Annotated in this window: 53 protein-coding genes, 5 tRNA genes and 1 rRNA gene (1 of these 59 running past the window's edge); 21 read left to right on the top strand and 38 right to left on the bottom strand. The window is 44.6% G+C overall.

Translation table 11 applies throughout. The annotated features are described in order from the left end of the window. Positions 1–222, top strand: the 3' portion of a protein-coding gene (hpaB, locus tag OTK50_RS18390) for a 4-hydroxyphenylacetate 3-monooxygenase, oxygenase component (RefSeq protein ID WP_025284162.1). It extends 1,224 nt beyond the left edge of the window; 222 of the gene's 1,446 nt are visible here — the last part of the coding sequence; its start codon lies off the left edge, out of view; it ends in the stop codon at positions 220–222. Positions 223–277: 55 nt separating this feature from the next. On the opposite strand, the gene OTK50_RS18385 is transcribed toward hpaB, so the two are convergent. Then, positions 278–520 carry a DUF2651 family protein gene (locus tag OTK50_RS18385; RefSeq protein ID WP_007408994.1) on the bottom strand — a complete coding sequence of 81 codons (243 nt, stop codon included), beginning with the start codon at positions 518–520 and terminating at the stop codon, positions 278–280. Positions 521–854: 334 nt separating this feature from the next. Between OTK50_RS18385 and glpT the strand changes: the two genes are divergently transcribed. Both glpT and OTK50_RS18375 read left to right on the top strand, forming a co-directional pair. Further along, positions 855–2,189, top strand: coding sequence for a glycerol-3-phosphate transporter (glpT, locus tag OTK50_RS18380; RefSeq protein ID WP_003156725.1), 1,335 nt, complete (start codon positions 855–857; stop codon positions 2,187–2,189). Between the two features lie 95 nt (positions 2,190–2,284). Then, positions 2,285–3,172: a glycerophosphodiester phosphodiesterase gene (locus tag OTK50_RS18375; protein ID WP_007408993.1), complete on the top strand. Its 888-nt coding sequence runs from the start codon at positions 2,285–2,287 to the stop codon at positions 3,170–3,172. Between the two features lie 181 nt (positions 3,173–3,353). Here the strand turns inward: OTK50_RS18375 and OTK50_RS18370 are convergent, their stop codons facing one another. The 3 genes from OTK50_RS18370 to OTK50_RS18360 form a co-directional block, all read right to left on the bottom strand. Continuing rightward, entirely contained in the window at positions 3,354–3,602 is a 249-nt protein-coding gene (locus OTK50_RS18370; RefSeq protein WP_041482172.1) for a DUF2651 family protein, read from the bottom strand. Positions 3,603–3,669: 67 nt separating this feature from the next. Continuing rightward, complete coding sequence (locus OTK50_RS18365; protein WP_099320031.1) at positions 3,670–4,872, bottom strand: hypothetical protein; 1,203 nt, start codon at positions 4,870–4,872, stop codon at positions 3,670–3,672. A gap of 534 nt (positions 4,873–5,406) precedes the next feature. Further along, a complete protein-coding gene (locus OTK50_RS18360) occupies positions 5,407–7,026 on the bottom strand; it encodes an APC family permease (RefSeq protein ID WP_094031457.1) in 1,620 nt (539 codons plus the stop codon). A gap of 185 nt (positions 7,027–7,211) precedes the next feature. Here OTK50_RS18360 and OTK50_RS18355 point away from each other — a divergent pair, with 185 nt between their 5' ends. Then, positions 7,212–7,472, top strand: coding sequence for a hypothetical protein (locus tag OTK50_RS18355; RefSeq protein ID WP_003156732.1), 261 nt, complete (start codon positions 7,212–7,214; stop codon positions 7,470–7,472). 44 nt (positions 7,473–7,516) lie between these two features. Here OTK50_RS18355 and OTK50_RS18350 read toward each other — a convergent pair whose 3' ends face one another. From OTK50_RS18350 to OTK50_RS18295, 12 genes are all read right to left on the bottom strand, one after another. Next, a complete protein-coding gene (locus tag OTK50_RS18350) occupies positions 7,517–8,215 on the bottom strand; it encodes a hypothetical protein (protein ID WP_094031456.1) in 699 nt (232 codons plus the stop codon). A gap of 109 nt (positions 8,216–8,324) precedes the next feature. Continuing rightward, positions 8,325–8,573, bottom strand: a complete 249-nt coding sequence (locus OTK50_RS18345; RefSeq protein WP_094031905.1) for a sigma-G-dependent sporulation-specific acid-soluble spore protein CsgA — start codon at positions 8,571–8,573, stop codon at positions 8,325–8,327. Between the two features lie 80 nt (positions 8,574–8,653). Beyond that, positions 8,654–9,130 (bottom strand): DUF4879 domain-containing protein, encoded by a 477-nt coding sequence (locus tag OTK50_RS18340; RefSeq protein WP_007408988.1) that lies wholly within the window; start codon positions 9,128–9,130, stop codon positions 8,654–8,656. Positions 9,131–9,233: 103 nt separating this feature from the next. Continuing rightward, entirely contained in the window at positions 9,234–9,413 is a 180-nt protein-coding gene (locus OTK50_RS18335; RefSeq protein WP_060675261.1) for a hypothetical protein, read from the bottom strand. Positions 9,414–9,426: 13 nt separating this feature from the next. After that, positions 9,427–10,569: an ABC transporter permease gene (locus tag OTK50_RS18330; protein ID WP_094031455.1), complete on the bottom strand. Its 1,143-nt coding sequence runs from the start codon at positions 10,567–10,569 to the stop codon at positions 9,427–9,429. Beyond that, on the bottom strand, positions 10,566–11,747 hold the full coding sequence (locus OTK50_RS18325) for an ABC transporter permease (RefSeq protein ID WP_094031454.1): 1,182 nt from the start codon (positions 11,745–11,747) through the stop codon (positions 10,566–10,568). Before OTK50_RS18325 ends, OTK50_RS18330 begins: the two co-directional genes overlap by 4 nt. A gap of 8 nt (positions 11,748–11,755) precedes the next feature. Continuing rightward, the gene (locus OTK50_RS18320; protein WP_094031453.1) at positions 11,756–12,691 is read right to left on the bottom strand and encodes an ABC transporter ATP-binding protein; all 936 of its coding nucleotides are present in this window, start codon (positions 12,689–12,691) and stop codon (positions 11,756–11,758) included. Positions 12,692–12,832: 141 nt separating this feature from the next. After that, on the bottom strand, positions 12,833–13,477 hold the full coding sequence (locus OTK50_RS18315; RefSeq protein WP_025284154.1) for a response regulator: 645 nt from the start codon (positions 13,475–13,477) through the stop codon (positions 12,833–12,835). 4 nt (positions 13,478–13,481) lie between these two features. Then, positions 13,482–14,612, bottom strand: a complete 1,131-nt coding sequence (locus tag OTK50_RS18310; RefSeq protein WP_094031452.1) for a sensor histidine kinase — start codon at positions 14,610–14,612, stop codon at positions 13,482–13,484. Positions 14,613–14,622: 10 nt separating this feature from the next. Further along, complete coding sequence (locus OTK50_RS18305) at positions 14,623–15,336, bottom strand: YjjG family noncanonical pyrimidine nucleotidase (protein ID WP_094031451.1); 714 nt, start codon at positions 15,334–15,336, stop codon at positions 14,623–14,625. Positions 15,337–15,428: 92 nt separating this feature from the next. Beyond that, entirely contained in the window at positions 15,429–16,814 is a 1,386-nt protein-coding gene (locus OTK50_RS18300; RefSeq protein WP_015416703.1) for an amino acid permease, read from the bottom strand. Positions 16,815–17,239: 425 nt separating this feature from the next. Further along, a complete protein-coding gene (locus OTK50_RS18295) occupies positions 17,240–17,671 on the bottom strand; it encodes a MarR family winged helix-turn-helix transcriptional regulator (protein ID WP_071181501.1) in 432 nt (143 codons plus the stop codon). A gap of 196 nt (positions 17,672–17,867) precedes the next feature. Between OTK50_RS18295 and OTK50_RS18290 the strand changes: the two genes are divergently transcribed. From OTK50_RS18290 to OTK50_RS18280, 3 genes are all read left to right on the top strand, one after another. Further along, positions 17,868–18,272 (top strand): CidA/LrgA family holin-like protein, encoded by a 405-nt coding sequence (locus OTK50_RS18290; protein ID WP_003156751.1) that lies wholly within the window; start codon positions 17,868–17,870, stop codon positions 18,270–18,272. Beyond that, complete coding sequence (locus OTK50_RS18285) at positions 18,242–18,934, top strand: LrgB family protein (protein WP_007408978.1); 693 nt, start codon at positions 18,242–18,244, stop codon at positions 18,932–18,934. The genes OTK50_RS18290 and OTK50_RS18285 overlap by 31 nt, the downstream gene beginning before the upstream one ends. A gap of 110 nt (positions 18,935–19,044) precedes the next feature. After that, a complete protein-coding gene (locus tag OTK50_RS18280; RefSeq protein ID WP_079891478.1) occupies positions 19,045–19,890 on the top strand; it encodes an aldo/keto reductase in 846 nt (281 codons plus the stop codon). A 52-nt stretch (positions 19,891–19,942) separates the two neighbouring features. On the opposite strand, the gene OTK50_RS18275 is transcribed toward OTK50_RS18280, so the two are convergent. Next, on the bottom strand, positions 19,943–21,109 hold the full coding sequence (locus tag OTK50_RS18275) for a DUF4885 family protein (protein WP_094031450.1): 1,167 nt from the start codon (positions 21,107–21,109) through the stop codon (positions 19,943–19,945). Between the two features lie 134 nt (positions 21,110–21,243). On the opposite strand from OTK50_RS18275, the gene OTK50_RS18270 reads away from it, so the two are divergent. Beyond that, on the top strand, positions 21,244–22,125 hold the full coding sequence (locus OTK50_RS18270) for a hypothetical protein (protein ID WP_041481998.1): 882 nt from the start codon (positions 21,244–21,246) through the stop codon (positions 22,123–22,125). Positions 22,126–22,227: 102 nt separating this feature from the next. Here OTK50_RS18270 and OTK50_RS18265 read toward each other — a convergent pair whose 3' ends face one another. The 15 genes from OTK50_RS18265 to OTK50_RS18195 form a co-directional block, all read right to left on the bottom strand. After that, on the bottom strand, positions 22,228–22,881 hold the full coding sequence (locus OTK50_RS18265) for an ABC-2 transporter permease (RefSeq protein ID WP_025650153.1): 654 nt from the start codon (positions 22,879–22,881) through the stop codon (positions 22,228–22,230). Next, on the bottom strand, positions 22,859–23,731 hold the full coding sequence (locus tag OTK50_RS18260; protein WP_025650152.1) for an ABC transporter ATP-binding protein: 873 nt from the start codon (positions 23,729–23,731) through the stop codon (positions 22,859–22,861). Before OTK50_RS18260 ends, OTK50_RS18265 begins: the two co-directional genes overlap by 23 nt. Positions 23,732–24,334: 603 nt before the next feature. After that, positions 24,335–25,309: a TIR domain-containing protein gene (locus OTK50_RS18255; RefSeq protein WP_025650151.1), complete on the bottom strand. Its 975-nt coding sequence runs from the start codon at positions 25,307–25,309 to the stop codon at positions 24,335–24,337. A 15-nt stretch (positions 25,310–25,324) separates the two neighbouring features. Next, complete coding sequence (locus OTK50_RS18250) at positions 25,325–27,736, bottom strand: ATP-binding protein (RefSeq protein ID WP_132106656.1); 2,412 nt, start codon at positions 27,734–27,736, stop codon at positions 25,325–25,327. Positions 27,737–28,427: 691 nt separating this feature from the next. Further along, positions 28,428–30,230 (bottom strand): glutamine--fructose-6-phosphate transaminase (isomerizing), encoded by a 1,803-nt coding sequence (glmS, locus tag OTK50_RS18245; protein WP_007609074.1) that lies wholly within the window; start codon positions 30,228–30,230, stop codon positions 28,428–28,430. Positions 30,231–30,661: 431 nt separating this feature from the next. Beyond that, positions 30,662–32,008 (bottom strand): phosphoglucosamine mutase, encoded by a 1,347-nt coding sequence (glmM, locus tag OTK50_RS18240; RefSeq protein ID WP_007408011.1) that lies wholly within the window; start codon positions 32,006–32,008, stop codon positions 30,662–30,664. Positions 32,009–32,025: 17 nt separating this feature from the next. Beyond that, positions 32,026–33,465 carry a YbbR-like domain-containing protein gene (locus OTK50_RS18235; protein ID WP_015239058.1) on the bottom strand — a complete coding sequence of 480 codons (1,440 nt, stop codon included), beginning with the start codon at positions 33,463–33,465 and terminating at the stop codon, positions 32,026–32,028. Next, positions 33,458–34,279: a diadenylate cyclase CdaA gene (gene cdaA, locus OTK50_RS18230; RefSeq protein WP_003156763.1), complete on the bottom strand. Its 822-nt coding sequence runs from the start codon at positions 34,277–34,279 to the stop codon at positions 33,458–33,460. Before cdaA ends, OTK50_RS18235 begins: the two co-directional genes overlap by 8 nt. Positions 34,280–34,444: 165 nt before the next feature. Further along, a complete protein-coding gene (gene rsiW / locus OTK50_RS18225) occupies positions 34,445–35,071 on the bottom strand; it encodes an anti-sigma-W factor RsiW (RefSeq protein WP_003156765.1) in 627 nt (208 codons plus the stop codon). A gap of 13 nt (positions 35,072–35,084) precedes the next feature. Continuing rightward, positions 35,085–35,648: an RNA polymerase sigma factor SigW gene (sigW, locus tag OTK50_RS18220; RefSeq protein ID WP_003156766.1), complete on the bottom strand. Its 564-nt coding sequence runs from the start codon at positions 35,646–35,648 to the stop codon at positions 35,085–35,087. Between the two features lie 230 nt (positions 35,649–35,878). Continuing rightward, positions 35,879–35,950, bottom strand: a tRNA-Gln gene (locus OTK50_RS18215). 4 nt (positions 35,951–35,954) lie between these two features. Then, positions 35,955–36,039 (bottom strand) — tRNA-Tyr (locus tag OTK50_RS18210). 19 nt (positions 36,040–36,058) lie between these two features. Beyond that, positions 36,059–36,131: transfer RNA gene (locus OTK50_RS18205), tRNA-Thr, on the bottom strand. Between the two features lie 5 nt (positions 36,132–36,136). Beyond that, positions 36,137–36,212, bottom strand: a tRNA-Val gene (locus OTK50_RS18200). A 3-nt stretch (positions 36,213–36,215) separates the two neighbouring features. Continuing rightward, positions 36,216–36,287, bottom strand: a tRNA-Glu gene (locus tag OTK50_RS18195). Positions 36,288–36,467: 180 nt separating this feature from the next. Here OTK50_RS18195 and OTK50_RS18190 point away from each other — a divergent pair. From OTK50_RS18190 to OTK50_RS18135, 12 genes are all read left to right on the top strand, one after another. Further along, entirely contained in the window at positions 36,468–36,920 is a 453-nt protein-coding gene (locus tag OTK50_RS18190) for a DUF523 domain-containing protein (protein ID WP_007408014.1), read from the top strand. 18 nt (positions 36,921–36,938) lie between these two features. Continuing rightward, on the top strand, positions 36,939–37,415 hold the full coding sequence (locus OTK50_RS18185; protein ID WP_007609070.1) for a GNAT family N-acetyltransferase: 477 nt from the start codon (positions 36,939–36,941) through the stop codon (positions 37,413–37,415). Positions 37,416–37,514: 99 nt separating this feature from the next. Next, entirely contained in the window at positions 37,515–38,444 is a 930-nt protein-coding gene (gene murQ / locus OTK50_RS18180) for an N-acetylmuramic acid 6-phosphate etherase (RefSeq protein ID WP_224181510.1), read from the top strand. Positions 38,445–38,572: 128 nt separating this feature from the next. Further along, positions 38,573–39,940 carry a PTS transporter subunit EIIC gene (locus tag OTK50_RS18175; protein ID WP_224223974.1) on the top strand — a complete coding sequence of 456 codons (1,368 nt, stop codon included), beginning with the start codon at positions 38,573–38,575 and terminating at the stop codon, positions 39,938–39,940. Positions 39,941–39,958: 18 nt separating this feature from the next. Beyond that, positions 39,959–41,242 (top strand): penicillin binding protein PBP4B, encoded by a 1,284-nt coding sequence (pbp4b, locus tag OTK50_RS18170; protein ID WP_020955238.1) that lies wholly within the window; start codon positions 39,959–39,961, stop codon positions 41,240–41,242. Between the two features lie 46 nt (positions 41,243–41,288). Then, entirely contained in the window at positions 41,289–43,202 is a 1,914-nt protein-coding gene (locus OTK50_RS18165; RefSeq protein WP_020955237.1) for a glycoside hydrolase family 3 protein, read from the top strand. A 15-nt stretch (positions 43,203–43,217) separates the two neighbouring features. Further along, positions 43,218–44,462: an exo-beta-N-acetylmuramidase NamZ domain-containing protein gene (locus OTK50_RS18160; protein WP_224223973.1), complete on the top strand. Its 1,245-nt coding sequence runs from the start codon at positions 43,218–43,220 to the stop codon at positions 44,460–44,462. A gap of 137 nt (positions 44,463–44,599) precedes the next feature. Next, on the top strand, positions 44,600–46,195 hold the full coding sequence (locus tag OTK50_RS18155; protein ID WP_224223972.1) for a helix-turn-helix domain-containing protein: 1,596 nt from the start codon (positions 44,600–44,602) through the stop codon (positions 46,193–46,195). A gap of 87 nt (positions 46,196–46,282) precedes the next feature. Continuing rightward, on the top strand, positions 46,283–47,239 hold the full coding sequence (locus OTK50_RS18150; RefSeq protein ID WP_224223971.1) for an ABC transporter substrate-binding protein: 957 nt from the start codon (positions 46,283–46,285) through the stop codon (positions 47,237–47,239). A 19-nt stretch (positions 47,240–47,258) separates the two neighbouring features. Continuing rightward, on the top strand, positions 47,259–48,266 hold the full coding sequence (locus tag OTK50_RS18145) for a FecCD family ABC transporter permease (RefSeq protein WP_007609051.1): 1,008 nt from the start codon (positions 47,259–47,261) through the stop codon (positions 48,264–48,266). 1 nt (position 48,267) lies between these two features. Further along, entirely contained in the window at positions 48,268–49,278 is a 1,011-nt protein-coding gene (gene feuC / locus OTK50_RS18140) for an iron ABC transporter permease FeuC (RefSeq protein WP_032872817.1), read from the top strand. After that, positions 49,275–50,027, top strand: coding sequence for an alpha/beta hydrolase (locus OTK50_RS18135; protein WP_224223970.1), 753 nt, complete (start codon positions 49,275–49,277; stop codon positions 50,025–50,027). Before feuC ends, OTK50_RS18135 begins: the two co-directional genes overlap by 4 nt. Here the strand turns inward: OTK50_RS18135 and OTK50_RS18130 are convergent. From OTK50_RS18130 to OTK50_RS18110, 5 genes are all read right to left on the bottom strand, one after another. After that, positions 50,016–50,957 (bottom strand): bile acid:sodium symporter family protein, encoded by a 942-nt coding sequence (locus OTK50_RS18130; RefSeq protein WP_154018330.1) that lies wholly within the window; start codon positions 50,955–50,957, stop codon positions 50,016–50,018. The genes OTK50_RS18135 and OTK50_RS18130 overlap by 12 nt on opposite strands. Positions 50,958–51,107: 150 nt before the next feature. After that, positions 51,108–52,541, bottom strand: coding sequence for a SulP family inorganic anion transporter (locus OTK50_RS18125; RefSeq protein ID WP_224223969.1), 1,434 nt, complete (start codon positions 52,539–52,541; stop codon positions 51,108–51,110). A 231-nt stretch (positions 52,542–52,772) separates the two neighbouring features. Further along, positions 52,773–53,819, bottom strand: coding sequence for a zinc-dependent alcohol dehydrogenase (locus tag OTK50_RS18120; protein ID WP_038456747.1), 1,047 nt, complete (start codon positions 53,817–53,819; stop codon positions 52,773–52,775). Further along, positions 53,794–54,744, bottom strand: a complete 951-nt coding sequence (locus OTK50_RS18115) for an inositol monophosphatase family protein (protein ID WP_061581703.1) — start codon at positions 54,742–54,744, stop codon at positions 53,794–53,796. The genes OTK50_RS18120 and OTK50_RS18115 overlap by 26 nt, the downstream gene beginning before the upstream one ends. Beyond that, positions 54,741–56,009, bottom strand: coding sequence for an aspartate aminotransferase family protein (locus OTK50_RS18110; protein ID WP_029326112.1), 1,269 nt, complete (start codon positions 56,007–56,009; stop codon positions 54,741–54,743). Before OTK50_RS18110 ends, OTK50_RS18115 begins: the two co-directional genes overlap by 4 nt. Before the next feature lie 228 nt (positions 56,010–56,237). Here OTK50_RS18110 and OTK50_RS18105 point away from each other — a divergent pair, with 228 nt between their 5' ends. Then, positions 56,238–57,449 (top strand): MFS transporter, encoded by a 1,212-nt coding sequence (locus tag OTK50_RS18105; protein WP_173602744.1) that lies wholly within the window; start codon positions 56,238–56,240, stop codon positions 57,447–57,449. A 95-nt stretch (positions 57,450–57,544) separates the two neighbouring features. On the opposite strand, the gene rrf is transcribed toward OTK50_RS18105, so the two are convergent. Next, positions 57,545–57,660: ribosomal RNA gene (rrf, locus tag OTK50_RS18100) — 5S ribosomal RNA — on the bottom strand. Positions 57,661–57,671 lie beyond the last annotated feature (11 nt).

Raw genomic sequence — 57,671 nt, 5'->3', positions numbered from 1 at the left:
CTTGACCAATATTTGCAGGCGGCCGAATTGAACGCTGAGGACCGGGTAAAAGTGTTCCGCCTCGCATGGGATTTGACCATGAGCCCCTTCGGAACAAGACAGACACAATATGAGCGGTACTTCTTCGGTGACCCCGTCCGCTTAACCAGCCATCTGTACAGAAGCTATCCGAAAGAAGAACAGACCGCGGTCATCAAGGAATTCCTGCACATTCATAAATAAAACAAAGCAGAGAGCGCATCTCTGCTTATGATAGCTGGATCGGCTGCCGCCGATCCTATTTTTTATTTTGGCTGATCACCACCATCGTAATATGCGATAACGCGAAAGAGACAAGCGTATACACGACGGCCCACCCGATAAACGAGAAATTCAATACGGTAAAGGTGCATATAAGGCAAACGGCCAAAGCGGCAGCCGGCATAATGAACGCGTTTTTAAACAGGTACGTTCCGGCGACTGACAAGATGATGATACAAAGCGGCAGAACACCGAACGCAAAATCCAATTCATCAATCAACAGATGCACTCCCTTCGCTTTTCTTAGTCCGGCCTAACACATCTTATGCCTGAGTACAAAATCGAGTACTTCAAATCTTTCGCGCTCCGGCTGATTTTCCCTCCGGTTATTTATTCAAAAAAATGAAAACTTTCCTTAAAGCGTTTACATTCACGTCAGACTATGATAATTTAAGAAAGCGCTATCATACACAAGTTAATGATTTTTGGATGGAGATGAGGAGAACCAGGAAACCCCGCCCTTTCACAAGGGTGATTTCTGGTTCTTTTTGTCATTTTCAAGGAAAGGAGTCATACATACATCATGATAGACGTTCAGCAAAGGGGAGGATATGATGTTTCAATTGTTTAAGCCGGCTCCGCATATTGAGAGATTGGATGATTCAAAGACGGATGCGGCCTATAAACGGCTCAGGCTGCAAGTATTTTTGGGGATTTTCATCGGGTATGCCGGGTATTATTTGCTTCGCAAAAACTTTGCCTTCGCTATTCCTTATTTTCAGGAACAAGGGTTTTCAAAAGGGGAACTTGGCTTGGTGCTTGCGGCCGTATCAATCGCTTACGGCTTCAGTAAATTTATTATGGGGATGGTGTCTGACCGCTGCAACCCGAGATATTTCCTTGCGACGGGTCTGTTTTTGTCAGGTGTGGTAAACATTTTATTTGTTTCCATGCCGTGGGTCACGTCAAGCGTGACGATTATGTTTATTTTTATGTTTATTAACGGATGGTTTCAAGGAATGGGCTGGCCGCCTTGCGGACGGACGATGGCTCATTGGTTTTCCATCAGTGAACGCGGCACGAAAATGTCGATATGGAATGTCGCCCATAACATAGGCGGAGGTATTCTCGCCCCGCTCGTGACTCTCGGCATCGCCATGTTTGTTACTTGGAAAAGCGTGTTTTTCTTTCCGGCGATTATCGCCATCGTCATTTCATTTGTGATTGTTCTTCTCGTACGGGACACGCCGCAATCCTGCGGGCTTCCGCCGATTGAAGAATACCGGAATGACTATCCGAAACATGCGTTCAAAGACCAGGAAAAAGAGATGACGACCAAAGAAATTCTTTTCAAATACGTGCTGAATAATAAGTTTCTGTGGTATATCGCATTTGCCAATGTCTTTGTTTACTTCGTACGGTACGGTGTCGTTGACTGGGCGCCGACTTATTTGACGGAAGCGAAAGGGTTCTCTCCTGAAGATTCCAGATGGTCTTATTTCCTTTATGAATATGCGGGAATTCCGGGAACGATTTTGTGCGGCTGGATCAGCGACCGGTTTTTCAAAAGCCGCCGCGCGCCGGCAGGCGTACTGTTCATGGCCGGCGTATTTATCGCTGTATTGGTCTACTGGCTTAACCCTGCCGGTCATCCGCTCATCGATAATATCGCGCTGATCAGCATCGGCTTCTTAATCTATGGACCTGTCATGCTGATCGGGCTTCAGGCCATTGACCTTGCGCCTAAAAAAGCGGCGGGAACGGCAGCCGGCTTAACCGGGTTTTTCGGCTACATCGGAGGCTCTGCTTTCGCCAACGCCATCATGGGTTATGTCGTAGACCGCTTTGACTGGAACGGCGGCTTTATCATGCTTATCTCCTCATGCGTGCTGTCCATCGTCTTCTTGGCTATGACGTGGAATACGGGCAAGCGGGCGGAGCATGTGTAAGAAAACAACATAAAAGATTAATATTTTTGCAGTACAGCATTTACAACGATTTTCTACACTAGAGACAGATATTGATTTTTAAGGGGGAAGAAAACATGCGGAAACATAAATTGTTTGCTTTGGTATTGCTTTCATTCGGTTTATTGTCATTCATCGTCACGCCTGTATCGGCGGCGGGAAAAGGAAACCTCTTGTCTCCTGACAGAATTTTGACCATTGCCCATCGCGGTGCTTCGGGGTATGTCCCGGAGCACACGATCCTTTCTTATGAAACTGCGCAAAAAATGAAGGCTGACTATATTGAGCTGGATTTACAAATGACAAAAGACGGCAAGCTGATCGTCATGCATGATGAAAAACTGGACCGCACCACAAACGGACAAGGCTGGGTGAAGGATCATACATTAGCCGAGATTCAAAAGCTCGACGCCGGCTCTTGGTTCAATAAGGCCTATCCGGAAAAAGCAAAACCGCAATACGCCGGACTTCGCGTTCCCACACTTGATGACGTGTTAAAACGGTTCGGCAGACATGCAAACTATTATATTGAAACAAAGGCGCCCGAAACATATCCGGGTATGGAAGAAAAACTGATCGCTTCACTGAAAAAATACAAATTGGCAGGTAAGCATGCGAAACTTGGACAAGTTATCATTCAGTCTTTCAGCAGGGACAGCCTTCTGAAAATCAAACAGCTCGATCCGAAACTTCCCGCTGTCCAATTGCTTGAAGCGGAACAGATGACGTCAATGACTGACGCAGATTTAACGGACATTAAAACATATGCCGTCGGAATCGGACCGGATTACAAAGCGCTGAACGCTCAAAATGTCCGAAACATTCGCAGCCACGGCCTTCTGCTTCATCCTTACACCGTAAACAGCGAGGCGGACATGCGCCGTCTGCTGAATTGGGGCGTAACCGGTGTGTTTACCAACTATGCGGATATATTCCAAAAGGTTAAAAAAGAATACAAATCATAAAGCCAGCATGGGTTCGGGGATGATGCCGAACCCATGTTTTTTGCCCAATAATGCAAACGCCATCATGGGTTATGTAGCGGGCGGAGCATATTATTAAAAGGCTGAGACTCACCTTAATTGTAAAAAGGTATCACTGTAATGATGAATTACTTGTGATACCTTTTTAAACAAAGGAATATAATTATTTATTTCTATTATCTAGTTTCTTTCTTATACTATTTGTAATAGACGATAATACAAGTGATACTAAACCATAGACAACCACCCATCCCCAGAAGGATAGATTAAAAACAGTGAACATTAATATGACTGAAACAACTATACTGACAAGCGGCATTATATAGACTTTTTTGAAAATATAAGTGAATATAATCGATAAGACGATAATAGAAAGTGGTAAAATACCAAAAGCAAGATCTAGCTCATCCATTATTATTCTCCTTTGTGAATTTAATTTCCCTTTAAATATACTCACTCAGCTGTCTAGCGATTTATATCTAATCACCCCATACTTCTTTGTTTTTCTTAATCATAAAAAAGTCATATTCAGAAACATGGGTATTGTTAATAATTTTTTCAAGTCCTCTGATAGGAGTAGATTTTAATTTTTTTCCGTTTTTATAAGAGTAAGAATTAATCACATATTTCCCACCCTTGCTTATTTCTAACAAGAAAATTTCAGACTCATCAAAATAAGTGAATTTTGCTTGGTTTTCAAATTTTGTCGACCTATTTAACGGGATTTTTTTTCCCGGCTTCATACTTTTCAGATCGAAAGTATAAAGTATTGAATTAGCTGCCAAATGATATAAAGTGTCATTTTTCACAAAAAAGTTATTAGTGGAAAGAGGAATTGCCAGTTGAGAAATTTCATCAGGGATATGATAACTGCCTAAAGGATATGCCCCTTTAAACTTTTTATGCTTTAAATCAATTTCTGCTACTTTGAATTGTACTTTGTTTGATTTATCCGTTTGGTTATATAGTATAAAAAAGGCTGAGCTTTTTTTAACTATTATTTGTGAATAAACACTCCAATTTTCTTCATTTAATATAGGAATTGTTGTTCCTTTCCCTACTGTAACTTTATCTTTATCTATTTTAATACCCTGAAAAGTCGGTGTTTTAATTGAAGAATCTTCATTTATCACGTAAATATATTCACCGTCATTACCAGTACTTGTATAGAAACCCGGAATAATCTTTTCATGAAATCCACTGCCGTTACCCCATCTGATTAAACTATTATAATGGTTTTCACCGACTCCTTGATTATTCAAAAAATAAAAGATATTTTCTTTTCTTAAATGGCCTGATGACTGCCCATAACTTGTATGTACTTGATGTTGCATCGGGAATTTTTTAAAGTTATCGCCTATCATATAAACTTCTTTTTTGTCCTGTCTAACTATGTTTTTTTCATCTTGTGCAATGGTTCCAACCTCAATAGCATCTCCTTTTACAGCTGTTGCTGCTCCTTTTTCATCAATGTATACAGTATAACTCCCATCTTTAGGATAATCTATTGTAGCTGAATAATATATAGCTGCAATTTTATCATTCAAGAAATACTTTTCCTTTTCTTTTTCAGTTTGTTTAACATTAGAAACTGAATTAGTATATTTAAAAGTTCCAATACATATAAATATACCTATTAATACTATGACCGCAATTATAATAAGCCACTTAATCTTGTTCAAATATAATCTCTCTCCTTAAAATAATATGACTCCCTAAATAAACTTAGGGAGTGAAAATAATTCATCTAAATGTTTTAATAGTTTTTGTATAATTGGAATCTCTGATGTCTCTTGGATAGACGCCCAGTCATAATTTTCGCGTTTTCATACTTATTACCTCCTGCTATTTATTTATTCTCCTATATTTTAATTTATTATACAATTATTGTAATCTCAACTTACGTACTGTATTTATTCTATGGTTAATTATTTGTTTTGTCTCTAAAACTTTGACTTTGGAGTACAGGAAAAAGATGAAGCATGAAGAAGAAGAAACATAAAAGATTAATAGTTGCCTAACATATCTTTTACATTCATTGTTTAATATGGAAGACAGTTATTGATAAGGCGGAGAAATCATGAGAAAAAAGAATACTGTCCTTGGTTGCCTGTCGTTAGGCTTTCTCATTCATCGTCACGTCTGTATCGAACCCATGTTTTTTTGCCCGATCAAAAAACCTTGCGGGAACGTTCCCGCAAGGTTTTTATCAATCATTATTCTTTTCCGGCAGCGGCTTCCGCCTGTCCGCCTTTTAATTGATCGTTGATTGCTTTGGCGTCTTTCAAATACTCAGTCTTGAATCCGCTCTTCAGCGCCCACGCATAGAAGGCAAGGGCAACGATTGCGATCAGCCCCATATCCCAGCCGTACGGAATGATGTTCAGACCGCCGAATTTTTCACTTCCGAGCCATGAAATGACCATCATGCTGAGCAGATAGACAACCATCCAGACCCCGCCTTTAAAGTTTCTGCGGAATCCTTTCCACTTCGCTTTCGCTTGGTAGTAGAAATAAATCGGAAGGCCGATCAAAATGATAAACAGCACCTGCCCTGTTAACGGCCAGCGCGCCCAATACAGCACGAGAGACGCGAACACGAAGCCGAGCGGTGCAACCACGCTGAGGCCTTTCAGACGGAGAGGCCGGTACAAATCCGCCGCCGTCCGCCGCAGCGTCATCACCGTCACGGGACCCGTGATATAAGAAATCAGCGTCGCAACGGAAATGATTTCAGCAAGCACGCCCCATCCTCTGAATAAAAACAGAAAGATAAACGATACGACCAGGTTGAAAATCATCGCTTGGCGCGGCACGCCGTACAGCGGATGAAGCTTTCCGAAAATGCTCGGCATATATTTATTTTTTTCCATGCCGTAAATCATGCGGGACGTCGTAGCGGTATAAGTAATACCCGTTCCTGACGGAGATACGAACGCATCCGCATAAAGAATAATGACAAGCCAGTTGATATTCAATGCGATCGCCAAATCGGCAAATGGAGAGTTGAAGTTCAGGTGACTCCAGCCGTGAACGATCATGGAAGGTTCAACCGCACCGATAAATGCGATTTGCAATAGGACGTAAATGACGGTTGCGACCAGCAGCGAACCGACAACCGCAATCGGAATCGATTTGCCGGGATTTTTTGCTTCTCCGGCCATGTTAATCGGGCTTTGAAACCCGTTAAACGCAAATACGATACCTGATGTGGCCACCGCCGTCAGCACGCTCGCCCAGCCGTTCGGCGCAATGCTTGAACCGGATGTGAAGTTTTCGCCGTGAAAACCGGTAAACAGCAGCGCTCCGATTGTCAGCCCCGGAATAATGATTTTAAAGATGGTAATCAATGAATTCGCTTTTGAAAACAAGTTAACTGTCCAATAATTCAGTAAAAAGTAAATAATCAGTAATACGGATGCGAAGCCGAGCCCCTCTCCCGTAAGAGTGCCGTTGTGAACGAGATTGCTTGTCCATTTTGCCCATTCCCACGGCCATGAGCTCATGTATTGAACAGACGCAACCGCTTCCACCGGAATAACGGAAACAATCGCAATCCAGTTTGCCCATCCTGCGATAAATCCAATAAATGATCCATGAGAATATTGAGTATATTTTACCATTCCCCCGGCTTCCGGGAACATTGAACCCAATTCACTGTAAGAAAGTGCGATAAACAAAATAACGATCATACCGATAATCCAGGAAATAATTGCGGCAGGTCCCGCAATCTGAGCCGCCCGCCACGCCCCGAATAACCAGCCGGAGCCAATCATCGACCCAAGTCCGACCATCATGAGTGCAAACGTTCCCATTCTGCGATGTAATTGATTCATAAAGTTAACACCTTTCAATTAAAATATGACTCCAGCGCTATCATATATTTATAATATTATTCTGAAAATAGTTTTGTCAATCTTTATCGCATTAAAGCGGCAAGCCAAAATTAACCTTCCGATGTTTAAACAGCCGTTAAGCGGGAATAACTACTGCAAGCCAGAAATAGAAAGGAGTTTTTATCGTGAAACAAAAACTGCTCATTTCAGGACTTGCCGTGTCGACTGTCGGAGTGACTTCCTACCTGCTCAAAGATAAATCAAACCGCCAAAAGGTGATGAACTTTATCCGCAATATGAAAACATCGCTCTCCGGGAAGCAGGATATTGAATCATTCCCCGTCAACAAAGCAGGCAACCCGCATCCCGAAGATATTGAAGATAACAAAATGGTATCCGAAGGCTCCATGTACCCGGTTCAATATTATGATGACAAGAAGAAATAATCTGTTCCCGGGCTGCCCGGCCGTATCAAACGGCGGCAGCTTTTTTATGCAGACGGCGTTTGATAGAACCGCCAATATTGGCGCGAGCCTTTATCCCGCACGGTAATGCCCAGTTTGGATATTTCCGCTTTCAGTTCTTTCGCATCAGCCTTTTCCTCCTCTTTCAGCGCCTTTTCTCTCGCTTTTAAAAGAGCATTTGCCCCTGGCTCCAAATCCGGCGTGTCCGGCACCCACCGTTTGTATTCTTCTTTAAAAGGATCTTCCGTCCCCAGCCAGACATACCCATGCGCGCGAAACGCATCAGCCGCTTTTTCAACCGCCGGCTCAAGCTTCTCCCGAAAAAGCTCCTGTCCTTCAGTGCCTAATAAGACAAGATGCTTCTCATCCGTAAACACACCGGAAATGCTGTCTTTCGAAAACACGCTTTCTTCATTATATATGGTTAAGGACACCTCGCTGTCCGTCACGACCGCCGTAAGACATTCTTTAAAAACAGTCCGCGTCAGCCACACTCCCCCGATTAAGCCGATAACGGCGATGACAGCCGCAGCCTTCCATCCGTGAAAAGAAGCGATCATTTCCAGCGGCCCGATAACAGGCAGCCAATCCAATGTTACGGCCCACTTCGCAATGACCGGCAGAAACCATCCGATGACCAGCCCAAATAATGGCGGCACCAGAAAAACCAAACCTTTTTCAACCGATGACAACTCAAGAACCGTCTGTTTTTTTATTTCGTTCATGTTTCTCCTCCGTCTGTGTTTTTCACAACTATCCATTATACAAAGGGTTGGATGATTCTGTAAACTGTTTCCGAAACAATAAAAAGCCTCCCGGCCGCCGGGAGGCTTTTTAAAACAGGAGCTCATATACTTCATTCAATTCCATCGTGCGCTTCTCATCCTGCTCGTTCTCAGCATATTTGATTTCCTTTTCAAGCACCTGATTCAGCGCGTCCATTTCCAAATCATTTAGATCTTTCACAAACTCGCCCTCATTTGCATAATGCTTCACCTGAAGGTTTTTATAAATCCCTCGGCACACATCATGCTCCAAGTGGTTCGAAAGCGACTCGCGCAAATATCCGAGTGTCCTGTCCATCATGTAAGCCCTCCCTTTTCTATAGGAATAGCTTCCCGGAAAGAGAGAAAAACTATACATGAAAGCACCGGGCGGCTGTTTTAACTCTGTACCTGAATGGAGAAAAATCCGCTGCTTAACGGCGTGTACGGCCCGTTCAGCCCCGTTGCGGAGAAAGAGAACGTTCCTGAACTGACATAAGAAAGAGGAACACTGTAATATTTAATGTAGCCTGTAACGATATTGCCGTTTTTCGTATATTCATCTTCCAGCGCTTTTGACGTAAGATTTGTAATATTCGTTCCGTTGTTAAATGCCTGGATCGTGTTATTGTTCGGATACCCTTGGAAATATACGGCTAAATAACCCGTTGTACCCTTCATCGGTTTTGATGCGCTGATTTGGTTCGGCCCGATATTTTCCCATTGGTAACTCTGACCGTCAGACGTCACACCGATAATACGGATTTGTGTTAAAGCAGGAGCCGGCGCCGCAGACGCTGATGGAGCCCACAACCCGCTCACAAGCAACAAAACAGCGGCGGCCGCCGCGAATAGCATAACGAGTCTCTTTTTCATGTTTCTTCCCCCTCTTATTCTTTTCGTAGAATCCTATACTATTTTACACGATTTACAAGGAAAAAGATTACATTTCATAAAAGAGTCCGGAATATTTTGTGAACTAGATATGAAACGCTCTGGAAACGCCATTGATTATGAGAAAGATGCCGCAGATTCTTAACACGACTCTTGAACTTCTGTCATCCTTACCGAAAAAGGTTTTTCCGAGCCAGCCGATCCATAGGTTCATTGCGGCTCCAGCGAGCATTTCTATGATTCCGATGATTTCTGCCATATACAAAGCAGCCATCCTCCTAACTGTGTTTTTTCATATTACGGTTTATCAAATAGAGTGATAAGACCAATGACGCTGCACCGGCAGCAAGAAACAGGCTCAGCGGCACGATCTGCATGCTGCCTCCGCCATTGTTTTGAAATACGCCGATCGCCCATTTTTCAGGAGTAAACAACGACAGCATGCGCATGTACTCCGGAGCCGCGTCTAATGTGAAGAAAGCCCCTCCCAATAAACCCGTGACAGCTATAAAAACGGAAGCAAGCGACGTGAATTGCTTTTGGCTCTTCATGAACGGTATCACGGCCATCGTTACAGCAGTCAGCGCAAACGAGCAGGCCGCAAGCACCGCTCCCGCAGCAAAAACATGATCAGCAAAACGGATATGCAGCATGAATGTTCCGGCAGCGAGGATCACGATAATGTGGAGAAGACCGAAAAGATACGCCGCCGCAAACTTAGAGATTGCATATGCCGTATAGGAAACGGGTGTGCTCAGCAATCTGTCATATGTATGATTTTCTTGTTCATCTATAAATGATCGCAGGCTTTGGACTGCAACAAACCAGATAAACATCACTAAAAATCCGATAAGTCTGTCGGCTGCCTGTCCGCCTTCATAAACGTGATGGCGGTCAACATTGACGGCAGAATGCCCCTGAATATCCTTCAAGAGATCAGCTGCCGCCTGCTTCCCGTCGGTGTGCAGCGTGCGGGATATCACTTTTGCATCGCGGACTATTTTTTTCAGCGCGCCCGCCTGCTGCGCAATCAGCTGCTCTGTCAAAACAGCATCACCCTTTTCTTCATTCTGAATAAATGAAACGTTCAATTCATCTCCGGAAAATAATTTTTCTTCAAAATGAGAGCCGATCAGCAATCCGAAGGAAATATCCTGATGATTAACCTTTGTTTTTAATACGTCCTCCGTGACCTTCGTGACTTTTATATGGCCGGCTGTCTGAATCATTTTCATAAATTGCGCTGAATAGGCGCTCTGATCCTTATCAGCTACATATACTTCCTTCTGCTGACTGCCATCCGCAGAAAAGGAAAAGAAATATGTGAGAAGGAGCGGGGCGGAAATCGTCGCAAAGATGGCAGCCCGATTTTGCAGCATCAGTTTCAGCTGATGTCTGATCATGAATAACAGCTGCGTCATGAAACAGCCTCCTTCCGTTTAAACACCCAGATGGTCAAACATAAAAACACGGCGCCGATGGCGGCAAGCTCTGCCAAATCCGTCGAAATACCGCTCAGACCGGCATGCTGCGTGACACTGACATAGCTGTTGATCGCTTTGCCGTTCGGTATCAGCTCCTGCACGATTCTCAAACTGTCAGGCAAGCTGTCTTTTGCGATAAAGCTTCCGCCTAAAAAACTGAATCCGTATAAAATGGGAGCCGCCATGCTTGAGACGGTCTCGTGGTTTTTTGCAGTAAACCCCCAAAGAAGCACGATACTGCCGATCGCAAATGAATAAACAATCGTAACCAGCAATATTTCAAACAAATTGCCCCATTTTACCTGATACAAGATGCTGCTTGCGATGATGACGGCAGCCATTTGCATAAGGATGGCAAGCATGATTCCCAAAAGCTTACCCGCCACATACTGGATACGTAAAACAGGCATTGATTTGATTCTGAATAACGTGTGCTGCTGTCTCTCTTCCACTATCCCGTGAATGAGCGCAAACGCGGTCATAATGGAGAACATGACGACCATTGCGATTGAATAATACTGCATCGCATCAATCGGAGCCGCATGATTGCCGGCCGACTGTTTCGGAATGGTGACAGCCTGTTCACCCGAAAGGCCGCTGATGATTTTGCGGGCATCTCCCTTTGACAGATGTCCCGACTGCTTCAGCACCGCTTTTTCTTCACTGATCTCCGCTTTTACTCTGGTGACAAACGAATCGGCCATCATTTCCACAATGTCTCCGTTTACAGAGCCTTGTTGGTCCGAGATGACTTTGATACTTGTTTTTTCATTGTGTTCTGCCGCTTTTGCAAAGCCTTTCGGCACGTATACAAAAACGGAGACTTTACCGCTTTCGACAAGCTGTTTCCCTTCTTGGTAACTGCCTATGTCTTTTACACGGATGAGATCAGTTTGTTTCAGCACGTCATTCTTTAATACGTCGCCCAAAGAACTCTCCGCGTGATCCGCATTATAAAACGCGGTCTGAAATGGCTTCACTTTCGAATCGCCGTGAAAAACCGTTCCTAAAATAAAAATCATCAGTGCCGGAAACAGAATCAGTTTTATATAGAAAGACTTTGCTCCGGCCAATAACCGAAAATCTAATAAGATCAGCCTGAATAATATTTTCATGACGCCCCCTATGAATCCCGCAGCGTTTTGCCGGTGAGCCGGAGGAAAATGCTTTCCAGATTGGCTTCCTCGAAATGAATGCCTTTAATGGTGATACCGGTTTTCCTGATATCATCCGCAATATCAAGGATATTGCGATCTGCCGCAGAGACGAGCATCGTAATGGTCTGCTGGCTGACAGCAGCCTCGGCAACACCGGAAATGCGGCGGATTTTTTTAACGGCGTCATCATTCAGCCCCTCTGCATTCACGATCAGGGTATCAGAGGCTTTGGCTGACTGCTTCAATTCGTCTTTCGTCCCGCAGGCAATGATTGAGCCGTGATCCATGATCGCCGCTTTTTCACAGAGGTATTCGACCTCTTCCATGTAATGACTCGTATAGATGACGGTCATCCCTTTTTCTTGATTTAACGTCTTCACGGTTTCAAGAATATGGTGTCTGGATTGCGGATCAATTCCGACGGTCGGTTCATCTAAAATGAATAGTTTAGGTTCATTCATTAGCGCGGCCCCGATATTCACCCGTCTTTTCATGCCGCCTGAAAACTCAGATACCCTTTGATGTCGCTGTTCCTGTAATTCGATGATGTCCAGCACTTCATCAACCCGTTTACAAAGTTCCTTACCGGAAAGTCCGTACAGACCCCCGAAAAAAGCCAAATTATCCTTTGCGCTTAACGCTTGATATAAAGCGATTTCCTGCGGGACGACTCCCATCACTTTTTTTATGGCCGCAGGCTGCTCCTGTAATGAGGTTCCGTCAATGCAGATTGTTCCGCCCGTTGGCGGGAGCACGGTGCTGATCATCGACACCGTTGTTGATTTACCGGCGCCGTTTGGTCCCAGCAGACCGAATATCTCGCCTTTTTCGACGCGCAGTGATATATGATTGACAGCGGTAAAATCGCCGTACTTCTTTGTCAAATCCGTTAATTCGAGCATTCGTGCAGCACCCCTTGTGTCATGTCTGCACTTATTCTACTCTCGGCAATCCTTGTTTTCTATTCACTTTCGTACTCGATATGGGTATTACTTTCGTCATATGTTTAGTGATAAAAAGGGAGAGAGGAGGGTGAAGCGGGGTTATAGCAATTTTTGCAAATATAAGGTAAGCTCGGTTCTGTTTGACACTTCAAGTTTATCGAGGATTCTGGATACATAGTTTTTCACAGTGCCTTCAGTCAGAAATAAGTCTGCGGCAATGCGTTTATTGCTTTTGCCTTCCATAATGTGTTTCGCCACATCAAGCTCTCTCGGCGTGAGAATCTCCTTCAGCTTTGTCCGCGGCTCTTTCTGCACCGCAGGGATCTCCATATTGTTCAGCGCTTTTACGACGGAAACCGTGATTTTGGGATTCAGCATCATCTTCCCTTCATAAACGGCTTGAAGGGAGTCGATCATTTCATCCGAATCAGCATCCTTCAAGAGATAGCCGTCGGCTCCGCTTTTCAGCCCGGCAAAAATATAGTGATCATCTTCAAACGTTGTCAGAATGATGACTTTTACGGACGGATATCGCGCTTTTACCGCTTTTGTCGTTTCGATTCCGTCCATACCGGGCATTCTGATATCCATCAAAATCACATCGGTTTCAGTTTGAGAAAGCAGCCGGAGAACCTCTTCGCCGCAAGAAGCCTCTCCCGATATTTGAATTCCTTCATGAAGACTCAGAATCATTTTCAGCCCCTCTCTCACAATGGACTGGTCGTCTGCAATCATGACATTCACTTGATTATTCCTCCTTGCATGGAATCCTTATTTTCACGTCAAAACCCGTTTCCTTCCCGGACGAGAAAACAGCCTCTCCGCCAAGTGCGGCCGCTCTTTTCTCAATTCCTTTCAGACCATTTGATTTTATGATCGTTCCGCAGGCTGAGCCGTTATTATGAATATGCGCCAATATCATGTTTCGGTTTTTTTGAATCCGGACAGAAACATATGAAGCATGTCCATGTTTTATCGCATTCGTAATCGTTTCCTGAACGGATTGATAAAGACAATGCTTCACATCCGGCTGTTCCGCTTCTATGGCCGCGTCCATCTCCAGCTCGAAGCGTATGCCTCCCGCCTCTTGAAAATGGCTGAAAATGTCACGGAGCTCTTGCTCAAATCCCCGCCCCGGCAAAGAGCCCTGCAGCAGCATAACGGCCTGGCGAAGCTTTAAAATGGATTCTTTCGTAAGATCATGCGCCTTATGAATGATCTGCTTCACTTTGTCCGGCTGATGCCCGGCTGTCTTCCCGGCAAATTCCAAATTCATTTTCAGAGCAGCCAGATAATGACCGAGAGAATCATGCAGCTCCTGCGCAATTCTTGTTCTTTCTTTCGTAACGGCCAGTTCCTCAATCCGGTCTGAATATTCCTTCAGTGTGTCATTAGCGATCTTCAGCTCTCGGTTCAGCAATTCAACCTTCGACTTCTCCTGCAGGTTTTTCCGATATAAATAAATCACCGCAAACATGATGAAGTATGGCGGCACGATATCACTGACACCCGCTCCGCCGGCGTATAAAGCTGCGGCAAATGCGGCGGCATTCATCGTTAACAAAACAGCCGAAATCTGCTTATCAGTAATAAGCACCTCCGCCAATAAAAGCACCATTACGGCCTGTGTCCCCACACTATAGACATTGTACAAAAGAACTCCCGCGATAACGCTGCTCAGGAGAAAAGAGCCTTGATATACAGCCGGCCTTCTCTTCATATACAGCGGCCGCAGGCAGTCATTAGCCGTCAGCATAATCACGAGCACAGACAAAAAAACCTTCAGCTCCCCCCGGCCGGGAGGAAGCTGAAGAATCGCATGAAAGATTGATAGTAATGCAAAACCCCTGATCAGTAACTTCGTATGTGCAATCTTCATCGTATTCTCCTTACAAATGAGCGGCGGCTTTCCGCTCCACGTTCAGCACATCATACAGCTCATCAAGCGAATGAATCTCGTACGTCGGGATGATTCCGGACTCATTTGCTTTCTTTCCGGGATTAAACCAGCACGTATCCATTCCCGCCATCTGACCGCCTTTTATGTCCGCGCTCAGTGAATCGCCGATAATAAGTCCGCCCTCGGCAGAAAAACCGGGAATTCTCGCAAACACGTAATCAAAGTATTCCTTCATCGGCTTTTGAAAACCCGTGTCCTCAGATACAAACACATCTTTAAAGAACGGATACAGACCGGAGTCGCCCAGCCGCTTATATTGTGATCTTGAGACGCCGTTCGTCACGATGTATAAATCAAATAAAGGACTCAGCCGTTCAATCAGCTCATAAGCCCCGTCTATCATCTGGTGCCCTTTTTCTAAGTATTGGCGGTACGCCTGATTCATCAGCACGCCGTCGGCTTCGAGGCCGTATTCTTTAAACAAAAGGGCAAACCGTGTATTCACCACTTCATCGCGGGTCATTTCCCCCTCTTCAAACGCCTTCCACAGCCCATGATTTAACGCTTTATAACGGGCTTCCACCTCTGCCGTCAGCTCCAGCTTTGAACCTTGAAACAATTTTTGAAGAGCATCGGTTTCTGAAGCGGTAAAATCCAGCAGCGTATTGTCTATATCAAATAATAACGTACGGTAATGACTCATCGATGTTTCCCCCGGTTCTGCTTTTTTTAATCAGTATACCACTCGCGGACAAGCCGAAAAAGACACCCCTGTAAGAGAGGTGTCTTTTTGAATTATACAGCGTCTTCTATTTTCGATTTTTCACCAGGCATGCGCTTGCCGATACCGAACGCATAATAGCTGACCGTCACAATCGCCAGGAAAATCACCCCGACAACCAACGAAATCCGCGTATCTTTGTTAAACCACATGCCGATCAATACCATGAGTAAGAAAGCGATCGTCAAATAGTTTGTAAACGGCGCAAAAGGCATTTTAAACGGATGCTTATCAAGCTCAGCGCCCTTCGCTCTTCTGAAACCGAGATGGCTGATTAAAATGACGAACCACGGAATCATTCCCGGCAGCACACTCGCGCTGTACACATAGACAAAAATTTTCGGAGGCGCGATGTAGTTCAGCACGACACCGATCACAAGTCCGATTAATACGGCAAACGTACCGAATATCGGCACACCGCTCGAAGAAACTTTCTTAAAGAATTTCGGGGCCTGTCCGTTCACGCCCAATGTATAAAGCATGCGTCCCGCACTGAATATCCCGCTGTTGCATCCGGACATCGCAGCGGTAATCACAACAAAGTTAATCAAACCGGCCGCCGCCGTAATCCCGACTTTCGCAAATGTCGAAACAAACGGACTGCCGAGTGAGTGAAGCTCATTCCACGGATATACGGTAACGATTACGAAAATCGCACCGATGTAGAAAATTAAAATCCGCCAAATAATACTCTGAATCGCGCTTCGCAGCGTTTTTTGCGGGTCCTTCGCTTCCCCTGCCGTAATCCCGATCAGTTCGACCCCTTGATAGGCCGCAACGACCAAAGACAAGGCAAAGAAAAATCCTGAAAAACCATTCGTAAAGAAACCGCCGTGCGACCATAAATTAGATAATCCGATCGCATGCCCTCCGTTACCGAAACCGAAGAAAATAATTCCGATTCCGGCCACAATCATCAGAATAATGGTGACGATTTTGATCATGGCAAACCAAAATTCAAACTCACCGAAAGATTTTACCGAAATTAAATTCGCCGCACCGAGAATGGCCATGGCGATAATGCCGGGAATCCATGCCGGCAGATCAGGAAACCAATATTTCATATACGAACCGACGGCGATAATTTCAGACATCCCGACGATCACCCATTGAAACCAGTTGCTCCACGCCGTCATATAGCCGGCTAACGGATGTATATACTTATGGCCGAATGTCGCAAACGACCCTGTACTCGGCTCTACATAGAGCATTTCGCCCATCGCACGCATGATAAAAAAGATAAAGATACCCGAGATCGCATAAGCCAGCAGGACAGACGGCCCGGTCCATCCGATCGTGCTGGATGATCCCATGAATAAACCGACACCGATCGTGCCGCCCAGCGCAATCATCTGTATATGACGCGCGCCTAAGCCTCTCTTTAATTCTTTGTTTGCCACTTCGCTTCCTCCTCTTAACAGCTCTGATATATGTGAAATAATGAAGCAGAAGGTGCACCTGTTGAACCTAACTCACTCTTCATTTCCCGCAATATTAGAAATATTCTATCTTTCTATTGTTATATAATCTCCAATTTCCTTATTCCATCATAATAAATTTCCGTGGAAAATACAATTGTTTTTTTCAGGTAAACACCTTGCACCCTAAACCAACAAACTAAAAATAAAGCGCTTTCATTTTTGTTGAATTATGAATATTGAGATAATAAATGCCGCAGCCTCCGAGAAACAGGATGTCCCTGGAGAAACATGTTCCGCCCCCTATTCAATATTATTTTTGCTAAGCAGAATGGCGTAAAGTCTTACTCTCTTCCATTCTCCCTTGTATACGCCATAATCCTGCTTAACCCGGCAAAAATCATGCATTAATCGATAAATGCCTCATTCAGCCGCAGCAAAAGCCGGCCGAACTTTTCTTTTTCATCGCCTGACCAATCGTCAAGCATATGTCGGTATCGATCAAGACGCATCTTTTTATCAGTTTTTAACCTCTGTTTGCCAAGCTTCGTAATCGCAAACAGACTGACCCGCCCGTCAGAAGGATCGGAAAAACGCTGGATCAGCTCTTTCGACTCCAAGGCCGCGGCCTGGCGTGACAATGTGGAAATATCCAGCTTAAAAGATTCGGCTAATTCCTTTACACGCGCCGGTCCGAATTCATCCAGCTGCCGTAATAACAAATACGCAGCCCTTTCCAGATGTCCGATTTTACGGTCGGAGTTATCAAGATAAACAGCTCTCCTGATAAAAGTGGTGAGCTCATATTCAATTAATTCAATCGGATCTTGTTTTGACAAACAGCCTCACTCCTTACAATTGACAACAGCAATATTAGTTGTATAATACAAACATATGCACATTTACTCAGAAAACTTATAGAAAGATTTTGCATACATATATTTGTATAGTACAAATATATGCGCAAAAAGTAAAGAAACATATCGAAGCATCAAGAAAGGGGGAAGCTGCTCTTCTCCAAAGAACAGCATTGTCGTGAAAGTCATACGCATCATCTTGCAAATCATTATTTTATTCGCATTTTCCTTTATCGGGGGAGCCGTTCAGCAGTTCTTTCACCTGCCCATTCCCGGAAGTATCATCGGTTTGATCCTGCTGATCATATGTTTATCGGTTAAGATCATTCCCGTCAAAATGATTGAAGACGGAGCCGGATTTTTGCTGTCTTTTCTTCCGCTGTTATTCATTCCGGCCATGACGGGCGTCATCAATTACCCGTCACTGTTTTCCGCCAGCGGGGCTGCTCTGTTTCTGATCATCGTGCTGAGCACCATCGTCACAATGATCGCCGCAGGGTACGCCAGCCAGCTGTTAGAGCACAAAGCCAATCAGAGAAAGGAGAAAAAGAAGTGCAGCAAGCATGTATCGCAATCCTTATAATTTTGTTCACGGCCGCCGCCTATCTGGCTATGGTGAAATTATATGTGCGCTTTCCATATCCCTTTCTCATACCGGTTTTGACGACTACGATTTTCATTATCGCCGTGCTGCTTGTTTTTCATATTTCGTATAAAGACTATATGATCGGCGGACAATGGATCAATTCACTGCTCGGCCCCGCCGTGGTGGCTTTGGCATACCCGCTTTATAAGCAGCGCCGGGTGTTAATCAAGTATATGTTTCCGATCATCGGCGGCGTGTTGGCCGGTTTATTCTCCGGAATGGTCAGCGGCCTGCTATTTGCAGAGCTGTTCGGCATCAGCCGGAGTTTGATTTTGTCAATTATCCCAAAATCAATTACGACGCCTGTCGCCATACAGATTGCGTCCGGTATCGGCGGTGTCCCTTCCATGACAGTCGTGTTCGTCATGATCGCAGGGTTTTCCGGCGTTATCTTAGGACCGCTGCTTCTCAAGTGGATCCGCATTCGCAGCTCACTCGGGAAAGGAATTGCATTCGGGAGCGCTTCCCATGCGCTCGGCACCTCAAAAGCAATGGAGTACGGAGAATTAACGGTCTCCATGAGCTCTGTTTCCATGACGCTCTGCGCCGTGTTAGGGTCGGTCTTCGGCCCCGTCGTAGCATGGATGTTTCAAATTTAAAGCTGACGGTTCTCCGTCAGCTTTTTTCATGTGCGGATCATCTCATTTCCTTCCATTATTATGTTTCATTTGTAAGAATAATGGTAAAGTAGAAAACAAGGAGGGATTTAATGATGACTGGAGCAATTCCGCAAAAGAAACTGCTGGATGGGACAAGCATTCCCGCGATCGGCTTCGGTACATACGCTCTTAACGGAAACAACGGCGTTCATGCCATTACCAGCGCCATTGATATCGGCTACCGTCTGATTGACACCGCTTATAACTATGAAAATGAAGGATCGGTCGGAGAAGCCATCAAGAGAAGCTCTGTTCCGAGAGAACAGCTATACGTGACGTCCAAGCTGCCCGGGCGCTACCATGACTATGACAAAGCTGTACAAACCATCCAAGAATCTTTATACCGCGCCGGTCTGGACTACTATGACCTGTATCTCGTCCATTGGCCGAATCCGAAACAAGACCGCTACACGGAAGCATGGCAGGCACTGATTGATGCGAAAAAATGGGGTCTGATCCGATCCATCGGCGTCTGCAATTTCCTGCCTGAGCATATCGAACGGCTCGAACGTGAAACCGGCGTAAAGCCAGGCATCAACCAAATAGAACTGCATCCCGCTTTTAATCAGCAGCAGCAGCGCCAATGGCACGAAGAACAGGGCATCGTGACAGAATCATGGAGTCCGTTATCCCGCGCCGGCGAAGTATTGAACGATCAAAAACTCGGACGGATTGCGGACAAATACGGCAAAACCATTTCCCAAGTCATTTTACGCTGGCATATCCAGCTGGGCGCCATCCCGATTCCAAAATCAGCATCGCCCGAGCGCCAGCTTGAAAACATCTCCGTTTTTGATTTCTCCCTTGATGAAAACGACATGAGCATTATCGACTCGCTTACCCGCCCCGACGGACGCATAAACGGCCAAGACCCGGCGGAGTATGAGGAGTTTTAAGTAAACGCATAAAGAAAAGCTGACGGCATCATTTGTCAGCTTTTTTCTCAATTTATATACGCACACCCAGCTCCCGTTTCCATTCAGAAAGCCAATCTGTATCCCCAGATCCGTATTGCCTGCTTTGGCCGACATCACGCAGAGATCCGTTTTTATACTCAATGGACAGAACCAAATCAGGAATTGCATCATAACCCGTTCTCGCAAGCTTCGTGAGCCCCTGTCCGTAATGGGCGGCCGCTTCTGCCGCCGTATGTTTCAGCAAAGGATCGTGCTGCAGCGCTTCCTTATAGACGTCTAAAAGGTCGCGTCCGTCTTCTGTGACGTACTTTCCGTCCACGATCTGCAAGTCTTTCAGATGATAGCCGGTCACCTCATACATTTCCCGAACGACTTGATATTTCTCATATGTTTCCGGCGTAAACTGCGAGGAGTCATCACTCCGGCTGCGAATGATGTGCGCAAACAGCTCTTTGCTGTTTTCCCCGGAGTTTAAGACGGCTTCAATCTGCTGAGTGAGATCTTTATCGTCAGTCCCGCTCACTTTTAACAGATAATCAATCGGTGATATCGTAAATGTAAGATTCGCACCCTCCGGAATCTGAATATGATTCCGATGAAAAAGCATATCTATCTGCTGATTGACCTGCCCGCGCTGAAACACCTTTTCATTTTCTCCCTCAATCTCTCCGCTGAGCGTTTCACCCCGAAACGCCGCATCACGGAAATCATAGCTTTGGGCTTTCCCCTTAAACAGCCATTCCGTTTCATTATGATAAGCGGCCTGACGCTCCGATTCTGATAAATCACTTCTGAAATAAGGTGAATCGGCACGCTGGTATTTATCCTTAATATAATGCAAAGGATCTGGTTTTCGTTTATTGATTTCATTGATACGGCTGTATTTCTCATCAAGAATCTTGCTCGCAATATCACTCTCAGACTCATACGGATTATTAGCGTCTATTACCGTCTCTTTCCCATTATCCGTAATCGTTTTCTGATTTGCAGATTGATATAAACGGGACAGGCTGCTCCCTTTCTCAGTGACACCGCTCCTTGAATAATTCACCTGGCTCAGATCGCGGGTCCCGCCTGCCTGAATCAATAAGCTGTCCGGCCCTTTTGCCGCATCTTTCACATTTGTTTTGGAAGAATACCGCTGAAGCACTTGCTGAGCCATTACTTGATTTTTTATATAACGAGCGTTTAGGCGCATGTTTTTAACCTCCGCTTGAGATGATGTTCTAGTGTTTGTATCGGCTGTTTCCCAGTTGATTTTAACCTAAAATAACAAATGTTTACATCATGAGGGTTTTTATGTATGATGTAGTCAAAAAGGAGGAATTTTCCATGAAAAAGTATATATCTATACTATTTGTCAGTGCAATCTTATTATCAGGCGTATTGTTTGCACCTTCAGCCTCAGCCTCTGCGTCTCAAAAGAACTCATCACAAATAAGCGCCATTACAGGAAATCATTCATTTGAAACTGCCAATCCAGTAGGCTACTGGAAATATAAAAATATTGATACTGCCATATTGCCAAAAGGGGAAAAAGATTCGTATTTCACTTTCACGGCAAATAAGGGAGAAAGACTTTATGTCAGGAGTTCAACAAGAAGTGAATACAAGGGAATGGACATTGAAATTTATAATAAAAATAAAGTACTGATCAGTAAAGGCACAGAAGTGATAAATCCTGATACGGCGCTACCTTTTATCTATGCGAATACAGATGCGAAAGAAAATAACGAGACGTTCTACGTGAAAGTGTCCCGCGGCTCCTACACTGACGATATGTACTTTACACTCTCTATTTACGACCGAATCAAATCCGGCAGTGAGACCTTCTCATTCAGCGGTACAGCTGAAAATAAAGGGAACACAAGCCTCAGTCCGAATGGATCAGATTCAACTGTTCTTAGACTCGACTTAACCAAACAGACAAGCATTCCAAGAGACGCCACAGTGAAAAGAATCAACACCACCGCAACCCAAACACCAAGCCAAGGAAATACAAGCCACTACATCATGTCGGAAGAAAATAAAGTGTGGCACCGTGCACTTGCAAACAGCTCCACACAAGGGAATTACGGTATTACACTGGATGATAACCTCTCAGCGGCAAGCATCTGGAATTTTAAATACAACACACTTGCAACAGCAAAATCGACTATGAAAAATGTAAAATTGAAGATTGATTATGAGTACGATGTGACAACGCAGTTTTAATTAGAAGAACAGCCGCCCATTGGGCGGGCGGCTGTCTGCTTGGAGTTAAAGTGAATTTATGAGCCCGTGCCATGTCTTATCCTGTTATAACTTGATCAGTTGCTAAAATTCTTTTTTATGATATATAGCTGCGGCAATGAAAAATGAAATGATATATAAGATAACGCCGATCATGAGATATATAACCGGAACATATAAAGAAGGATTTATGTGCAAAAATGACAGCGGTATTTGTTCTGCTACATACCCAACGACACTTTGCAATCCAAAGGTAGCAAAAAGTCCCCCCATTGCCCCTCCAATTACAATAGCATCGGATTTTTCCGGGCCTATCATGTAGAGAAGAGGATAAACGATTGCACCGGCAAAGAGAACGATGAACGTTCCAAAAGAGACAATATTAAATATGCTGTCAATCGGTTCATCAGATCCCAGGCTGTATACAAAGAAAACACCATAAGATAGTACGGCTCCGATCACAACAATCAAAAGATAAAAGAAATAGTGGCTTTGAACAATATTTGTTCTGCTGACCGGTAAAGTCAGGACATACCTGTCATAGCCAGACTTGCTCTCATACTTTATAACCTCAAGTGCGGGCATGACGACAAACAAAATAATCAGCATAGCAACAAAACGATGCATTGAAGCATCCCCAAAATAAAAAATGACTGCTGATACCAATATGGCCAACCCCGTGTATGCAAAGAAACTTCGATAAACCAGGTAATAGTTAGTCAGTAACAGACCTCTCAATGTTTTCACTCCTCGTTAAAAAGACGCTGATTTCTTCTATGGAAATGGTGTTGGCCGTTACGCCATTCGGCAATTTCTGTTGATCCGATACAAGCACACTCCAATAAGATCCATGTTTCCTTTTTGCTAGAACGATATCTTCGTCAAGCTCAGCCAATTGGCCTTCATCAACGTCTATAACAGTATAGCTTTCAAGAACCTTATCTTTCTCTTCATTTAATAAAATTTCGCCATCTTTCATAATAATGATATGGCTGGCTATCTTCTCGACATCAGTCATAATGTGCGATGAAAGTAAAATACCGCCGTTGCTTTTACTCACAAAGCTTTTTAATTCATTTAACAGATCATCTCTTGAAGAGGGATCAAGCCCTCCCGTTGCTTCATCCAAAAGTAATAATTTTGCATTATGCGACAAAGCAACAGCTACGGATAACTTCATTGACATACCGCGCGAGAATGTATTCACTTTTTTGTCCATAGGTAAAGAGAAAGAATGAACCAACCGGTAAAAATGATCTTGGTCCCAAGCGTCGAATAGTTTCTTAAATACATGATTCAGCTGCTTTATCGTAAGGTGCGCAGGAAGATTCATCGCATCAAATACGACCCCAATATCTTCTTTGAACTTTATATGTTTATCCAGATTCTCTTTACCAAAAATTTTCACTTTACCTCTATCCTGAGAGATTAATCCTAATATCGTTTTAAATGTTGTTGACTTGCCTGCGCCGTTATCACCGATAAAACCGACAATTGATCCGGCAGGCACATTGAATGTAACATCCTTTAAAACTGCTTTATGGCCAAAAGATTTGCTGATGTTTCTGATTTCTAAAAGGTTTGACATCATTCCACTCCTATCATTGCTGTCAGGACTTTTTTAAGAATTGAACCGGATTATTGTAAAAATGTTGTTATTTTTATATCTAGTCGAGGTATTCATAATGGATCAGGAGTCGACAAATACAAAAGGGATTTTAAAGTCTTAAGCATAATGTGAAATTGTAATCGATTGATTACATTTATATAATGGACTATTCATGATGAAAATTGCTGGAGGTGATTACTTTCCGATGAGGCATGCACAAAACAATTTACTAATGATTACATTTATGGATGTTAACCGGAATGCATCTCGTATTATAAAGCAGGTGTTAATCCTTTTCAATATATAAAAGGGGATTTCTTTACAATCGCAAAGAGTATGTATTTCTCATTTCCGCATTAAAAAAACCCCTCTGGCTAATAATGCAGCTTTCGAATAAAGTTCAATTAAAAGCATTTTGCAAACGTTGATTTTATAATAGAAGAAACCCACACATTTTGAACAAAGTTTGATCAAAATGCGTGGGTTTGATTTTTGTGTGGAGTTTGGTTTTATAAAAAAGATTGATATAAAATATCAATTTCCCACTATGTATATGGCATTAACTAAATTCAAAGCAATCATTTAGTTAACACTTTGGTTAATTTCTTTTATAAAAGCTGTATAGTCAGATGCTTTTAGGTCACTTAAATTAGTATTGTTCCAATCACTTATATCAGATAAAAATTCACTGACGTTATTTGTGATACTCTTTATTCTTTTTAACTCCTGTAAAGGTTCAATCTTATTTGTATCTTGAGTTATTTTCTGAATCATTTCCGAGTATGCCTTCTCTTTCTCTTCCCAATAAGATATATATCCTATCCTTTGCTCAAAAGAATATATATTAGCTGCAATTGTAGTCGGTATCTCTGAAAGTGAAGGTACAAATTCTTTATCAGAATCTTTTAGTATAACTAATAACATTTTCTCTTTATATTCACGCGAACGCATAACTTCAGATATCTCATACATACAATTTACTGATTTTAAATATTGGTCACTAATAATACTAATAACAAAATCGTGTTTCCCAATAGTTTTCATGAAATCTTTAATACTATCTTTAAACTCAATGTTTCGAACATCTCTAGTCAAAGTATACCCCATATTTTTGAAATCATTATCAATTAAATCAGCAAACGCTACATCATTCCAACAATATGAAATAAATATCTTCTGGTTCTTCATCTGTTCAGCCACTCCACTATCACCAATTTTATAAATCGTTTTATTTACTGTTACTAATTCCTCTGCTTTATTAATAGAAATATAATATAGCCTAATGTCTTTTAAAGTAAAGTACTCACTTTTAATATTTATAATACCCTCTATCAAATTTTGAACTCTCTCCAAACCAAATCTAAAGGGAAAATTCTTTATTTCTAATCTTTTTCCATCATCTCGTATTCCAAAGACTATATCTCCACCGTTACTGTTCGAGTATGCAACAATTAATTTTGCTATTTCTTCATGACTCGCAATTGGGTGTATATATGTTGTATTCTGTCTATTATTTGTACTTATTTTGTTTTCAATATCTTTAATTGTTCTAAACACTAAAAAGTACCTCTCTTATAACTTAGTCAATGGAATTTTAGATATACCTGTTGTTTTAAGCAAATCACCTAAAGTAACCATTCGTTGTACTTCTCCATCATCCGTCCATAATTGATAGTTGACATCATCTAAAGCCTCTAATTCTTCATCATAATAAAATATTATTTTTTGATAATCACTTGGACGAATAATGATTCTAAAATCATTTCCGTTATACTTAGCCGGAAATACTGTATCAGAATACTTTTCATTCATCCATTCTTCTAAAGTTGCCGGAAGTGTATAATCTTTAAGTCTGCTTAAATACTTAAAAATATTTTCTGTACTTCTATGTAGTAATTTCTCAACATAGCGTTTCATTTCTTCGGATGAGGTAATAACATGTTTTAATTGATTGATAATATCTTCTTTACTCAGTTCAGAGTTAGTTACAATCTCCATTATTTTATCTCGATTATTAATAATTTCATCTAATTCTTCAAACTTAATGTTATTTTCCTCTATTTTTTCCGCTATTCTATATCTTCTCAGATTTTCTTCTGGAGAAGATAACATCATTCTCTTTGAATATAAATTCCCAAACCATTTTTTTGATTTTTCAGGATTTGATAGGAACCAATTAGTTAATCTATTAAATATTTTTTGGGTAGATTCATTTCTTTCTATCCTGTCAATAGTTTCCTCACTGAGAAGTTTTGATACTTTGAGCTCAATTTGATCAGAGCATATTTCATTAGTCTTAATTTTTTTGGGGTGTTCTTCGAAATAGTGTTCAAATGAAATAATATCTAGTTTCAATAACTGTCCTTCAATTTTCTCACCCAATAATGTTAAGATCTGTTTTAATTCTTGATCTATATTTTTATCAAGATAAATACAGGCGAACTGTACAAATTCATTAATTTGATTCGGTACAAATGCCGATTTTACAACTTCATCAATACCTGCATCCTTAATCCAAAGAGAAAAAAATGCATTTAACCACTCTGCATATAGAGTCTTATCATTCAAACAAGCAACTAATTTATCAATATTTGAATCTTCAAAAATATCGTTTATCCAAGAGAATCCAGCATTCTCTCCAAAAACCTCCGCCCAGCCTAAGTAAGTATCTTTAGTTGGTATCGATACTCCGTTATAATTAGATAAAACATCCCAAAGTAAGTCCTTATGTGTGCTTTTTTTTGTTTTTGGTATGCCTATTGCTACGTTACCATTATTATCCTTAAATGCTAATCGTTTCAAATCTTCCAAATGATTATGGATAGGAACAATTGGACTCTTCTCAATATGCTCTTTAATTTCTTTATAGCTATAAGCCTGAATATTTGATGAAGTAGAGGGTTTTAAAATGCAAATATTAAATTCATTTCTTGTCCTTTTACTTTCTGAACAATAATCTATTAATTCCTTGTATAAAGAGACAGCTACCTTTATTAATTCATTATTTACTGGATTGCTATCTCTAATAGCATTTCTGTCCCTTTCTACTTCAAATAATCCTGAATTAACTACTATAGGAAAACTAAATTTTTCAGTTCCTAATAGAGGAAATTCACAAAAGACCCTTGGCATGGCATCAGGAATTGGTAAGAAATATAATTTCTTGTCTTTACGTTCAATAGCACAACCAATAGTTACATTATTTTCATTTAATATTAGCAACTCTTTAATACTATCAGAAACGTTAATTTGAACAGCTTTTAGCTTGTTATTTGAACGTGAAGTTTCTACTTTCTCCTTTTTGTAACAATCACCATTGTATGTAATAGAGTTGATATTCTTATTAAAAGTTAATACATAAGGAATAGTCTCTTTTAAATCTTCTATCCCTTCCTCTACTGCTTCTTTTATGTCATCATCCTGTATTAAATAAACGAATTTTGTATCCTCATACTCTTCTTGTAATTCCTCTTGATTTCTGCTTACAAGATCTAATTGTTCTAGCATAATTTTTGTTTTATTCTTAATATCGCTATAATCATCTCCTGACCTATCAACAATGAACTCAAATTTTGTATACCTACTATCTTCTTGGCTAAACGACCCTTCAATTCGTACAACCTCTGATAATAAATGAGTCGACATAAAACCTGTTCCAAATTTTCCTGTTTTCTTTTCTTCTGAACTTTGCTTAGATGAGATTTGTGTGATTAAATCTAATAAATTTTCATACGAAAATGGCAGTCCATTATGACTAAATATGATTTGATTATTAGAGTAATCAATTTTTATATCTATTTTCTTACCTTTAGGTGTACAGTCTGATGCATTTTGAATTAGTTCCCATATCCATCTACGCCTAATAGTCTTTTTTTCTATTTCTGAAGACTCTCTTATCTTTTTCAATTCATCCCAAATTGTATTAGAACTCGCATCTAAAACTTTATTTAATAAAACCTCTTCATTAGACATAGTAATAATCAAACCTCTTTTTCCCTGTATTTTTCTGAATTCCCGGGTATTAATTTCTTTTTATTTTCGGCATTATAAGATTTGAGGAGCCTTCTATATTATTCATTTAAATATCCTTTACGAATTCTCCAACTCTCTTGATTTAAGTAAAGATGATAATATTACCTAGATCTCGAATGGGTTTAAAACTACTTCAAAAACATTAACTGATATTTCTCAGTATATTGATTTTGTACAACCTTCTAACCAATATTTATTCGTCTCCCTAAGCCTTTATCATAACAATGTGTTCTTTTGTTTTAAGAACTGTATGATGGTTTATTTCTAACTCATCTGCAACCTTTCATTGATAATATAATCTAATGATTATCTTGTATGCTAATATTATTTTCTAAATATTCAGTTAAATGTTATAATTATTGTTTTATATCAGATAGAAGGCTCCTACTATCTTCCTTATTCAATTTATTATAAACGATGAGCATCCTTATTGTAGTTAACACTTGAATGTTTAGCTCCAGTTTATGTATTTTTTAGCTCCTATACCTTTTTCAATCAATTTTTCTACTTAGTTTTCTGTTTAGACATGAAAATACCCCTTTAGATGAGTATATCTAAAGGGGTAGAACGGTGCAACTTTTTCCAGGAACAATACAAACTTTGAATTTAAAACAACATACTGTTTTCTTTCCTTGTCAAATCCTTATTCCACAGTCACACTCTTCGCAAGGTTGCGCGGTTTATCAACGTCACAGCCGCGGTGCAGTGCAGCGTAGTAAGCGATCAGCTGCAATGGCACAACAGATACCAGCGGAGCAAGCGCAGGGTTGACTTCCGGCAGGATGAATCTGTCGTCTGCGTCTTCTAAGCCTTTCAGCGAGATGATGCAAGTGTTGGCGCCGCGGGCTGCGACTTCCTTCACGTTTCCGCGGATGCTCAGGTTGACGTGTTCTTGTGTCGCCAGCGCAAATACCGGTGTTCCTTCTTCAATCAGAGCGATTGTTCCATGCTTCAGCTCGCCGCCGGCGAAGCCTTCCGCCTGGATGTAAGAAATCTCTTTCAGCTTCAGGGCGCCTTCGACACATACGAAGTAGTCAAGGCCGCGGCCGATGAAGAAAGCGTTTCTTGAAACAGTCAGGTACTCACGTGCGATCATTTCCATTTCGTCCTTCTGGTCGCAGAGGGCTTCCATGGCGTTTGCCGCAATACCTAATTCTTTGACCAAATCAAAACCGATATCAACGCCGTTGCGTTCTGCTGCAACGGACGCAACGATCGCAAGCACGGCAATCTGAGCCGTATACGCTTTTGTTGATGCAACCGCGATCTCAGGGCCTGCGTGCAGAAGCAATGTGTAATCCGCTTCACGGGAAAGCGTTGATCCCGGAACGTTTGTGATCGTCAGCGCTTTGTGACCCAGCGCTTTGACTTGAACAAGCACGGCGCGGCTGTCCGCTGTTTCTCCGCTTTGAGAAAGGAAGATAAAGAGCGGCTTCTTAGACAGAAGCGGCATGTTGTAAGAGAATTCACTCGCTACATGCACTTCAACCGGTACGTTTGCCCACATTTCAATATATTGTTTCCCGACAAGACCAGCGTGGTAGCTCGTTCCGCAAGCCACGATATAAATGCGGTCCGCTTCCGCCACGGCGTCAGCGACATCGCCGGCCACGGCCAGTCTGCCGTTTTCGTCCTGATACGTTTGGATGATTTTGCGCATAACAAGCGGCTGCTCATCCGTTTCTTTTAACATGTAGTGAGGGTATGTGCCTTTTTCGATATCACTGGCGTCAAGCTCAGCGATATAAGACGCACGTGTCATGACTTCACCGTCAAGGTTTTTAATCACGGCTTCGTCTTTTGTCACGATCACCATTTCTTTGTCCAAAAGCTCAACGTATTCATTCGTTACTTGAAGCATAGCCATCGCGTCAGATGCCACGACGTTAAACGTATCTCCAAGGCCGATTAACAGAGGGCTTTTGTTTTTTGCAACGTAAATGGTGTCTGTGTTTTCACCGTCAAATAATGCAATTGCGTAAGAGCCTTTTAACAGAGTCAGTGTTTTGCGGAACGCTTCTTCTGTACTAAGTCCTCCCGCCACAAATTGCTCGATCATTTGAACGACTACTTCAGTGTCCGTGTCGCTTTTCAGTTCAACGTTTTCAAGATATTCGCGCTTCAGCTGAACATAGTTCTCGATCACACCGTTGTGAACAAGTGTAAAGCGACCGAGTGCGCTTTGATGCGGGTGAGCGTTCAGGAAGCTTGGTTCGCCGTGAGTCGCCCAGCGTGTATGGCCGATTCCCGCTTGAGATTCAACCGTGTGATCCACCACTTCACGAAGGTCGGCGATGCGGCCTTTTTCTTTGTACACATGCACGCCCTGCTCATTCGCCACAGCGATACCGGCAGAGTCATAACCGCGGTACTCAAGCTTCTCTAATCCTTTTAACAAAATCTCTTTCGCATCAAGCTGACCGATATAACCTACAATTCCACACATATTTTCTTCCTCCTAAAGGTGCAAAAGGAGACGAAGAAAGTCAAATTACAAGGGGACTTTCAATCGTCCCCTCCCACATGTTTTTTTGGAAGATCATGTGATTTCTCTTTGTTCGGAGAGTCGCCCCTCCGGTTTGAAGAAATCCTTACGGCTGTGATCTAAATGAATCAGCCGGGAGGCATCCGCCGAAAATTCGATAACCTCCATCCTCGTCAACTAAGCCGTTTTTCGGGCGCTTAGTTCGGGCGCTGTAATTATAAAAGATGCAAACAATCCCGCCTTTCCTGCAAGTGAAAAACAAAGGCTGAACAAGCTTGATTTTACAGCATGTGCCAAGGACGGTCAATTATTTTTTGCCGCCCCGGCATCATGTTTACTATCATATTATGCTGATCGCACTTGTCTTGTTCGCTCTCTGCTTATAAACTTCGCTACTCCGCTCCCATTTCTGTCCGCACGACATCCACGATTTTTGTGACATATTCGTCACAAAGCTCTTTTGTTCTCGCTTCGGCCATCACTCGGACGAGCGGTTCGGTGCCTGACGGGCGCACTAAAATCCGGCCGTCTCCGTTCATTTCTTTTTCCACTTCAGAAATAACGGCCTTCACCTTAGCGTTTTCTTCTACCTTATATTTATCCGTCACTTTCACGTTCACTAAGAGCTGCGGGAATTTTTTCATTTCATCCGCAAGTTCTGAAAGGGTTTTGCCGGACGCCTTCAGCGTATTCACAAGCATGATCGCGGACAAAAGACCGTCGCCGGTAGTGTTGTAATCAAGGAAAATAAGGTGCCCTGACTGCTCGCCGCCGACATTATAGCCGTCTTTTTTCATCGCTTCTACGACATAGCGGTCGCCGACTGCCGTTTGAACGCTTTTGATTTCTTCTTTTTCAAGCGCTTTGTAAAAACCGAGGTTGCTCATCACAGTCGATACGACGGTATCATCCTTCAGACGGCCCTCTGATTTCAAATACTTCGCGCATATGTACATAATCTGATCACCGTCGACGATGTTTCCTTTTTCATCAACAGCAATGAGGCGGTCGCCGTCTCCGTCAAACGCAAGGCCGATATCGGCGTTTTTTTCTTTGACGAAAGCACTCAGTGCTTCCGGGTGTGTAGACCCGACGCCATCATTAATGTTTAATCCGTTCGGAGACGTCCCCATTGTAGACACGTCAGCATCGAGATCGGCAAAAAGGTGCGTCGCAATGGATGATGTCGCACCATGGGCGCAGTCAAGCGCTACATGAATGCCTGTGAAATCTTCGTCCGCCGTCTGCTTTAAAAATTGCAGATACTTTTGAACGCCTTCAAAATAATCGTTTACAAGCCCGAGGTCCGCGCCTGTCGGTCTCGGCAGCTTATCTTCCGGTTCATCCATGAGACGTTCAATCTCGGCCTCCTGCTCATCAGAAAGCTTAAAGCCGTCCCCTCCGAAAAATTTAATTCCGTTATCCTGTACGGGGTTGTGAGAAGCGGAGATCATGACGCCCGCCTCAGCATCCATGGCTTTCGTTAAATAGGATACCCCCGGCGTAGAAATAACGCCGAGGCGCATCACTTCAGCTCCGATCGATAAAAGTCCGGCGACAAGGGCTCCCTCCAGCATATGTCCGGAGATACGTGTATCACGGCCGATCAGCACTTTCGGGCGCTGCTTATCTTTGGTCAGGACATAACCGCCAAAACGCCCAACTTTAAAGGCCAGCTCTGGCGTAAGCTCGCTGTTGGCAACACCTCTTACACCATCTGTTCCAAAATACTTGCCCATTTTGTATCGCTCCTTTTTCATTCTGTTGAAGAAGAATCAGCGCTTGATCCGTCTTCATCCTGGTCTTGATTTTGATCCTGGTTTTGACTTTTATTCTGATCGCTGTCAGTATCGTCTTCCCGGTTCTTGTTCTTGTCTTTGTCTGCGTCTCCGCTTGTGCCGTTCTTATTGCCGGAATCAGCGGAGCCGCCGTCATTTTTATTTGAACTTGTGTTTTTCTTAGAAGTCAGCTTGATCTTAACCGTGTCTTTAGACAGGGACCATGTGACGTTTTGCGGGCCGTTTACTTCTAGCTTTACAGAGTGCTCTCCGTCATCCAAGTCCGAGACATTGGCATACAGTTCAATGTCCGACTTTTTCAGCGCCTTAATGTTGGCGGGAGAGCCTTTGGCCGTAATATTTATCGCCTGCGATTCAGGATCGAGAAACTCAATCTGCTGTGAGCCTCCCAGTCCGACCGTCTTGATTCCGACATTGTCAAAATCCTTTTTGTCTTCACTGTCCACTTTAACATGAAGCGTGATTTTTTCCGGTGATACCTTGGTGACACCCTTAGGAAGCGGGATATCGGCATTGATATCGGTATCTTTATCAATTTTGCCTAAATCAAGAGATACGCCGTCAATAAATTCAAGTGAATCCAGCACATCCTGCGGACCGTAAACCGTCACCTCACTCGGATTCGAGTCAATGCTCGCAACGCTCACCCCGTCCGGAAGACTTCCCTTCCTTTCGATTTTGAAAGGAAGCTTTTTGCTCGGACTGGCTACGGGAACCGTCACTTTAATGACTGACGGTTCAACATCAACAGGAAGTGCGTTGCCGTCTTTGTCATAGACGGTCACCTTCACTTCCTTTTCAATGGTCTCATTTGCATTTTCTAGGTTCACGGATGCTTTGACAAGTGAAATGTTATCAATCACATTTTTCGAACCTGTAATCTGCACGTTTTTCGGGCTGATAATCGGCTGCTGAGGGGTATATCCCTTTTTCATTTTGCTTTTATTGTAGTATTCAACTTCCACGGGAAAACTCTCAGCCGTTTTTTCCTGAATCGTAACCGTCGTGACTGACGGGTTAATGGAGATCGTCAGTCCGTCCGATACGTTTTTCGCCTTCAATTCGACCTTATGAGTCCCGGTCTTCAGCTTATTCATATCGGCGTATATCTCAAAATTCTTCGTCTGTCTCGCCTTTTTCACCGCGCTTGTCGAGCCTTTAATCGTGACATTTACGGTCTGGGGCACGCCGGTGACGACATAGTTCGCTTCATCATAGTATGCTTTTACAGGAATATCAGTAAGCGTAGCCTCGTCAGTCGTTGATGTCGGAAAAAAGGATTCCCCCGGCTTTTTCGGAGTCGGCGCCTGGTTGTTGTTAACCGCAACGTAAAGCAGCAGCGCAAAGAGCAATGCAATGATCTTTACAGCCCAGCGGTTGTTTAAGAATTTATCCATTTTTCTTGCCCCTCCAGTACCAGCGGTTAGAAGAAGTATCTCTGGCGTTTTTCTTAAACTCGGCTTCAAGCATTTCTTTCAGTGCTTCTTCCGTCAATTCTCTGTGAAGGTCTCCGTTTTTGGCCACACTGATGGCGCCCGTCTCTTCAGATACAATAATGGTTAAGCTGTCCGTCACTTCACTGATGCCGACAGCCGCTCTGTGACGCGTCCCCAGCTCCTTTGAAATAAACGGGCTTTCAGAAAGCGGCAGATAACAGGCAGCCGCCGCAATCTCGTTATTTTTCATAATGACCGCTCCATCATGCAGCGGTGTATTCGGGATGAAGATATTAATCAAAAGCTCCGAGCTGACCTGCGCATTAAGCGGGATGCCCGTCTCAATATAATCGCCCATTCCCGTATCGCGCTCAATCGCGATGAGTGCGCCGATGCGGCGTTTCGCCATGTAGCTGATCGATTTTGTAATCGCTTCAATTGTCTTATGCTGCGCTTCCTCCACGGGGGTTCCGCTCCTGGAAAAGAACCGGCCCCGTCCGAGCTGTTCAAGCGCCCGTCTCAGCTCAGGCTGGAATATAATGATGATCGCTAAAAATCCCCATGTTATCGCTTGGTCCATCAGCCACTGAAGCGTGCTGAGTCCCAAATATGAACTGGCCATCCGGACCAATACGATGACGACGATTCCTTTTAAAAGCTGAACCGCCTTCGTCCCGCGTATGACCATGATTAATTTATATATCACATACCAAACAAGGAGAATATCAACGGCATTGCCGAGGTATTGCAAAAATGGGATGTCCTCAAAAGCCATTTCCTCGTCCTCCAAGAATTCAGTCATTTCGTTTTTCTGTTATGAATTGTGCTGCATGAGCAATATGTACATCATATAGCGTGCTCATTATACCACATTTTGATTTCTCAAGTGAAATGAGCCAGCGCGGCGATGCACAAAAAAAGAGTAAAGCGATTATACGCTTTACTCATCTTCATTCGGGTCCAAAGCGCTCACGACGCCCTGGCCCGCCGATTTCAGTTCGTACCAGACCCAGTCAAACAATTGGTTAATCTCTTCAATCTGCCCGGTGACTTGTCCGGCTGAGGCCATGTATTTTTCTCCGTTGACGACGGTCACATTGCCGTCGACTTTTCCTTCAATGAACAGCTTGCCGTTTTTTACTGTGACATCGCCCTTTACAGTCTCGCCTTCAGGGACGGTGACCGTGTGATTCTGCACGACAAGGTTCGGCTGTTTGGACACACTGAAATTGTGGTCATTATGCCAGCTGTTGAAAAAACCGCCGCCCATTAAAATCACAAAAACCGCTGCGGCTGCAATCATCGGATGAGTTTTGATCCATCGTTTTACAGAAGCGCGTTTTTTCTCTTTTGGAAGATTCGCCATAACTTTGGCAGTAAAATCAGCAGGGGCCGTGACATGCGATGTGCTTCGGACGAGTGCTACGGATTTCTCCATTTCATGAAAATGCCGTTTGCAATTCCCGCATGACTGCAAATGTTGTTTTAATACGTTTTCATCTTCAGGAAGGATATCTCCATCAAGATGCTTATGCATAAGCTGCACAATCTGTTCAGGACAGCTCATTTCATCACCCCACTTAAAGATCCCTCAATTGTTTTCTAAGAGCCTCTCTGCCTCTGTGTATCCTTGTCTTGACGGTGCCGACAGGGATATTCAGAATCTCCCCGATTTCAATTAAAGAGAGTTCGTCAATATACTTTAATACAATAACCGTTCTGTACTTGTCAGGCAGCTTTAAAATCTTTTTCTGAATTGTGTCCGACAGCTCCAATGACAATACGGCGTCTTCAGGGAGAACCCCGTCCGCGGCGATCTGCGAATACATCGTCAGCCCTTCTGCTCCCGCTACTTCTGCGTCCAGATAGTAATCAGGCTTTTTCTTGCGGATGCGGTCAATGGTCAGGTTGGTCGCAATTCTGTAAAGCCACGTTGAAAACTTTCTGTTGATATCGAAACTGTCGATATTGACGTACGCTCTGATAAAAGCTTCCTGCGCAATATCTTCCGCTTCGTGAACATTGCCGAGCATGCGGTAGCAAAGCTGGTAAATCTTATCTTTATAAAGGTCAACGATTTCTGCAAACGCATTTTGATCGCCTTTTTTGACTTGCTTGATTCTTTTTTTAATCAGGTTTTCCATGTTTTATCTTACCTCTGCCCTTCACCGGTCTGTATCTATACGTTGATTGTTTTAAAAGGTTTCATTTTTTTATTACATTTATTTTACCAAATTTCAGGCAGGGTGTAGATGGAAAATACAGAATATACTGCCTTAACAGCAGCTTAAAAATAGTATATCTGATGAACAATCAGAAATTGAAGCAAAATGCTGATAAAAAAAAGACACCTTTATGCAAAAGGTGTCTGAGACTGGGCTAGCTGGATTCGAACCAACGCATGACGGAGTCAAAGTCCGTTGCCTTACCGCTTGGCTATAGCCCAAAAATGGTGGAGGGGGGCAGATTCGAACTGCCGAACCCTGAGGGAGCGGATTTACAGTCCGCCGCGTTTAGCCACTTCGCTACCCCTCCGTATTTTTTTGGAAAACAGTGCCGGCCAGAGGACTTGAACCCCCAACCTACTGATTACAAGTCAGTTGCTCTACCAATTGAGCTAGGCCGGCAAATATGGTGGAGGATGACGGGCTCGAACCGCCGACCCTCTGCTTGTAAGGCAGATGCTCTCCCAGCTGAGCTAATCCTCCATATGACCCGTACGGGATTCGAACCCGTGTTACCGCCGTGAAAGGGCGGTGTCTTAACCGCTTGACCAACGGGCCGTTGTGTCCGCGTCGAGCTGACAAAAGTTATTATATACAGGTTGTACCCTATTTGTAAAGAGAAAAATTATTTTTTTTATTTTCAAACTTTTTTACCCGTTTTTTAACTGAAAAACTCATCCCTCCTCTCTTATTTCATTTATGATGAAAGTATCAAAATATTGAAGGGAATGGACACAGATGATCTTAGTCAGCTCTTGTCTCGGCGGTATCGAATGCAGGTATAACGGCTCTCACGCCGCTTCGGAAAAAATCCGCAGACTCGTAGAAGAAAAGAAAGCTGTTATGGTCTGCCCCGAACTTTTGGGCGGCTTCACCACTCCCCGCGAACCGGCGGAAATCATCGGGGGTACGGGCGAAGACGTGCTGAACGGAACAGCAAGAATCGTAACGGCATCAGGCGAAGACGTTACGGCTTTATATATGGACGGCGCGGAAAAAACGTTAGCATACGCAAAAGAAATAGGCGCCGCAACGGTCATCCTTAAAGAAAACAGCCCGTCCTGCGGCAGCAGCTTCATCTATGACGGCACTTTTTCGGGAAAAAAAATAATCGGAGACGGCATCACTTCCGCCCTTTTAAAACGGGCAGGTTGCCGTGTTCTATCAGAAGATGAATTGGATCAATTATAAAAAAGGAGAGTAGATATCATGGATGTAGCCCTGTCCTTTTATAAACCGGAGCATGCAGACGGGCTGAACGGGTTTGTGCTGAGTGAAGAAGATAAAAAGTTCACAGCTCTGCCGATAGATGTCCTGCCGCAGGCTCTCGTCATCCGGGATCGCTACCCGACAGTCATTTTAAAAGAAGACCGCCCCGTCGGTTTTTTCATTTTACATACCTCAAAAGAAACCATTGCCCCGTATTCGAACAATGTGTCTGCCATTTTGCTGAGTGCGCTGTCCTTACATGCGCCGCATCAGGGAAAAGGTTATGCCAAACAAGCGATGCTGCAGCTCCCCGCTTTTGTCGCAAATTACTTTCCTTGGTGTGATGAAATCGTGCTTGCTGTAAACCATCGCAATCATCGTGCAAAGAACCTGTACCGGTCTTCCGGTTTTATTGATAAAGGTCGTCGCACGATCGGCCCCATCGGCGAACAGCACATTCTGCATCATTTTTTGTGAAAGCGCTTGATTACTTATCTCATCCCTGCCGATTTTTCTTGAAACATCTATTCAGAAGCCCATATACTTCAAGTATTAACGACTTGGGAGGGTACAATCATGACAGACCGGCTTAACATTCACAGATTGACCACAGAAACCAGAAATCCGCAGACTGCTTCAATCCATCAAGCAGACACGATGGAAATTCTCCGCATCATTAACCAAGAGGATTTCAAAGTGGCTGAAGCCGTTCAGCAGGTGCTGCCCGATATTCAGATTGCCGTTCAATTCGCCCATCAGTCCTTACGGCGAAACGGAAGGCTGATTTATGCGGGAGCGGGCACAAGCGGCAGACTCGGTGTACTGGATGCAGTTGAATGCCCGCCTACATACAGCGTAAGTCCCGACACCGTCATCGGTCTGATGGCCGGAGGAGCAGACGCCTTTTTGCAAGCGGCTGAAGGTATAGAAGACAGCGAGGAAACCGGCGCTCTCGATCTCAAAACGATCGGGCTTACCGCAGAAGACACCGTGATCGCCATCGCGGCAAGCGGGCGCACGCCGTATGCGGCCGGTGCGCTGAAATACGCAAAAACAATCGGCGCCAAAACCGTCGCGCTCACATGCAATAAACACTCGTTGATCAGCACTTATGCCGATCACAGCATTGAAGTCGTCGTCGGCCCCGAAGTGATTACAGGGTCAACACGAATGAAAGCGGCGACGGCACATAAAATGATTCTGAACATGATTTCCACGGCCGTGATGATCAAAAGCGGCAAAGTGTACGAAAATTTAATGGTGGACGTTCATGTCAGCAACGAAAAATTGAAAGAACGCGCAATCGGCATTATCCAAAGCATCACGGGCGTTCCGTACGACAAGGCAAAAGAAACGCTTGAGGCCGCAGGCAGCCATGTCAAAACGGCAATCGTCATGCTGAAGACGAATTCGGACGAAACACACGCGAAGGCACTGCTCAAAGAATCAGACGGCTTCATTGATAAAGCCATTGAACAGCACCTTTCAAAAGAAAAAGAACGCTGATCGTTCTTTGGTGAAAAATAATGTGCTTTTACGAGCCCGCGCCGTTTTCATGATCGGCGCAGGCGCTTTTAGGACGCGTTTCAGGCACAGCTCCCCGGGAAAAATCGTACGGAAAAAGGAGGATCTCCATGAGCAAAGAGGCATTTTATCAGTCACTGGCCAAAGATATTCTGGACAATTGCGGCGGTTCATCGAATATCTCAGGCTTTACCCACTGTATGACACGCCTGAGGATTACACCTTTAGATCAGGACAAAACGGATATTGAAACGCTGAAACGGCTGGACGGGGTAATAGGCGTCGTCGAAGCCGAAACACTGCAGATCATTCTCGGCACGGGTGTCGTCAATCATGTCGCCGACGCTTTCGCAAAACTTATGTCATCCGGAAAAAACATTGATTTAAAAGAAGCCGCCTCACGGAAAAAAGCCGATCTCAACAGAAAAAACACCACACCCATCAGACTGTTTCTGAGAAAAATATCAAGCATCTTCATTCCCCTTATTCCCGCACTCATTGCATCAGGTTTAATCACCGGTATTACGAAAGCCGTCATTCAGGCCGGCTGGCTCCCGAAAGAATCCCAAATCGCACTTATTTTAACGGTTATCGGTTCAGGCTTATTCGCTTACCTCGGCGTCCTTGTCGGCATCAATGCGGCGAAGGAATTCGGCGGGACACCCGCGATGGGCGGCCTTGCGGGCATATTGATCCTTAACCCTGAGATCGCCAATATCAGTTTGTTCGGAGAGAATCTGCTCCCTGGCAGGGGAGGATTAATCGGCGTTCTTTTCGCTGCGGTTTTTATCGCTTATACCGAACGGTTTATCAGAAAGTACGTCCATCAATCCATCGACATTATCGTCACGCCTACATTGTCTTTACTTATCACCGGGCTGGTGACATATGTCGTTTTTATCCCTGCAGGCGGTTTTATTTCTGATCTCATTACATCAGGTTTATTGTCGCTGCTGAATGTCGGGGGAGTGCTCTCAGGGTTTGTACTGGGAGCCGCCTTCCTGCCGCTTGTCGTCACCGGCCTGCATCAGGGCTTGACTCCCGTACATTTGGAATTAATCCGATCAATCGGAGATGACCCGCTTCTTCCGATTCTCGCGATGGGAGGCGCGGGTCAGGTAGGGGCAGCCTTCGCCATCTTTATGAAAACAAAAAAAGCCTCATTGAAAAGAGCGATCGGCGGAGGACTTCCATCCGGTCTGCTCGGAATCGGAGAGCCGCTCATCTTCGGCGTCACGCTCCCGCTCGGCCGGCCGTTTTTGACGGCGTGTTTAGGGGCGGGAATCGGCGGCGCCTTTCAAGCCCATTTTCAGGTGGCTACTTTTTCAATCGGTGTCTCCGGCCTTCCGCTCTCGTTTCTCGTACAGCCGGCTCAAATCGTTTTGTATATCATCGGTCTCTTCATCTCTTACGCGGCGGGCTTTGTCTTCACTTATGCGTTCGGATTTAAGGATGACATGGCTGCTGAATTTGAATAAACCGGGAGGGATCAGAATATGAAAACACTGACAGCCGCCATACTCACAATGGTCATCAGCCTCTCTTTTTTGCCGCAGCACAAAGCCGAAGCCCAATCCGAATTATACGACGCAGCAAAGCTCAGAAAGGTTGATCAAATGATTGAAAAAGACATCGCAGCAGGATTCCCCGGAGCCGTCCTCGTCGTCGTAAAGGACGGACGGGTGATCAAAAAGAAAGCATACGGCTACAGCAAAAAATATGACGGGAACATCCTTTTATCCCGTCCGAAAAAAATGAAAACATCAACCATGTTTGATCTAGCTTCCAATACAAAAATGTACGCGGCGAATTTTGCATTACAGCGACTCGTCAGCCAGGGAAAGCTTGATGTGTATCAAAAAGTCTCGGCTTACCTTCCTGATTTCAAAGACAGAAAAAGCGATCCGATTCAAGAAAAAGACCGCATACGCGTCATCGATGTGCTCCAGCATCAATCCGGTCTGCCGGCAAGCTTTTATTTCTATCAGCCGGACACCGCAGGCCCTTTGTATTCACAAGAACGGGATAAAACGATCCGTTTTCTCACTCAAATCCCGCTTGCATACAAACCTGGAACAAAACACGTATACAGCGATATCGGTTACATGCTTCTCGGCTGCATCATTGAAAACATAACCGGAAAAACCCTTGATGCCTATGCGGAACAAGAACTGTACAAACCGCTGAAACTGACGCACACACTGTTCAATCCGCTGCAAAAAGGCTTTAAAGAAAAATCATTCGCAGCTACTGAACGTTTAGGCAACACACGTGACGGAGTCATCCGTTTCCCTCACATCAGGACGTATACGCTGCAGGGGGAAGTTCACGATGAAAAAGCATTTTACTCAATGGGAGGGGTGTCCGGTCACGCCGGGCTGTTTTCCAGAGCTGATGACATGGCCGTCCTTCTTCAAGTCATGCTGAACGGAGGCAGTTATAAACACGTTTCTCTCTTCAATAAAAGAACGGCCGATTTGTTCACCACGGCGGCATCCTCTGATCCGACTTTCGCTCTCGGCTGGCGGAAAAACGGCAGCCCGGATATGGAGTGGATGTTCGGCCCTTATGCAAGCAGGCAGGCATATGGCCATACGGGATGGACCGGCACCGTCACGATTATTGATCCCGCTTATAAGCTGGGGATCGCACTTTTGACCAATAAAAAGCATTCCCCCGTCGTCAGTCCCGGTGAAAACCCGAATGTTTTTGAAGGGGATCTTTTTCCGACTGGAAGCTACGGCAGCATCATAAAAACGATTTATGAAGCCATTGAATGACAACCCATGTCTTTTGTCCAAACTATGACGGCAGGAGGGCACCATCATGAAACTTGTTATCTCAGCTGTATTACTGTTGTTCATTGTTTTCGGCACGCATCATGTATCGACAAAACCGGACATTCCGTCACAGGCGGAACAAGCGGTATCCCGTATGACATTAGATGAAAAATTAGGGCAGATGCTCATGCCTGATTTTCGCAATTGGCAAAAAAAGGGGCAGTCATCACCTGAGGCTCTTACCCAAATGAATAAAGAAGTCGCAGGGCTTATTCAAAAGTACCGGTTCGGCGGCGTTATTTTATTTTCAGAAAATGTAAAAAACACTGAACAAACGGTACGCCTGACAGATGCCTTTCAAAAGGCGAGCCCTGACATTCCGCTATTATTAAGCATTGATCAGGAGGGCGGCATCGTAACTAGACTTGGTGAGGGCACTCATTTCCCAGGCAATATGGCGCTCGGAGCCGCTAGAAAAACAGCCTACGCGTCCCAGACCGGCGCCATTATCGGGAAAGAACTGAAAGCACTGGGCATTAATACGAACTTCGCTCCCGTTCTCGATATCAATAATAATCCCGGAAATCCTGTCATCGGCGTCAGGTCCTTCAGTTCAGACCGAGATCTGACAGCTTCACTCGGTCTTGCCTCAATGAAGGCTCAGCAAAAGCAGGATGTCGCTGCCGCCGTCAAACATTTCCCGGGACACGGCGACACGGATGTCGACAGCCACTACGGCCTTCCGCTTGTCACCCACAATCAAGAAAGGCTGCGTCAGATTGAACTTTATCCGTTCCGGAAGGCCATTCAGGCCGGAGCTGATATGATCATGACAGCCCATGTGCAATTTCCCGCGTTTGACGATACAACCTATAAAAGCAAGCTGGACGGTTCAGACATCCTCGTACCCGCCACGCTCTCGAAAAAAGTGATGACTCATCTTCTCCGTGAGGAAATGGGCTTTAACGGCGTCATCGTCACGGATGCATTAAATATGAAAGCCATTGCCGATCATTTCGGCCAGGAAGAGGCGGTCGTCATGGCCGTAAAAGCAGGAGTCGATATTGCCCTGATGCCGGCCCAAGTGACATCGCTGCAAACAGAAAACCGCTTTGCCCGGGTTCATTCCGCATTAAAAAAGGCGGTACAAAAAGGGGATATTCCGCTTCAGCAAATTAACAAATCGGCGGAACGCATCATTTCCCTGAAAATAAAACGAGGGATATATCCCGCACCGAAAGAGACAAATCTGAAAAAGAAGATTGCAAAAGCAAAGAAAACCGTCGGCAGCAAAAATCACCTGAAAGCTGAAAAACAAATCGCGGAAAGGTCCGTCACCGTCTTACAAAACAAAAACCGCACGCTCCCATTCAAACCGAAAAAGAACAGCCGCGTTCTCATTGCCGCTCCATATGAAGATCAAACAGCGTCAATGGAACAAACCATTCGGCAGCTCATCAAGAAGAAAAAAATCCGGCCGGTAACCATCAGTAAAATGAACTTCGCCGAGCGCACATTTCATGATGAACACAAAAAGCAGATATCTGACGCTGATTACGTGATTACAGGCTCATATGTTGTGAAAAATGATCCTGTCGTAAACGACGGCGTGATTGACGATTCCGTCACAGATCCCGGCAAGTGGACGACTGCATTTCCGCGGGCCGTCATGAAAGCCGCACAATCGAACCAAAAACCCTTTGTGCTGATGAGCCTGCGTAATCCATATGACGCTGCGAACTTTGAAGAAGCTGAAGCCCTTATCGCAGTCTACGGCTTTAAAGGATATACAGACGGACAATTCCTCCAGCCAAACATTCCGGCAGGCGTTGAAGCGATATTCGGACAGACAAAACCGCAAGGCAGGCTGCCCGCTGACATTCCTTCCGTCACGCATCCGGGAACGACACTGTATCCTTATGGTTTCGGTATCAATCTGAAGACCGGAAAACCGCTTTAAACAGGAGGACTGATCATGAAAACACAAACGGCTGCGCTTATTGCCGGATTAGTCGTCATCAGTGCTATGACGGCAGTCTCGGCGGCTTCTGACAGAAACCTTCATACCGCCAAGAAACCAAGCATCCAAACAGGCATCGACCGCCTGCTGAAAGATTATAAACAGGAACTGAAGGGAAAAAGGGTCGGGCTGATCACCAACCCGACCGGTGTGAACAATTCATTGAAAAGCAGCGTTGACGTGCTGTATGAGGCACCAGACATCCACTTGACGGCATTATTCGGACCGGAGCACGGTGTCCGCGGCGATGCTCAGGCCGGAGACAAAGTCACATCCTATATAGACGAAAAAACAGGGCTTCCCGTCTACAGCCTGTACGGGGAAACGAGGAAACCGACGCCTGACATGCTGAAAGATACAGATGTGCTGATTTTCGATATTCAGGATGTCGGAACACGATACTACACCTACATTTATACAATGGCCTATGCCATGAAAGCGGCCAAAGAAAAAGGCATTCCTTTTTATGTCTTGGACCGGCCGAATCCGCAAGGCGGACGAAATCCGGACGGCCCGGTTCTTGAACCGGATTACGCTTCATTTGTCGGACTATATCCGATCCCGCTGAAGCACGGCATGACGATCGGTGAGCTTGCTCTTTTATTCAATAAAGAGTTTCATATTGGCGCCGACCTCACCGTCGTAAAAATGAAGCGCTGGAAGCGGACGATGACAATTGAAGATACCGGTCTGCCGTTCGTCCTCCCTTCGCCTAATATCCCGACCCCGGACAGCATATTCGCATATTCGGCGACAGGACTAATCGAAGGCACAAACGTATCCGAAGGAAGGGGCACGACAAAGCCGTTTGAACTTATCGGCGCGCCTTATATGAAAAGCACCGAGCTCGAAGAACGCCTGAACAGTCTCAAGCTTCCGGGCGTCGCCTTCAGAGCCGCATCATTTATCCCCAGCTTCTCCAAGCACCAGGGCAAGCTGTGCCACGGCGTACAAGTCTACGTAACAAACAGAAACACATTTGAAGCGGCAAAAACAGGGCTTTCCATTCTGAAAACCATGCATGACTTATATCCGAATGACTTTTCCTTCTTGCCGACAGGCTCTTTTGACAAGCTGATCGGTAACGGCTGGGTACGCAAAAAAATAGAAAAAGGCGCTTCCATTGAAGACATCACCAGCACATATCAACGCCGGCTGAACCAATTCAAAACTCTAAGAAAACAATACCTCATATACTGACAACATTCGTGTTACACGTGTAACATTTTGACGCATTTCACATTTCCGCTTTTTATAGGAAAACATTCATTTATTTGGTACAATTTAAATGATAACTGTTATCATTTAAATGAATGTTTCCTAAAAGGTGGTTTCTCATGAAAAACACATTATTCTTTCAGCCCATTGATATCATCTCCGTAAAAAAAACAGCCGACCTTCTGTCAGAGCATCAGCTCACTGATTCTCCCGTATTGATCTTTCATGTGAAAGGCGAGGGACAAATTGATATCGGAACAGACAGCTTTCCTCTGCAGAAGGAAACGCTCTACATCTGTCCTTGTTATGAGACATTCAATATTGCCCCTATATCGTCAGGCGGCATCCATTTGTATATCGTCAGACTCCGTGTTTTCTCCTATTCATCAGATGATGAAGCGATGCTTCCGGATAATGGGGAAGACATCTTCCACGGACTTCAGCAAATGAATTTACAAACGGTGGATCATTTGACAAGCCGGCTTCAGTCACTTTCTGAAAACGTGCGATCGGCGGATGCATTGCAGAAAATGAAATACACAGCCGACTTTCAGCAGCTGATGTACGACCTTTATGCCGCAAAAGTATGCCATCAAAATAATACGAAAGCGGCGATCGAACAGACAAAACAATTCATACATGCTCAGTCCGACACAAAAATCACGCTCACCCAGCTCGCTCATATGGCGGGAATCAGTCCCAAGCATTACAGTGAAACCTTTAAAAAACTATACGGGCAGAGCGTAACCGAATATATCACAGACATCCGCATAACCAATGCGAAAAAACTGATGGCCAAGGCAAACTGCAAACTGCGGGAAATCGCTCATCAAATCGGCTACCAGGACGAATTTTATTTCAGCCGCATCTTTAAAAAACATACCGGCAGCTCACCTACAAGCTATATGAAAAAAAGGCGCACAAAAATGGCCGCTTACGGAAAAGAAACGATGGGGCATCTGATTCCTCTGCATCACGTGCCTTACGCTGCAGCGTTGCACCCGAAATGGACGGCCTATTATTACAAACAATTCTCTTCTGATATTCCGGTTCACCTGAGTGCTTACCGCTATAATGCAAATTGGGAAGAGAACTTGCACACGCTGTCCCAAGCTGCCCCGGACATCATTTTCAGTCTTGATTCTGTCAGTGAAGAAGAAAAACAGCGCCTGAATGACATCACTGAAGTTTTTTACCTTCCGGCTCAAGAGAATTGGAGAGACCAGTTTCTTCGCACAGCCGCATATTTGAATGAAGAGCAGGAAGCGCGGCACTGGCTTAAAGCTTATCAAAGTCTCGCCCATTCAGCGAAAGATGCTCTTAAGCACGTGCGGCATCAGCGGTTCTTATTTATCCGTGTATATAAAGAAAATATGTACATCGCCCATAACAACAGTATTGAGGATGTCTTCTTCGGTGATTTAGGCTTTGCCTCCGCAAAACCGGAAACTTTTGCTCCTGACGAAAAGATTTCCTTGGAAATGCTGGCGGATTGCCAGGCTGACTGCATCATGCTTTTCACTTGTAAAGAACCGGAAACGCTTCGTTATTTTCAGCGGATTCAGCAGACCGGAATATGGCAGAACCTTAGAGCCGTCAGCAATAAACGCGTGTTTCCCATATCATCTGACCCGTGGATTGAATATTCTCCAAGCGGACATCAGCGGATGATCGAGCAAAGCATTTCCATTTTATCCGAAGATCGTCCATGGTAATACCGGAAATTATCCATGGTCTTATCCCTGTTCCTTCTCTATAATTCCAATTGATAATAGTTATCAATTGAACAGGAGGAACAATAGATGAAGAAATTGGCATTCGCTTTCATGATTTTGCTTTTGGCTTTCACGGCCGCGGCTTGCGGAAGCTCAGAAACATCTGATACAGCAAGTAAAGGAAAGGACGCTTCTTCAGATAAAAAGAAAATCGAATATCTCGGAAAAACATATGAAGTCAAAGCGCCGACTGACAAAATCGCCATTACAGGCAGCGTAGAGTCAATGGAAGACGCCAAATTGCTTGACGTTCATCCGGCAGGAGCAATTTCTTTCTCCGGCAAATTCCCGGAACTGTTTAAAGATATTACAGATAAATCCGTATCAACGGGAGAAAAAATGCAGCCGAATATGGAAAAAATTCTTGAGCTGCAGCCGGACGTCATTCTGGCATCAACCAAATTCCCGGAAAAAACGTTAAAAAAATTGAGCGGCACCGCTGAAACGATCCCTGTCTCTCATATCTCATCAAACTGGAAAGAAAACATGATGCTGCTCGCCCAGCTTACAGATAAAGAGAAAAAAGCGAAAAAAATCATCGCAGATTACGAACAGGACCTGAAAAAGACAAAAACAAAGATCAACAGCAAAGCGAAACAGTCAAACGCGCTGGTCATCAGAATCAGACAAGGCAATATTTATATTTATCCAGAACAAGTATATTTCAACTCCACGCTTTACGGTGATTTAGGCCTGAAGGCGCCGGTCGAAGTTAAAGCGGCGAAAGCGCAGGAACTGATTTCTCTTGAAAAATTAAGCGAAATGAACCCTGACCACATCTTTGTACAATTCTCTGATGACGAAAACGCAGATAAGCCGGACGCTTTGAAAGACTTAGAGAAAAATCCGATTTGGAAGAGCCTGACGGCAGTCAAAAAAGACCATGTATACGTCAATACGATCGATCCATTAGCCCAAGGCGGAACCGCTTGGAGTAAAATCCGCTTCTTACAGGTTGCGGCTGACAAATTGACTCAAGACTAATAAAGAGTAGGTTTTTCACATGTATGCAAAACGGCGGACACACATTATTATCATTGCTTCACCGATTGCCATTGTTCTGTCACTGCTGCTTTCCGTTTTATACGGCGCAAAGCAGCTTGACTTCCATACCGTGTTCTCCGCATTGCTGCACTTTAATCCGGAGAATACCGACCATCAGATCATATGGCATTCAAGAATCCCGAGGGCTGCCGGCGCTATGTTTATCGGCGCCGCCCTTGCTGTTTCCGGAGCACTCATGCAGGGAATCACACGGAACTATCTGGCCTCGCCTTCGATCATGGGTGTGTCGGACGGCTCCGCTTTTATCATCACCCTTTGCATGGTATTGCTCCCTCAATCGACATCCATTGAAATGATCATATACTCGTTTATCGGTTCCGCATTCGGCGCCGCTCTTGTTTTCGGGCTGGCCTCCATCCTTCCCGGCGGTTTTACCCCGGTGCAGCTTGCCATTATCGGAACGGTGACCAGTATGCTTCTCAGCAGTCTGTCGGCTGCGCTTTCGATTTATTTTCAAATTTCGCAGGATCTCAGTTTTTGGTACAGTGCGAGACTGCATCAAATGAACCCTGATTTTTTGAAACTGGCCGTCCCGTTTTTTGCGATCGGAATCATCACGGCCATGATTCTCAGCAAAAAGGTCACTGCCGTATCATTAGGAGACGACATTTCAAAAAGTCTGGGACAGCAGAAAAGAACCATCAAACTCATGGCGATGGCAGCCGTTGTCATATTGACCGGAAGCTCGGTGGCACTCGCCGGAAAAATTGCCTTTGTCGGTTTGGTCGTTCCGCACATCACACGTTTTCTCGTCGGATCGGACTACAGCAGGCTGATCCCATGCGCGTGCATCATCGGCGGCGTCTTCCTGACCCTTTGCGACCTTGCCAGCCGATTCATCAATTATCCGTTTGAGACGCCTATTGAAGTTGTCACTTCTATCATCGGTGTTCCTTTCTTTCTTTATTTGATTAAAAGAAAAGGAGGGGATCAGCGTGGTGCGTAAAATGGCTGGAATTTATATCATTCTGATTGCTCTCATATTGCTCGTAAGCTATTTCAGCATGACAAGCGGTTCTTTTTCCGCAAAGCCGGGTGAACTGCTCAGTACGCTTTTCCGCATCCATCCGAATCCGCAATATGACATTTTGCTGTTTCAGCTGAGGCTGCCGCGCATTGTCATGGCTGCTGCCATCGGACTCGGGTTGGGGATAGCCGGAGCCGTTATTCAGGCCATTACCAAAAACGGTCTTGCCGATCCCGGTATTTTGGGCATTAATGCAGGAGCCGGAGCTGGAATCGTCACGTTTATGCTTCTGTTTCAGGGACAATCTGAAGCGACGGCACTTGCCTCTGCGATGGGTATGCCTGTCTTCGGCCTCATCGGAGGATTGATGGCGGCCGTGCTGATCTATATTTTCGCCTGGCACCGGGGGCATCTGGAATCGGGCAGAATTATTCTCGTCGGGATCGCCATGAATTCCGGATTCAGCGCGCTGTCTTTATTTCTTTCATTAAAAATGGACCCGCAGGATTATGAGATGGCGATGGTTTGGAAAAACGGCAGCATCTGGTCGGCAAACTGGATGACCATTACGGCGATCCTTCCGTGGCTGATCTTGTTCATTCCTCTTCTTATGGCGAAAACGTCATTGCTGGATACCATTCGTTTCGATGAGGACACGGTGAAAAGCCTCGGTGTTTCAACCAATAAAGAAAAAACAATTTTACTCATTGCCTGCATCGCTTTGATCAGCGCATGTGTAACCGCAGCGGGCAGCATGGCATTTGTCGGACTGATCGCGCCCCATATTTCCCGCAGGCTCGCCGGGATTGAGCACAGATACTCATTACCGGTCAGCGGATTGGTCGGTATGCTCCTCGTCATATCCGCCGACTTTGCGGGCAAATTGTTCTTTCAGCCTTCAGAAGTGCCGGCGGGAATTATTCTTGCGATTCTCGGCGTTCCTTATTTCTTTTTTCTTCTGTTTAAGCAAAAGAAGGGGCTGGATGCATGAGAGGCACCCTTACAGAACACCGGATAAACGGAAAGGAATGCACTGTGTATCTTCCTCCCTCCTATTCGGTTCAAACAGGGGCTTTACCCTGTGTGTACGTACTGGACGGGGGTTCTTTGTTTTTAGAACAGATGGATAAGCTTGAATCCCAATTTGCGAACGGAACACTTCCCGAATTGATTTTCATCGGCATCAAACCGGCTGACAGGCTCGATGAGTACACGCCGTGGCCCGCGCCTTCCCTGAGCCCTGCGTTTCATGATTTCGGCGGCAAAGGGAGGCTCTTTCTCGAGGAGCTGACAAATGTCATCATTCCCACTGTTGAAGATATGCATCACATTTCTGCACATCCGGAAACGAGAGGCCTGATTGGCGCGTCATTAGGCGGACTGTTTTCGGTGTACGCGATGTTACAGAAGCCTGAAATATTCGGCAGAATCGGCTGTATTTCCGGTTCCTTCTGGTATGAAAAATCAGCAGAGTATGTCCGCTCCGCATCTTTGCGTCCGGCACGGCGGCGTATCTATATGTCTGTCGGCAGCCGCGAAGCTGAGCATAAAAACAACATCCAAAACACCATGATCCGACAAAATAAAGACGTGCATGAAAGCCTGAGGCAAAAAGGCTTTTCTCAATCTCAGCTCTCTTTCACTGTTGAAGAAGGCACCGTGCACCATCAAGAAGCATTCAAACGACAATTCAATGCAGCACTAAGCTGGCTGTACGGAAAAAACCGCTCACGTAACTGAGCGGTTTTTTTCATACTTCATCACGACCGGTTTAAGTTCAAAGCGTCTCAGCAAATAGCCGAACAAAGCGGCAAGGATTTGCTGAAAAAGCATCCCGATGACGACCGGAACCGCCACTTGAGACGGAAAGAAAGACACGGCGAGAACGGCTCCGGCGCTGATATTGCGCATGCCCCCCGTATAAATCAGAGACACGATTTCATCCTGGCTCCGCTTCATCAGTCTTCCGATCAGCCAAGCCACGGCATAACCCGTCATGGCAATAAAAAATACCATGCCTGCGATGCCCGCAAATTTGATATCCACGTGCGTGACATACGGCGCGATTTCCGAACTGTTAATGGCAATGACAATCATCAGACAGATTTTTGAAAAAGGAGACAGCGACCGGCTTATCGCCTGAGTCCTTACCGGCGGGGAAAACTGGTTGACTATCATCCCTGCGATGGATGGAATCACCACCATCTCCGCCAGCCCTTTCATCATTCCCCACACATCCATCTGAACATTCGCCCCGGCCAGGACAGACAGGCTCAACGGTACGATAAAAGGAGAAAGGACGGTATCAACCAGGATAATAGACAGCGTCAATCCGACATTCCCCTTATACATCGCAGCCCAAATCAAACTCGTAATTCCGGTCGGAATCACCACACCCATAATCAGACCCGTCACAGTTAAAGGGTCACCGCTGAAAATCAGATGGCCGCTTCCCCATGCAAAAACAGGCATGAAAATATGCAGAACAAACAATGCCATGATCATCGGGAGCGGCTTCTCGATACTGCGCTTCAGCGATTGAAAATTGGCACTCAGACTGCCCGTAAATGTAATAAATGCAAATATCCACGGCACAGCGCCGGCCATCCAGCTGATATGCTGAGATAACAGCACACCCGCCGCCACACTTGACGGAGTCAAAAGCGGCATGATTCTCCCCAACACTTGGTTCAACTTCTGAAGCCACATCATATGCAAGTCTCCTATATACGGTTTTCAAGTCTCATTCATTATAACAATGCACCCCGGCAAATTTAACCGAAAAAAAGCCCGGATATATTCATCCGGACTTCACAAATTCTATGCCATTTGTTTCATTAAATCTCGGCTTTTCTGATTTAATCCCTTTAATTCAGCCTTAATTCCGTATTCTTTACATTTGGCGACAATTTTCTCAAGAGCCGCCGCTCCCGAATCATCCCACACGTGGGCATCGGTCAAATCAATGACAATCCGCTTCACGCCTTCATCATAAACGATGGCATTCATCAGTTCAGACACGGAAGCAAAAAAGATCTGTCCCGTTACCTTATATGTTCTGACATCTTTCTGTTCGGAATGTGACACAATCTTCAGCTTAGAAATTTTCGCCGTAAAAAAGATCGCGCTTAGCAGCACACCCGCGAAGACACCCTTTGATAAATCATTTGTCAGGACGACCGTCACGACGGTAATAACCATAACGATCGAATCAGTAAGGGGCGCTTTCCGCAAACCTTTAATCGATGACCAGTCGAACGTGCCGATGGACACCATAACCATCACGGCCACCAGCGCAGCCATCGGAATTTTCACGACGATACCGCTTAATACGGCAATTAAAAACATTAAAAACGCGCCGGCCGTAAAAGCCGATAACCGGCCGCGTCCGCCGGCTTTCGTATTAATGACAGACTGGCCGATCATTGCGCATCCGGCCATGCCTCCGAAAAATCCGTTCACAATATTGGCGATGCCTTGTCCGCGGCTTTCTTTGTTCTTATCACTATCCGTATCCGTCATTTCATCAATGATCTGGGCCGTCAGCAGCGACTCAAGCAATCCGACGAATGCAAGGGCCAGAGAATACGGGAAAATAATCCGCAATGTCTCAAACGTCCACGGAACATCCGGTATCAAGAAATGCGGAAGTGAACTTGTAATCCCGCCCATATCACCGACCGTGCGGACATCCGCATGGAAGACCACCGCAATGATCGTCATGACAATAATCGCCACCAGCGGAGACGGCACAGCCGTCGTAACCTTCGGCAATAGATATATGATAGCCAGTGATCCGGCAAGCATGGCGTACATGACCCATGAAGCTCCTTTGAACTGCGGCAGCTGCGCAGAAAAAATCAAGATCGCCAAAGCATTCACAAATCCGATCATGACCGAACGCGGAATAAATTTCATCAATTTCGCGATCTTACTGACACCAAGAATAAATTGAATAATACCTGTCAAAATGGTTGCCGCAAACAAATACTGCAGCCCGTAATCAGCCACCAATGTCACCATGACAACCGCCATTGAACCCGTAGCGGCTGAAATCATTCCCGGTCTGCCGCCGAAGATAGAAATAATAATCGCGATACAAAATGATGCATAAAGGCCGACCATCGGATCGACACCTGCAATAATTGAAAATCCGATCGCCTCAGGGATCAGAGCGAGAGCAACCAGAATACCGGCCAGAATGTCTTTACGGACATTCCCGAACCATTGCTGCTGTAACGTATAATCTTTCAAATGATAACGACTCCTTTTCACTATAAAAATCCGCACCCTATCAGTTGGAAACATTGATTTTCATCTGTGGAATATGAGGCAAGCTTACGGGGAAAAAGAGGACACGCTCAGGGTATAATGTCGTTGAGGAAAGGAATTGTTAACAAAGAGTATCATATTAAACTTTAAAGAAATGTGCAAGACCGTATAAATAAGAAAAGAAAACGACTCTCACTGGAGCCGTTTCCGCTTTTATAAAAGTTCCGGATCAGACACAAGAATCGTTTTTATTGCGCTGATATCCTTTCTTTCTTTTGTCACCGGGTCGATGCCCATGAGATGATCAATGGCTTCTTCATAATTCTTCAGTTCCGTCTTTTCCGTAATAAGATCATAGAGCTGCGGAAGGTCGGACGCGCATGCTAACGCGGCTTCCATGATCTGGCGGGCTTCACCTGTGCCCACAATCGTCACGCCGTTTGACAGCAGCTGGTACGGCCTGACCGTCATCTCATACGTATCATCAAAGCCCATCGGCACGATTCTGCCTCCCTTTTCAATGAAAGGATAAGCCCAATCAAGCTGGTTGCCGATGGCGTCAAAAATCACATCAAATTTTCTTCCTTGATTAATCCGTTTCACTTCATCCACGGTTAATGCTTCAGGGTGGTAGACATAATCCGATATCCGGCTCGCCGCCTCGCTTCGGAAACTGCCTATTTCAGTCGCAACCGTCAATCGCGCCAGTTTTTTCACCATCATTTGCACAAGCAGTCCGATCGGTCCGGACCCCAAAACCAAGACCGAGTCCTCCGGCTGAATCGAAGCCTTGTCCACAACATTCAGTACACAGGAGAGAGGCTCAACCAATGTGGCCCGCTCCCATTCCATTGAATCCGGAATTCTGTACATGAACCTGTCTTCCCCCACGTAATATTCCGCAAACGTTCCGTGCGCTCCGATTCCGAGCTGCCAATCCTCGAAGGTTTCGCAATAACACGTCAGCCCTCTCCGGCAATAATGACATTTCCCGCAAAACTGCGTAGGATCTATCACGACGCGGTCTCCGACTTTTACATTTGTCACGTCCGGTCCGATTTCCACGACCGCTCCCACCGATTCATGCCCCATAATCATATGATGGGTTGCATTCATTTTTCCTTTCAGCACATTTAAGTCCGTTCCGCAGATACCGGTGCCGAAAATTTTCACTTTCACATCATTGGATTTCCGAATTTGAGGCTCGTCCACCTCTTGATATTCAAGCTTATCATTAGGAGTCCAGACCAACGCCTTCATATTTCTCTTCCTTTCTGCCCCAGCGGATTTGGTCTAACAATGTTTGATGAAGCTCTTTCGTTGATGCCGCAATACATGATTGCTGATTCTGATAACTTAAATCTGTCAGAAGTGTTTCGTCCAAAGACCGGCCGTATGCATCCGTAATGATCACTCCCGCCTTCTTCGCCAAAAAGACGCTTGCGGCAATATCATAAGGAAACAAATGCAGCACCTGCCCGTTCCCGACCTGCTGAAAATCTGAAAGCAGCTTCGGATCATCTTTCAGCAGACGATTGCCGATATCCACATAAGCATCCATCTGCCCCGTAATAATTCGTGAAATCGAATAAGAAGCGCTGTTGAAAACAAAAACCCCGCCATTATTGGCCGACTGGTCAATCAGATGGCCGTATGCGTCCGTCATCAGCTGCGCCGGATGCCCGTTAAATTCAAGGCTCCAAAACATATTTTTAATATCCCGCACTCCGCTCAAATTCGGCAATTCTCCATGATACCCTTCAAAATGAATGGCATCGCTGTATATATCACCGTACATAAAAGCGCCTGATTTCAATTCAAGTAAAAAAGCAAATTCGATATCCTTAATCTTTGCGTTTGGCTTATACGAAGCAAGCGCAATCGAAATACACGACATTTCAAGTCCCGCGGCGGCCGGGCGCGTTCCGTCTATCGGATCTACAATTAAAATATATTGCGGATCTTCTCCAATCAGCTTCAGGCCGCCATCCTCCGTGTAAAAAGCAACCGGATGACCCTTTTCTTGAATATAATCCAGCACCGCCTCCTCAGCAGCGGCATCTATGTTAAATTGGGCGTCGCCTCCCGGGGAATAGCCGTTTACGAGCCTGTTTTTCAGTGTGCCTTTTTGATTTTTCACCTTTTGATAAACAAATTGTCCAAGCCCAATGATATAGTCTCTCACTTGATTTCCTCCAATAGCTTACGAAGTCTGTAGCAGAGCACTTCGGCTTCACTAAGTGTTATGGTTAAAGGCGGACGGATCTTAAATACATTTCCGAATCCGTAACGGGATGTCCGGAGAATCAGCCCGTAATCCATTGCCCGTTTAGCAATATAATTGGTCAGCTCCACATCCGGTTCATTGTTCTCTTTAACAATCTCCACACCGATCATAAGACCGACGCCTCTTACCTCAGAAATAAAAGCGAAATCCTCTTTCATCGTTTCTAAGCGATCCATAATATAATGACCGACCGTCGTTACATTTTCCAAAAATCCCGGGCGCTGCATAATATCTATGGTTTTACACGCGGCAGCGGCGGCCATCACATTTGAGCCGTACGTGAAGGAGTGCGTATACCCCGGAAGCCCGGTATACTTGTCCTCCGTCAGAGTGGCGGCGACTTGGAAGCCTGTGCCCCCGAGCCCTTTTGCTACCGTCATCATATTAGGTTTCACATCGAAGTGGTCCGCGGCAAACATTTTGCCCGTCCGTCCGAATCCGGTCTGAATTTCATCAAAAATCAGAGCGATATCATGTTCATCACAAAGCTTTCTCAGCTGTTTAAAATACTCTTTAGGCGGAACGACGTTTCCACCGTTTCCGGATATCGGTTCAATAATCATTGCGGCAATTTTTCCATTGCTCGCATACTCAATAAAATCATTAATTCTTTCTACGCACAGCATACCGCATGAATCAGGTTTCTGATTATAAAAACAGCGGCTGCAATAGGGATCGGGGACTTGCAGGCCAAAAGAAATTTGCGGTGGGAAAGGTTCTTTTCTGAATGAGTTGCCGGACAAAGCGGAAGTCATATACGTTTGTCCAAGGTGGCTTCGAAATAAGGAGATGACATCGGTTTTTCCGGAGTAATACTGAGCCATTTTAATAGCTCCTTCATTTGCACCGGAACCGCTGCTGACTTTAGGGTGTACTTTTGTGAGATTATCGGGGGCGATTTCTGCTAGTTTTTCTGCCAGTTTATTTACGGCGTCTGTTTGAAAAGATGATGTTACATGGATCAGCTTATCGGCTTGTTCTTTAACCGTATCAATGACCTCTTTGTTACCGTATCCTAAATTCAAGTTAAATGTGGCAGAAGCGCAATCAATGTACTCATTCCCCTCTTGATCGTACAGGTAAATCCCTTCTCCGCGCTCCATTACTACATCGTCAACACTGTAATACAAGCTGTCTGGATTCGTGATTTCCTTCGTTCCCACAAATACCACCCCTATGAAATTATTAGAATTTCGCTTTTTATCGTATAAATTATTGAAAATAATGTCAACGTTCTTTCTTGTAAAAAATGTTAACAATTTGTTAACGTTACCATAAGGGATGTACGAGCAAAAGTTATGTGATATAGTAACAATAATTGGATTTTTTGTAAAAACGTCATGTCATACGAGTAGAGAGAAATATGATTTTACCAATAAGGAGATAAAATGATGAAAACTCGTCTGCTGTGGATAAGCTGTTTTTCTTATGGATCGATTGCTTTTACACTTGTTATTCTGGGAGCCGTACTGCCTGAGTTACTCACACATTATTCACAAAGCTACAGTAATGGCGGAGTATTGGTCTTCTCTCAGTTCATGGGCTTTCTCATCGGTGTCATTGGAATGCCTTACATGGTGAAAAAGCTTGGGCGCAAAAACGTCGTTATCTTTGGCCTGGCCCTCATCAGCTGTGAAATGTTCATCACCTTCCTGCCGCCCTGGCCGCTGCTATTTCTTCTCGTCAGCATCGCGGGGCTTGGCGCCGGATTGGTGGAATCCTGTGTAGGCACGATCATCCTCACCGCTATTAAAGAAAGACAGGCTGTGGCCATGAGCAAGATGGAAGTGGCCTACGGATTAGGTGCGCTGTTCATGCCTCTGCTCTCAGGCTTTCTTATCAACAACCACATGTGGACAATTGCTTTTTTAGTATTAGGGTTATCCAGTTTTGCACTATTAATTGCATGGAAGCAGATGAGTTTCGGCAGTATTGATCAGCTTCTCATCCGCAAAGAGGTCTCTTCCGATGACACTAAAAAAGAAAGCACCGGTTATCGGTCACACGGATTGCTGTTTATTGCCTTGGCGGGTGCTTACTTCTTCTTTTACGGCGGCAGTGAAGTTTCCATTGTACATTTTATCCCCTCCATCTTCGCTGAGAAATGGGATATCCCCAACTCTTTGGCAACGATAACAGTTACAGTGTATTGGACGGGCATGATCATCGGAAGGTTATTAACAGGCCCGGTATCAGAAAAGCTGACATATCACCGTTATCTCCGTCTCATAAGCATTGGCGGTCTGGCTGCACTTACCGTATTAGCATTAAGCAAAAACGTATGGTTCGGTTTTGCCCTTTGCTTCTTTTTAGGGCTGTTCATGGCAGGCATGTTTGCAATAGCCCTAATCATCACGAATCATTTTTATCCCGGAAAGACAGAAACGACTACCAGTATTCTGCTCGCTTCAAACGGATTAGGAGGTTCACTCCTTCCGATCGCCGTCGGCTGGAGCTTAGATGAATATCCCGCACAAACTGCGTTCTGGCTGTTTACTGCACTGATGCTCCTTATGCTGCTGATTGTGTTCAGTTTAAGAATGCTCGAGACAATAAAATCAAACAATCTTCAACATCACAACAGCAAAGCAAAATCAATGTAAACAAAAAAGCTAATGCCTTTGAAAGGCATTAGCTTTATATATCTATGTGATCTTTCATATAAAAAACCCAGTTCATGATGAACTGGGTTAAGATAGCTTGGCGGCGTCCTACTCTCACAGGGGGAAACCCCCGACTACCATCGGCGCTGAAGAGCTTAACTTCCGTGTTCGGCATGGGAACGGGTGTGACCTCTTCGCTATCGCCACCAAACCATTGAGAGT

The organism is Bacillus sp. NEAU-CP5 (genome assembly GCF_026420705.1).
Lineage (GTDB): Bacteria > Bacillota > Bacilli > Bacillales > Bacillaceae > Bacillus > Bacillus velezensis.
Note: the sequence above shows the minus strand (reverse complement) of the source record. Positions and strands in the feature narration are given on the sequence as shown.

What these genes read in the sequence shown, in the direction of transcription:
- glpT (WP_003156725.1), top strand. Translation starts at nt 855, where the DNA reads ATGTTTCAATTGTTTAAGCCGGCTCCGCATATTGAGAGATTGGATGAT.
- OTK50_RS18375 (WP_007408993.1), top strand. Translation starts at nt 2,285, where the DNA reads ATGCGGAAACATAAATTGTTTGCTTTGGTATTGCTTTCATTCGGTTTA.
- OTK50_RS18370 (WP_041482172.1), bottom strand. Translation starts at nt 3,602, where the DNA reads ATGGATGAGCTAGATCTTGCTTTTGGTATTTTACCACTTTCTATTATC.
- OTK50_RS18360 (WP_094031457.1), bottom strand. Translation starts at nt 7,026, where the DNA reads ATGAATCAATTACATCGCAGAATGGGAACGTTTGCACTCATGATGGTC.
- OTK50_RS18350 (WP_094031456.1), bottom strand. Translation starts at nt 8,215, where the DNA reads ATGAACGAAATAAAAAAACAGACGGTTCTTGAGTTGTCATCGGTTGAA.
- OTK50_RS18345 (WP_094031905.1), bottom strand. Translation starts at nt 8,573, where the DNA reads ATGGACAGGACACTCGGATATTTGCGCGAGTCGCTTTCGAACCACTTG.
- OTK50_RS18340 (WP_007408988.1), bottom strand. Translation starts at nt 9,130, where the DNA reads ATGAAAAAGAGACTCGTTATGCTATTCGCGGCGGCCGCCGCTGTTTTG.
- OTK50_RS18330 (WP_094031455.1), bottom strand. Translation starts at nt 10,569, where the DNA reads ATGACGCAGCTGTTATTCATGATCAGACATCAGCTGAAACTGATGCTG.
- OTK50_RS18325 (WP_094031454.1), bottom strand. Translation starts at nt 11,747, where the DNA reads ATGAAAATATTATTCAGGCTGATCTTATTAGATTTTCGGTTATTGGCC.
- OTK50_RS18320 (WP_094031453.1), bottom strand. Translation starts at nt 12,691, where the DNA reads ATGCTCGAATTAACGGATTTGACAAAGAAGTACGGCGATTTTACCGCT.
- OTK50_RS18310 (WP_094031452.1), bottom strand. Translation starts at nt 14,612, where the DNA reads ATGAAGATTGCACATACGAAGTTACTGATCAGGGGTTTTGCATTACTA.
- OTK50_RS18305 (WP_094031451.1), bottom strand. Translation starts at nt 15,336, where the DNA reads ATGAGTCATTACCGTACGTTATTATTTGATATAGACAATACGCTGCTG.
- OTK50_RS18280 (WP_079891478.1), top strand. Translation starts at nt 19,045, where the DNA reads ATGATGACTGGAGCAATTCCGCAAAAGAAACTGCTGGATGGGACAAGC.
- OTK50_RS18275 (WP_094031450.1), bottom strand. Translation starts at nt 21,109, where the DNA reads ATGCGCCTAAACGCTCGTTATATAAAAAATCAAGTAATGGCTCAGCAA.
- OTK50_RS18270 (WP_041481998.1), top strand. Translation starts at nt 21,244, where the DNA reads ATGAAAAAGTATATATCTATACTATTTGTCAGTGCAATCTTATTATCA.
- OTK50_RS18260 (WP_025650152.1), bottom strand. Translation starts at nt 23,731, where the DNA reads ATGTCAAACCTTTTAGAAATCAGAAACATCAGCAAATCTTTTGGCCAT.
- glmS (WP_007609074.1), bottom strand. Translation starts at nt 30,230, where the DNA reads ATGTGTGGAATTGTAGGTTATATCGGTCAGCTTGATGCGAAAGAGATT.
- glmM (WP_007408011.1), bottom strand. Translation starts at nt 32,008, where the DNA reads ATGGGCAAGTATTTTGGAACAGATGGTGTAAGAGGTGTTGCCAACAGC.
- OTK50_RS18235 (WP_015239058.1), bottom strand. Translation starts at nt 33,465, where the DNA reads ATGGATAAATTCTTAAACAACCGCTGGGCTGTAAAGATCATTGCATTG.
- cdaA (WP_003156763.1), bottom strand. Translation starts at nt 34,279, where the DNA reads ATGGCTTTTGAGGACATCCCATTTTTGCAATACCTCGGCAATGCCGTT.
- rsiW (WP_003156765.1), bottom strand. Translation starts at nt 35,071, where the DNA reads ATGAGCTGTCCTGAACAGATTGTGCAGCTTATGCATAAGCATCTTGAT.
- sigW (WP_003156766.1), bottom strand. Translation starts at nt 35,648, where the DNA reads ATGGAAAACCTGATTAAAAAAAGAATCAAGCAAGTCAAAAAAGGCGAT.
- OTK50_RS18190 (WP_007408014.1), top strand. Translation starts at nt 36,468, where the DNA reads ATGATCTTAGTCAGCTCTTGTCTCGGCGGTATCGAATGCAGGTATAAC.
- OTK50_RS18185 (WP_007609070.1), top strand. Translation starts at nt 36,939, where the DNA reads ATGGATGTAGCCCTGTCCTTTTATAAACCGGAGCATGCAGACGGGCTG.
- murQ (WP_224181510.1), top strand. Translation starts at nt 37,515, where the DNA reads ATGACAGACCGGCTTAACATTCACAGATTGACCACAGAAACCAGAAAT.
- OTK50_RS18175 (WP_224223974.1), top strand. Translation starts at nt 38,573, where the DNA reads ATGAGCAAAGAGGCATTTTATCAGTCACTGGCCAAAGATATTCTGGAC.
- pbp4b (WP_020955238.1), top strand. Translation starts at nt 39,959, where the DNA reads ATGAAAACACTGACAGCCGCCATACTCACAATGGTCATCAGCCTCTCT.
- OTK50_RS18165 (WP_020955237.1), top strand. Translation starts at nt 41,289, where the DNA reads ATGAAACTTGTTATCTCAGCTGTATTACTGTTGTTCATTGTTTTCGGC.
- OTK50_RS18160 (WP_224223973.1), top strand. Translation starts at nt 43,218, where the DNA reads ATGAAAACACAAACGGCTGCGCTTATTGCCGGATTAGTCGTCATCAGT.
- OTK50_RS18155 (WP_224223972.1), top strand. Translation starts at nt 44,600, where the DNA reads ATGAAAAACACATTATTCTTTCAGCCCATTGATATCATCTCCGTAAAA.
- OTK50_RS18150 (WP_224223971.1), top strand. Translation starts at nt 46,283, where the DNA reads ATGAAGAAATTGGCATTCGCTTTCATGATTTTGCTTTTGGCTTTCACG.
- OTK50_RS18145 (WP_007609051.1), top strand. Translation starts at nt 47,259, where the DNA reads ATGTATGCAAAACGGCGGACACACATTATTATCATTGCTTCACCGATT.
- feuC (WP_032872817.1), top strand. Translation starts at nt 48,268, where the DNA reads ATGGCTGGAATTTATATCATTCTGATTGCTCTCATATTGCTCGTAAGC.
- OTK50_RS18135 (WP_224223970.1), top strand. Translation starts at nt 49,275, where the DNA reads ATGAGAGGCACCCTTACAGAACACCGGATAAACGGAAAGGAATGCACT.
- OTK50_RS18130 (WP_154018330.1), bottom strand. Translation starts at nt 50,957, where the DNA reads ATGCCGCTTTTGACTCCGTCAAGTGTGGCGGCGGGTGTGCTGTTATCT.
- OTK50_RS18120 (WP_038456747.1), bottom strand. Translation starts at nt 53,819, where the DNA reads ATGAAGGCGTTGGTCTGGACTCCTAATGATAAGCTTGAATATCAAGAG.
- OTK50_RS18105 (WP_173602744.1), top strand. Translation starts at nt 56,238, where the DNA reads ATGAAAACTCGTCTGCTGTGGATAAGCTGTTTTTCTTATGGATCGATT.